This is a genomic window from Sphingomonas sp. CCH21-G11, assembly GCF_001555965.1.
GTDB lineage: Bacteria > Pseudomonadota > Alphaproteobacteria > Sphingomonadales > Sphingomonadaceae > Sphingomonas.
Window position 1 is genome coordinate 1 of the sequence record NZ_LSHX01000050.1, and the last position, 56,174, is coordinate 56,174.

Consider the following 56,174-nt stretch of genomic DNA (forward strand, 5'->3'; position numbering starts at 1 on the left):
CCTTCAGGGGAGGGGTTGGGGTGGGGCCGTGCTTTTGGCGACCCGCCTGCCGAAAGGCTTCGCCCCCGATGCCTTTCCGGAAGGGGTGGGGCTTCAATGAGCCTCCACCTCCGCCCCGCCACCCACGCCGACCTGCCCGCGATCCTCGCCCTGCTGGCAAAGGAAACCGTGCCGGTCGGCCGCGAAACCGATCCCGCCGACCCGTGCTATGCTGCTGCGTTCGACGCGATCGATCGGGATCCGAACCAGATGCTGGTCGCCGCCGAGTTTGACGGTGCGGTCATCGGCACGCTCCAGCTCAGCTTGATCCCTGGCCTGTCGTTCCGGGGGGCTTGGCGCGGCCAGATCGAGGCGGTGCGGATTGCGGAGCCGCTGCGCGGCCAGGGGCTGGGCGCGGCGATGATCGACTGGGCGGTCGATCAATGTCGCGCGCGCGGCTGCTACATGGTGCAATTGACGTCGAACCTCGCCCGGCCCGACGCGCATCGCTTTTATGAACGGCTCGGCTGGGTGAAGAGCCATGCCGGCTTCAAGCTGCGTCTGCCCGGGGATTGACGATCATGCACGTGTTCATCACCGGCGCTTCGGGTTTCGTGGGTGGGGCGGCCGCGCGCCATCTCGCCGCCGCCGGGCACCGGGTATCCGCCATGTCGCGCTCGGCCGCCTCGGATGCGAAGGTCGTGGCAACCGGGGCGACTCCCGTCCGTTGCGACCTCGAGACGATCGCGCCCGCCCATCTCGCCGGGGTCGATGTGGTGGTCCATGCCGCCGCCTTCGTCGAATCCTGGGGGCCGAAGGACGCGTGGTTCAAGGCGAATGTGCTCGGCACCCAGGCGGTGCTCGACGCCGCAAGGGCGGCGAGCGTCGCGCGCTTCGTCCATATCGGCACCGAGGCCGCGATCGTGCGCGGTCAGGACGTGCACGACGCTGACGAGGACGTGCCGCTCGCCCCCGATTCCCCCTATCCCTATTGCGCGACCAAGGCGCAGGCGGAAGCGCGGGTGCGCGCCGCCAACGCGCCGGGCTTCGCGACGATCGTGCTGCGACCGCGCCTCATCTGGGGGCCGGGCGACACGACGCTGCTGCCGACGTTGACCGAAATGGCGCGGGCGGGCAGCTGGGTGTGGGTGAATGGCGGGCGCGCTGTCACCTCGACTACCCACATCGCCAATCTGGCCCATGCGATCGAGCTTGCGCTGACTCGCGGTACGCCGGGCGCGGCCTATTTCGTGCTCGACGACGGTACGGTGACGATGCGCGAGATGTTCGGCGGGCTGGCGGGGTCGGCGGGGCTGACCCTGCCCGACAAGTCGATTCCGCGCTGGCTTGCCGACCTGCTCGGCGGGGCGAGCGAGGGCGTGTGGCGTGCGTTCGGACTGAGGGGCGAACCGCCGCTCACCCGCCACGCCGCCATGGTGATGTCGCGCGACTGCACGCTCGACGATACGCGTGCGCGGCGCGAGCTCGGCTATATGCCGGTGGTCGACCGCGCCGCCGGCATGGCGGCGTTGCGCGCGGGCTGAACGGGAAAGGAAGAGCGTCTTGGCGGGCAGATATTTCGACGAATGGCGGGTCGGCGACCGGATCGTCCACGACATCCGCCGCACCGTGACGGAGACCGACAACCTCCTGTTCTCGACCATGACGCACAATCCCCAGCCGCTCCACCTGGATGTCGAGGCGGCAAAGGCGAGCGAGTTCGGCCGGATCCTCGTCAACGGCACCTTTACCTTCGCGCTGATGGTCGGGCTGTCGGTCGGCGACACGACGCTCGGCACGCTCGTCGCCAATCTGGGCTATGACAAGCTGGTCATGCCGCACCCGGTGTTCATCGGCGACACGATGCGCGCCGAGACCGAAGTGACCGAGCTGCGCGACAGCCGCTCGCGTCCCGACGCGGGCATCGTCACCTTTACCCATGTCCTGGTGAACCAGCGTGACCAGATCGTCTGCCAATGCCTGCGCACCGCGCTGCTCAAACGCAAGCCGGGCTGAGCGTCATCAACTGCAATCGATTGTTGTCGTCGGCGAGCGAGCAGGATAGGGTAGACGATACGGCGCACGAGCGTGCGGGGCCTTGAGCGGGGCAGGAGCCAGTGTCGATGAACCAAGCCATTGCCAAACCGCGACTTTCGGTGCCCCGGGTGCTCGAGATGAATCTCGGTTTTCTGGGGCTCCAGTTCAGCTTCGGGCTCCAGCAGGGCAATATGGCGCCGATCTACAGCTATCTCGGCGCGGAGGAGGCGTCGCTGCCGCTCCTGCTGCTCGCCGGGCCGGTCACGGGGTTGCTGGTCCAGCCGGTCATCGGCGCGATGAGCGATCGCACCGCATCGAAATGGGGCCGACGCACCCCCTATTTTCTGATCGGCGCGGTGATCTGCTCGCTCGGGCTGTTCTTCATGCCGTTGAGCGCATCCCTGCTGATGGCGGTGTCGCTGCTGTGGATCCTCGATGCCGGCAACAATATCACCATGGAGCCCTATCGCGCCTATGTCTCTGATCGTCTCGATCAGAGTCAACACCAGATCGGTTTCCTGACTCAGGCAGCCTTTACCGGTCTGGCACAAATGCTGGCGTATCTGACGCCGTCGTTGCTGGTATGGGCGGGGATGGATCAGAACTGGGTCGACAGCCACAACATCCCGTACACCGCGCGTGCCGCGTTCATGATCGGATCGGTGCTGGCGCTCGTGACCATCCTGTGGTCGGTTTGGCGCGTCCCCGAACTGCCGCTGACCGAAGCCGAGCGCGCGCGGATCCAGGCGCAGCCGGGCGGAATCGCGGCAACGCTTGCCGAAATCGTCGCCGCGATCCGCGACATGCCGGTCGCGATGCGCAAGCTCGCGATCATGAGCCTGTGCCAATGGTATGCGATGGCGGCCTATTGGTACTATGTCATCTACGCAATCGCGCGGTCGGTCTATGGCACCGCCGACGCGACGTCCGACGGCTTCCGCAGCGCGGTCCTGACCAACGGCGAAGTGGCGGCGTTCTACAATTTCGTCGCCTTCGTCGCCGCCTTTGCGATGGTGCCGCTGTCGCGGCGCTTCGGGGCGGGGGTCATGCACGCGCTTTGCCTGACCGCGGCGGGGGCGGCGATGCTCACCCTGCCGCACATCACGCAGAAGGCGATGCTGTTCCTGCCCGCGATCGGCATCGGGCTCGGCTGGGGCAGCATCATGGGCAACCCCTACATCATCCTGGCGGGATCGATCCCGCCGGAGCGTACCGGCGTTTATATGGGTATCTTCAACATGATGATCGTCATCCCGATGATGCTGTTCTCGCTCACCGTGCCGTTCCTCTACGGTCCGGTGCTGGGCGGCGATCCGCGCAACGTCCTCATGCTCGGCGGGGTGCTGATGCTGGGCGGCGCGTTCGCGGTGCTGTGGGTGCGTGAAGGGCGCGCGGGCTATGTCGCGCCCCTGATGCAGACGGCCTGAGCCGCGCGTCCGTGCCGTCGCCGCTGGAACGCACCATGCCGCCTGTCATCCCGACCACGCCCTGGACCGTCGATCATGTCCGTCGGATCGCGACGCAATCGGGCGCCGACCTGCCCCTGATCGGCGCGGACGATGTGCAGCCGATGATCCCCGGCATGGACCTGTGGGACATGTGGCAGCTCCAGCATAGCGACGGGCGGCTGGTGGTCCGCGACGGACGCAGCCTGTGGTTTTTCCTGGCCGCGCCGCGCATGGCCGATCCGGGGGCGCGCCACGATCATGCCCGCATTCGCGCGCTCAGCCACGGACCCGATGGCTGGCGCGACCTGGGCAACGCGTTGCCCGACGGCTTCTCCCCGGGCAGCCGCGAATGGTCGGGCTTCGCCGTGCTCGACGACGCGGGCGGCATGATCACGCTCTATTTCACCGCCGCCGGTCATCGCGCCGGGGGCCCGCGCTTCGCACAGCGGCTGTTCGAGACGCGTCGCCGGCTCCACGACGATACCGGTGAGGCGATGATCGACAACTGGACCCCGCCGGTGGAAAGCATCCGTCCTGACGGCGTGCATTATGTCGCGGCGGTTCAGGACGAGGCGGAGGCGGGCGGCATCAAGGGCTTTCGCGACCCCGCATGGTTCCGCGATCCCGCTGACAGCCGGGAATATCTGTTGTTCACGGGTTCCGCGTCACCCGACCCGGCGGCGTTCGATGGCGTGATCGGCATTGCGGCGCGCGATGCGGGTGCCTGGCGGCTGCTTCCCCCGATCGTCGATGCCACCGGCGTCAACCGCGAGCTCGAACGTCCGCACATCGTGATGGCGGGGGGGCGCTATTATCTGTTCTGGTCGACCTGGGCGCATCGTTTCGCGCCGGGCGTGCCGGGGCGGACGGGCCTGTATGCAATGGTCGCCGACCGCATGGCCGGACCGTGGCGGCCGGTCAATGGCAGCGGGCTGGTCGCCGCCAACCCGGTGGCCGAGCCCTTTCAGACCTATTGCTGGTGGGTGACCGCCGAACATCGCGTGATCAGCTTCATCGACCTGTGGGGCCTGGCGGGGCGCGATCCCGACGCGCCAGGCGTGGCGCGCGCGCAGTTCGGCGGCACCGCCGCGCCCTGGTTCGCGCTGGCGTTCGACGGCGACCGTGTGACGATCGCCTGAATGCGATCAGGTCGAATCGCGCGGGATCAGCAGCGGCTGCATCTGGACGGCGGCGGTTTCCTGCCCCCCCATCCGCGCGAACAGCGCGCGCACCATCAACTGGGCACCTTCGCGGATATCCTGGCGGATCGTCGACAGCCGCGGCACCGTCTGGCCGGTGATGGGCAGGTCGTCATAGCCGATCAGGCGGACATCGTCGGGCACGCGCACACCATGGTCGGCGAGCACGCGCAACGTCGCCATCGCGATCATGTCGGTCGCGGCGAACAGGCCGTCATAGCCGCCCGTGATGTCGCCCAGGTGCGTCTGAAGGTCGCGTTCCTGGAACTCGACCGCCAGATGGGTGGCGAACAGCGTCGGTTCGGCCAGTCCGGCGGCGGCGGCTGCGTCGCACAATCCCTCGAAGCGCAACCGGAACTCGGGGGCCTCGACGTCGCCCAGAAAGGCCAGCCGCCGCGCCCCGCGGGCGATCAGATGCTGACCCGCGATCCAGCCGCCGTGACGATTGTCGGTGCCGATCGAACAATGCACCTGGCCATCGAGATGCGAGCCCCATGCGACGAGCGGGCGATAGCGTCCGGCGACGCGTTCGATCACGGCAAACTGGTTGGACTGGCCGATCAGGATGACGCCGTCGAGCATCCCCGAATCGACGATGCGGTCGAGCCAGTCGTCGCCGTCCGGGATGACGCGCGAGAGGACCAGGTCATAACCCTTTTCGGTCAGTTCGTCCGCCAGCGCACCGATCATCGTCATGAAGAACGGGTCGGACAGGTGCTGGCGCCGTTCATGGCCAAGCGGGATGACGACGCCGATCATCCGCGTGCTCTGCGTGCGCAGGCGGCGCGCCATCTGGTTGGGACGGAATTCATGCTCGCGTGCCAGTGCCTGGATGCGCTCACGGGTTTCGGGGTTGACCAGCGACTTGTTGGCCAGCGCGCGCGACACGGTTCCGGCGGACACCCCGGCCAGCTTGGCAAGATCGGCGATGTTGCGCACCCGCGTGGTCATGACCCCTTTGACCTGTTTGCGGACGAACGATCAAGGGCCGGTGCGCGATCGTCGCTTGAACGCGTACCGGCGGCGTTGCTAGGCGGACGCGGTGGCCTTTTGGGGCAAGGGGGGATTTGCGCGTGGTGACGACTGCGCCGGTATTGGCCGGCATCGAACTCGGTGGGACCAAGTCGATCGCGCTGATCGGCCAGGGCGACCGGATCATCGACCAAGTGACGGTGCCGACCACGACGCCCGATGCGACGCTGGGTCCGCTCGCCGCCGCGCTCGGCCGCTGGCGCGCGACGCATGCGCCCGCCGCACTGGGCGTGGCGAGCTTCGGGCCGGTGGGCGTGCTGCCGGGTCGTGCGGATTATGGCCGGATGCTGCCCACGCCCAAGCCCGGCTGGGCGGGGGCGGTGATCCTCGACCCGCTGGCGGCGATGGTCGACGGGCCCGCGATGATCCACACCGACGTCACCGGCGCGGCGCTGGCCGAGCAACGCTGGGGCGCGGCGGTCGGGTCGCGCGATGTGGTCTATGTCACGATCGGCACCGGCATCGGAATGGGCATCATTGCCGACGGGCGAGCGGTGACCGGACAAATGCATCCGGAGGCCGGCCATGTCGCCGTCCGTCGCCTGCCGGGCGACGATTTCGCCGGGGTCTGCCCCTTTCACGGCGATTGTCTGGAGGGGCTGGCGAGCGGCCCCGCGATCGTTGCGCGCGCGGGTGGACGGCCGGGCGACGCGATCGCCGACGACGATCCCCTTTGGGTGCCCGTCGCCGACGCGCTGGCGGGCGGTTTCGCGATGCTGATGCAGACTCTGGCACCCGACCGCATCCTGATCGGCGGCGGCGTCGCGGTGAACCGGCCCGCGCTGCTGCCGGCGATCCGCCGGGGCATGCTGGCGAAGCTGGCGGGCTATCTGCCCTTCGTCACGGCGGACACGATCGATGCGCAGGTCCGGCTGGCGGGGCTAGGCGACCGGGCCGGGCCGCTTGGCGCGCTCGCCCTGGCGCAAATCGCGCTGGATGAACGCGCACCTGGTTAGACAGGTCATGCGATTGCGGCTGGCGCGGCGCGGCGTCGCCGTGCCACAATGCGGGAAAATCGCCCGGGGATCGCGCCGGGCCATGAAGCTGGAGCAGATGCCATGGCCGCAGCCTATATCGTCGACGCCGCGCGCACCGCCGGCGGCAAACGCAACGGACGCCTGTCGGGCATCCATGCCAATGACCTGGGCGGGCTGATCCTGACCGCCGTCGCCGAACGCAGCGGGATCGACCCCGCCGCGATCGAGGACGTCATCATGGGCTGTGTCGGCCAGGCGGGCGAGCAGGCGCTGCACATCGGCCGCAATGCGGTGCTGGCATCGTCGCTGCCGCAATCGGTGCCGGCGGTGTCGATCGACCGTCAGTGCGGATCGTCGCAGCAAGCGATCCAGTTCGCGGCGCAGGCGGTGATGTCGGGCACCCAGGACGTGGTGATCGCCGCGGGCGTCGAGAGCATGAGCCGCGTGCCGATGGGCTCGACCGCGCTGCGCGAAACCGGGGCCAAGCCCTTTTCGCAGAAGGTGCTCGATCGTTTCAATGTACGCGGGTTCAGCCAGTTCACCGGCGCGGAGATGATCGCGCGGAAATACGGCTTCGACCGCGAACTGCTCGACGCCTATTCGCTGGAGAGCCATCGCCGCGCCGCCGCAGCCACCGAGTCGGGCGCATTCGCGGGCGAGATCGTCGCGGTGGAGGTGGAGACGCCCGAGGGGCCGGTGATGCACGACCGCGACGAGGGCATCCGTGCGGACGCGAGCCTGGAGGGGCTGGCGAGCCTCAAGACCCTGGCCGAGGGCGGCGTGATTACCGCCGGCAACGCCAGCCAGATCTGCGACGGATCATCGGCGGTGCTGGTCGTGTCCGAACAGGCGCTGAAGGATCATGGCCTGACCCCGCTGGCGCGCATCGTCAACCTGACGGTGACGGCGGGCGACCCGGTGGTGATGCTGGAGGAGCCGCTGTTCGCGACCGACCGGGCGCTGAAGCGCGCGGGCATGACGATCGACGAGATCGACCTGTATGAAGTCAACGAAGCGTTCGCGCCGGTGCCGCTGGCCTGGCTGCGCCATGTCGGCGCGGACCCCGAACGGCTGAACGTCAATGGCGGCGCGATCGCGCTCGGCCACCCGCTGGGCGCAAGCGGGACCAAGCTGATGGCGACGTTGGTCCACGCGCTGCACGCGCGGGGCAAGCGGTACGGGCTGCAGACGATGTGCGAGGGCGGCGGCGTCGCCAATGTGACGATCATCGAGTCGCTGTAGGCCGCGATGCCGGGGGCGCTGGACGGCATCCGCATCATCGAGTTCGCCGGCATCGGGCCGGGCCCGTTCTGCGGCATGATGCTCGCCGATCACGGCGCGGAGGTGATCCGGATCGACCGGCCGGGCGCGCGGCTCGACCCGGTCGATGCGCTGTCGCGCTCGCGCCGCTCGATCTGCCTCGACATCAAGTCGCCGGCGGGGCGCGACATCGCCCGCGCGCTGTGCGGGACCGCCGACGGGCTGATCGAGGGGTTCCGGCCGGGTGTGATGGAGCGGCTGGGGCTGGGACCGGACGCACTGACTGGCGACAATCCTCGGCTGGTCTATGGCCGCATGACCGGATGGGGTCAGGACGGACCGCTGGCGCAGGCCGCCGGGCACGACATCAATTACATCGCGCTGTCGGGCGTGCTGCACACGGTCGGGCCGGCGGGGGGCAAGCCGGTGCCGCCGGTCAATTATGTCGGCGATTTCGGCGGCGGCGCGATGATGCTGGCGTTCGGCATGGTCAGCGCGCTGCTGGCGGTGCGGATGGGCCGGCCGGGGCAGGTGGTCGACGCCGCAATGTCCGACGGGTCGGCGCTGATCGCCGCGATGACCTATGCCTTTCACGCCAGCGGGCGGTGGCGCGACGAACGCGGCGTCAATGTGCTCGACGGCGGTGCGCATTTCTATGACACGTTTGCGTGCGCCGATGGCAGATATGTCGCGATCGGGTCGATCGAAGCGCCTTTTTACCGCCAGCTGCGCGAGGCATTGGGCATCGCCGACGATCCCGCCTTCGACGTCCAGCTCAATCCCGCGACCTGGCCCGAGCTGAAGGCGCGGATCGCCGACATCTTCCGCAGCCGCAGCCGCGACGAATGGTGCGCGGTGATGGAGGGGACCGACATCTGCTTCGCCCCCGTCCTGTCGCTCACCGAGGCGCCGGCGCATCCCCACAATGTCGCGCGCGGCACCTTTGCGACCGTTAACGGCGCGATCCAGCCCGCGCCGCACCCGCGCTTTGCCGTGACCCCCGCCCCGCCCCCGCGCGGGGCCGGCCCGGCAGGCGCGGACAGCGACGCGATCCTGGGCGAGCTGGGCCATGACGCCGCGGCGATCGCGCGGCTGCGCGCGGCGGGCGTGGTGGGTTGAGCGAGCGCGTCCACCTGCCCAAGGCCTCGGAGCTCGTCGCCGAGCGGGTGCGGCGGCGCATCCTGTCGGGCGAGCTGAAGGACGGCGACACGCTGCCGCCCGAGGCGCAGCTGGTTGCGACATTGGGCGTCTCGCGCCCCACATTGCGCGAGGCGCTGCGGGTGCTGGAGGGCGAGGGGTTCCTGCGCATCATGCGGGGGTCGCGCAGCGGCGCGCTGATCCGCCGGCCGGGCAGCGCGGGGGTGGCGCGTCAGGCGGGCTATGCGCTGCAGGCGGCCGGTGCGACGATCGGCGACGCCTATGCCGCGCGGCTGGCGATCGAGCCGTTCCTGGTCCGCGCCATCGCCCAGCAGCGTGCGTCCGCTGCGATCGAGCGGCTGCGCGGCGAATATCGCCGGCTCGTCCGGCTCATTGACGGCGGGCATTATGGCGACTTCATCGCCGGGCTCGACCGGTTCCACCGCGCGATCGCAGAGGTCAGCGGCCAGCGCACATTGTTGCTGATGACCGACATCCTGCAGCGGCAATATCGCGCCTATCAGCGCGAATGGCTGGCCACCCACCGCCTCGGCGACGAGGAGCGCCAGCGTTACGTCCGGTCGGGTCTGAAATCGGTGCTGCGGCTGATCGAGCTGGTCGAGGCGGGCAATGCGGACGGGGCGGAAGCCCATTGGCGGCTGCACCTGACCAATGCCAACCGCGCCTGGCTGGGCCGCGAGGGTGCCGCGCGACCGTTGAGCCCCGACGCGATGGCTTGACGATGTCCGGCCCCGGCCGCATGCTTGTCCTGTCGCGCCCGAACCGGCCGGCGATGGAGATTTGATGACCGCCTGACGTTCGGCTCCCCGTGGCGGGAGCTTTCCGACCCACCGCCCCGGCGTCAGCCGGCTGACGCGGTGCGTCCTGCGGACATGCCCGCCGATGCGCGGGCGATCAGAAGGAAATCCGAGTTGACCGAGAACATCAATGTGCGCGCCATGGCGCGTGCCGACCTGCATGCGATCGCACGCGTGCTGGACGAAACCGGGCTGTTCCCCGCCGAAATGCTGGCGGAGATGGCCGAACCCTGGCTCGCGGGTCGGGCGCCGCATCACTGGCTGGTCGCCGAACGGGAGAGGGAGGTGATCGGCTTCGGCTATTGCGAGCCCGAGCGGATGACCATCGGCACCTTCAACCTGCTGGCGATCGCGGTGCGCCCCGAGCTGCAGGGGCAGGGCGTCGGCACCGCGATCATCGCGGCGCTCGAGTCCCGGCTCGGCCAGTCGGGCGGGCGCGTCCTGATCGTCGAAACCTCGTCGCTGCCCGATTATGCGGCGACGCGTGCCTTCTACGACGGGCTGGGCTTTGCCCGCGAGGCGCGGATCCGCGACTTCTATGACACGGGCGAGGACAAGATCCTGTTCTGGAAGCAGATCGGCTAGCCGCGCGCCGACAGGGGGGTGGTCGCGCCTGACCGGCGCGACCACCCCTTTCCCCGTGGATCGCCGGACATACGTATTCAGCCGCGAATGCTTGCCACGCGGCCGCCCGCCGCCGACGATGCCCCAAAATCAGTGCGCGTCGACGCGCGGGAGGAAGTGATGTCGCGGCGCATGATCCTGGCCTTGATCGCGATACTCCTGCCGTTTGCTTCAGCGGCGACGCCGGTCGCGATCCCGGCGGCGGTCCCCGTCGAGGCACCCGCCCGCCCCGTCGAGGCGCGTGCGCACTGGCTGACCGCGGACCTCATCGCCTGGCGCCCCGTCGCCGGTGCCCGGCCCGTGATCGAGGTCGATGGGGCGGCACCGATCCCGCTGATCGCGGCGGGCACGCTGAGCGGCGACCTGGCGACCGCCTATCCGCATCTGCGCGGCCTGCCGCTCTGGCGGATCGCGGGCGTGGACCCCGCGCGCGTGCGCGGCTGGCTCAAGGGCCCGGTGGCGATGGTGGCGCGCGATGCGGCCGGACGCGTCGTCGATCGAACCGGGGTCCAGACCGGCGGGGTGATCGACGCGCTGTTCGCGACCGACGCGCCGCTCGGCGTCGGGTTCGCCGATGGTCGCCCGACGCTCGCCTTGTGGGCACCGACCGCGCGTGCGGTGCGCCTGCATCTGTTCGACGGGCCGAGCGGTGCCGCGCACAACGTGCTGGCGATGACCGGGGATGCCGCGACGGGTGTCTGGCACATCACCGGCGAACGCGACTGGAACCGCCGCTATTATCTCTACGAGGTCGAGGTGTTCGTGCCGGCGACGGGCAGGGTCGAGACCAATCTGGTCACCGATCCCTATTCGCTGTCGCTCGCCGCCGACAGCGCGCGCAGCCAGATCGTCGATCTGGCCGATGCCGACACCAAGCCCGCCGGCTGGGACCGCATCGCCCGCGTGCTGCCCGAGGCGCCCGAGGACCGCGTCTTCTACGAGCTGCATGTCCGCGATTTCTCGATCGCGGACCGCAGCGTGGCCGCGGCGCACCGCGGGGGCTATCTGGGCTTTGCCGATCCGCGCAGCGCCGGCATGCGACGGCTGCGCGCGCTCGCCCGGTCGGGGTTGAGCGACGTGCACCTGCTGCCGACCTATGACTGCGCCACGATCGCGGAGCGCGCGCGCGACCGGCGCGAGCCCGGCGACCTGAGCGACCTGCCGCCCGACAGCGACCGCCAGCAGGCGGCGGTCGAGGCGGCGCATGCGAAGGACGGGTTTAACTGGTGCTATGACCCGTGGCATTATCTGGTGCCCGAGGGCAGCTATGCGACCGATCCCGACGGCATCGCGCGCATCCGCGAGTTTCGCCGGATGGTCGCCGCGCTTGCCGATGCCGGGCTCGGCACCGTCCTCGACGTCGTGTTCAACCACACCACCGCGTCGGGCCAGCATCCGCGATCGGTGCTCGATCGCATCGTGCCGGGCTATTATCACCGTCTGGATGACAAGGGCGCGGTGACCACCAGCACCTGCTGCGCCAACACCGCCAGCGAACGGCGGATGATGGAGCGGCTGATGATCGATGCGATGGTCGTTTGGGCGCGCGACTACAAGGTCGCGGGTTTCCGCTTCGACCTGATGGGGCATCATGGCCGCGACACGATCCTGCGCGCGCGCGATCGCCTGGCGCGGCTCACGCTGGCGAAGGACGGCGTCGATGGCGCGCGCCTCTATATTTACGGGGAGGGCTGGAATTTCGGCGAGGTCGCCGACGACGCGCGCTTCGTTCAGGCGACCCAGCGGCACATGGGGGCCGGCACCGGCGTCGGCACGTTCAACGACCGGCTGCGCGATGCGCTGCGCGGCGGCGGCCCCGCGGACCACGGCGCGACGCTCGTCCGCACCCAGGGCTTCGCGAGCGGGCTGTTCACCGCCCCCAACGCGGCGCGGCCGGCGGACGATGCCGCGCGCGTCGCCGCACTCGCCGCCGCGGATCAGGTGCGCGCGGGGCTTGCCGCCAGCCTGTCCGACTATCGGCTGGTCCTGGCGGATGGCACGACGCGCGCCGCGCGCGAGCTCGACTATCACGGCGCGCCCTTCGGCTATGTCTCCGACCCTCAGGAAACGATCAACTATGCCGAGGCGCACGACAACCACACGCTGTTCGATTCGAACGCCTATAAATTGCCGCCCGGCATCACCGCCGCGGAACGGGTGCGGTGGCAGAACATTGCGACATCGGTCATCCTGCTCGCGCAGGGGGTGCCGTTCATCCATGCCGGCCAGGAGCGGCTGCGCTCGAAGTCGCTGGATCGCAACTCGTTCGATTCAGGCGACTGGTTCAATCTGCTCGACGCGGATGCGCGCGACAATGGCTGGGCGCGCGGACTTCCCCCGCGGGTCGAAAATGGCGAGGACTGGCCGATCGCCGGCCCGCTGCTCGCCGACCCGCGCCTGCGGGTCGACGCGGGCGACATCGCGCGGGCGCAGGCGCACCTGCACGAGCTGTTGAAAATCCGGCGCGCCTCGCCCTTGTTGCGGCTGCGCACCGGCGCGCAGGTACGCGCGCAGGTCCATTTCGAGGGCGCGGGCGTCGAACGTCAGCCCGGCCTGATCGTCATGGCGCTGGGCGATTCCGCGCGGCCCGACATGGTCGTCACGATCAATGCGAGCCGCGAGGCGCGGTCCGTGCCCGCGCCCGCCGGGGCACGCTACACGCTGCATCGCGTGCAGCGCGCGTCGGACGATGCGGTGCTGCGTTCGGCCACGTGGCGGACCGGCCGCTTCGAGGTGCCCGCGCTGACGACCGCCATATGGGTTGCCCGGCCGGCACGCAGTGGCCGGATCGCCGTCCGCTAATCGTCGCGCGCGGGATAGCGATCGCGATCGAGCCGGTCGCATTCCGCATCATCGGGGTCCTTGCGGCACCGCTTGGCGAGCTTGCGCATCTCGCGGCCGTAATTGCGGTCGGCCTCGTCCTGGCTGGTCGTCGACCAGTCGACGACCTGTGCGCCCGCCTTGACGGGCAGGGTGACGATGTCGACCGCAGTCTTGGCAATGCAGCCAGGGGTTGCCAGGGCGGCAAGCACCGCCAGACCGGTACGCACGCGCATGATCCCTCGCGCTCCTTACTCGGGCGAGCGGCCCCGTGCCGCATCCCGCGCCCGAACGGCAGCATAGGGGAAGTCGGAGAAAACGCCATCCACGCCGAGGTCGAGGAAGCGGGCGATTTCGGCGGAGAGGTCGCCGTGCGCGGCGGGATCGTCGCCGCGCCTCAGGCTGGCGGGCAGAAAGAAGTTTTCGGCGCGAAAGGTCCAGGGATGGACACCAAGCCCGGCGGCATGGGCATCGCGCACCAGCGTCGTCACGGGGCCGTCGCCTGGCTGCACCAGCCCCTTGGCTGGTCCGATACCCCAGGCATAGGCCGCGATCCGTCGCAGCGCGTCCGGCGTCGTCATCGCGGCATAGCTCGGATAGCTGCCGTCGGCGGGCGCTCCCTGGTCGGCGATCAGCTGGATCAGCCGGACCCCGGTCATGCCCTTCAGCCGCTTCAGGTTTTCGACCTCGAACGACTGGATGAACACCGGCGCGTCGGCATCGTCCCAGCCTGCCGCGTTCAGCTGCGCGACCAGCGCCGGTTCGATCGGCAGGCCGATCGACGCGAAGTATCCCGGATGCTTGGTTTCGGGATAGATGCCGATCCGCCGCCCGGTCTTTGCCGTGTGCTGCTGGGCGAGCGCGATCACTTCGGCCAGCGTCGGCACCTCGAACCGGCCGTCATGGCGGACATTGTCGGGACGCAGCCGGGGCAGGCGCTCGCGTGCGCGCAGCGTCTTCAGCTCGGCGAGCGTGAAATCCTCGGTGAACCATCCGGTCATCGTCTCGCCGTCGATCGTCCGGGTCGTCCTGCGATCGGCGAACTCGGGATGCGCGGCGACGTCGGTCGTATCGGTGATGTTGTTCTCATGCCGCGCGACCAGCACGCCGTCCTTGGTCGGCACCAGATCGGGTTCGATGAAATCCGCACCCTGTTCGATCGCGAGCGTATAGGCGGCGATCGTGTGTTCGGGCCGTTCGCCGCTGGCGCCGCGATGGGCGATGACGATCGGGGGGTGGAGCGGGGCGTCGCGCATCGGCACCTCCTGCACCCCCGCCAGCGATAGCGCCACGATGATCTGCAACATTTTGCACTCTCCCTGCCTCGAACTGCGCTAGGCGCCCGATGTTACAGTCTCGTGCCAGGCGCACACTATCGGGGGAATGATGCCGATCATGCCGCGCACCGTGCGAGTGGTTGCCCGACGCGGCCGGTTGCGATGAACGCGACGACACTCGCGATCGCGCTCGGACTGTTTTCGGCGATCACGCTGGCGACGGCCAATCTGGCGGTCAAGCTGGGCAGCGACATCCTGGTCGGGCGCGCGGTGCTGTCGACCAGCTCGGCGTTGATGGTCGCGCCCTTCGCGCTGGTCGTGCCATGGCCCGACGCAGCGACGCTGGCTGCGCTCGGCTGGGCGATACCCGTGCATTTCGCTTATCAGGTCTGCCTGATCCGCGCGCTCGAGCGGGGTGACTTCTCGCTTGTCTTTCCGATCATGCGGGGCACTGCGCCGCTGCTGACCGCGCTCGCCGCCGCGGTGATTCTGGGCGAACGGCTGAGCGCGATCGGCTGGCTGGGGCTCGCGATCGCGACGGTCGCGGTGATCGCCTTCGCCTGGCCGCGACAGGGTGGCGGCTGGCGGTCGCATCCCGACGCCGCGGCGCTCGGCTGGGCTGGCGCGACGGCGATCGGGGTCGCGCTCTACAGCGTGGCGGACGCACGCGGCGTGCGCATCGCGCCGACGCCGGTCACCTATATCGTCTGGCTGTTCATGGTCGACTGGGTGCTGGTGACGATCACCGCGCTGGCGGTGCGGCGCGGACAAGTAATGGCAGTTGTAGCGGCGCGCTGGCGCTATGGCCTCGCGGCAGGCGCACTGTCGGTCCTGTCGTTCGGGTCGGCGCTCTACGCCTTTTCGCTGATCGAAACCGCCAAGGTCGCGGCGCTGCGCGAAACCGCGGTGGTATGGGCGGCCGTGTTCGGCGCGCGCCTGTTGCGCGAGGGTTCGGGCGCACGGCGGATCGCGGCCGCGGTCATGCTGGTGGCCGGCCTGATCCTGCTGCAGTTCGCGGGTTGAGCCGAGCCGGGTCGAGCCCGGTTGCCCCTATTCGTGGCGGAGCGCGTCGATCGGGTTGAGCGCGGCGGCGCGACGGGCGGGAAAGAAGCCGAACACGACCCCGATCAATGCGGAAATGGCAAAGGCGCCGATGTTGATCGCCGGATCGAACAGCCAGGGCAGCTTGGCGAGCGGCGCGATCAGCCCGATGGCGAGTTGGGCGAGCAACAGCCCCATGATGCCGCCCAGCATCGACAGCACGATCGCCTCGACCAGGAACTGGGTCAGCACCTCGCGCCCGACCGCGCCGATCGCCAGCCGGATGCCGATTTCGCGGGTGCGTTCGGTCACGCTGACCAGCATGATGTTCATGATGCCGATGCCGCCGACGATCAGGCTGATCGCGGCCACCGCGGTCACGATCGTGGTCAGCAGCTGGGTCGTCTGGGTAAAGGTGTCGGTGAACTGGCGGCTGTCGAAGATGAAGAAATTGTCGTCCTGGCCGGGCTGGATCCGGCGGCGCTCCTGCAACAGGCTGGTCAGCGACGCCTGCACCGCCGACGTCTGGTAATCGGCGTCGACGCCGACCAGGATGGCGCGAATGTCGCGATTGCCGGTGAAGCGGCGCTGCACCGTCTTGATCGGCATGATGATGACATTGTCCTGATCGCCGCCGAAGCCGGCCTGGCCGCGCGGCTGGAGCGTGGCGACGACGTCGCACGACACGTTGCCGACGCGGATGCGGCTGCCCACCGCGCCGCCGCTGCGGAACAGGTTGGTGACGACGGTATTGCCCAGGATGCACACCGCCTTGCCTGCCTGTTCCTCCGCCGGGCTGAACAGCCGGCCGTCGGACAGCTTCCAGGGCTGGATCTGGAAAAAGGCGTTGGTGGTGCCGTTGATCTGGGTCGACCAGTTGGCGCCGTTGAAGATCGCGGTCGCGCTCGCCTGCGCGGTCGGCGCGACGGCGGCGACGCCGGCGATCTGCTCGCGGATCGCCTCGACGTCGGCCATCTCGAAATCCGGCGGGCGCGGGCCGCCGCCGCCGCGTCCGAAGCCCTGACCGGGCAGCACCTGGAGAATGTTGGTGCCGAGCGCGGCGATCTGCTGCTGCACGGCGACCGTCGTCGCCTTGCCCAGCGTCACCATCGTGACGACCGCGGCGACGCCGATGATGATGCCCAGCGTGGTCAGGAACGAGCGCAGCTTGTGGCGCAGGATCGACCGGACGGCCAGCGTGAAGGTGGTGCCGAGCATGATTACCTTCCTCCTCCTCGACGGGGGAGGATAGCGAAACTTGCCGCGTAAGCGGCTAGTGGAGCTTGGAGAGGGTCGCGGCTCGCGATGATCGGGCGGCGCTCTCCCCTCACCCAGCTCCGACTAGGCAGCAAGCTGCCAAGTCTGCGCATCCCTCTCCCACAAGGGGAGAGGGGTTGGATAAACGGGTTTCTCCCTCCGAACCCCGATCCGTTTGTCCTGAGCTTGTCGAAGAACGGTTCTTCTTTGCAGTGATCAATGAAGAAGAACGGGGCTTCGACACGCTCAGCCCAAACGGCGCGAGGGGCACGCAAAGACCGCATCACCCTCATACCGGCACCCCGGCGCGGTGCCCGGTATCGATCCGTTCGACCAGGCCGTCCTTAAAATGGACGATCGTGCGCGCGAATGCCGCCATGTCGGCTTCGTGCGTGACCATCAGCACGGTGATGCCGCGCTCCTGATTCAGGCGCGTGAGCAGCTCCATGATCTCGATCGAGCGTTCGCTGTCGAGATTGCCGGTCGGTTCGTCGGCGAGCAGGACGTCGGGGTTGGTCACGATGGCGCGTGCGATCGCCACGCGCTGCTGCTGACCGCCCGACAGTTCGGCAGGCGTGTTCTTCCACCATGGCGCAAGCCCGACCTGCTCGAGCGCGGCCATGCCTGCCTGTTGCCGTTCCTTGCGCGGCTCACCGCGATAGAGCAGCGGCAGCTCGACATTCTCAAGCGCGCTGGTGCGGGCCAGGAGGTTGAAGCCCTGAAACACGAAGCCGAGATATTTGCGGCGAAGCAGCGCGCGCTGGTCGCGGTCCAGCCGTTCGACATGGACGCCCTTGAACTCGAAGGTCCCGCTCGACGGCACGTCGAGGCAACCGAGCATGTTCATCGTCGTCGACTTGCCCGACCCGGAGGGCCCCATCACCGCGACGAAATCACCCGCGGAGATGTCGAGGTCGACCCCCTTCAGCGCCTGGAACGCGGTCGGTCCTTCGCCATAGGTCTTGGTGACGCCGCGCAGGCGGATGATGGGGTCGGGCGGGTTACTGGCCACGCCGCCCCCCGCCGCCGGGACCACCACCACCCTGGCGCCGGCCACCACCGCCGCCGGACCGGGCTTCCTCGCCACCCGACAGCTGGCCGACGATCACCTTCATGCCCGGGCGCAGATCGCCGCCGGTCACCTGGGTCATCTGGCCATTGCTGTTGCCGGTCGTGATCTTGACCTGCTGCGGCTTGCCGTCGGCGCCGAGCACATAGACGGTCTGCTGCGAACCGCGGCCGATCTCGGCGGTCTTTTCGGCGCCGCGGCCGAAGCGACGGCCGCGCGGGATCAGCGCCCCGGCAACGCCGCTGCCTGCATCCTGGCCGCCCGCACCCTCGGCCTGCGGGGTGAAGCGCAGCGCCGCGTTGGGCACCAGCAGGACATTGCCCGCCGAACTCGTCACGATCTCCGCCGTCGCGGTCATGCCGGGGCGTAGCCGCTGCCCGGGATTGTCGACGCTGAGCACGGCGGCATAGGACACGACCTGATTGGCGGACGTGGTGGTGCTCGTCGTCGCAGCCGACGCCTCCTGTGCCGACAGGTTGGAGCCGACATCGACGCGGGTGATCTGCGCCGGGAAACGCTCGCCGGGAAAGGCATCGACGGTGAAGGTCGCGCGCTGGCCCTGCTGGACCTGGCCGACATCGGCCTCGTCGATCGCGACCTCCAGCTTCATCGCGCTCAGATCCTCGGCGATGACGAACAGGGTCGGCGTATTGAACGAAGCGGCGACGGTCTGGCCGGCATCGACCTGGCGCGCCAGCACGACGCCGTTCACGGGCGAGCGGATGACGGCGCGCGACCGCTGCGTCTGGTTGGACGAAAGCTGGGCGCTCGTCGCCTGGACATTGGCCTCGGCGGCGCGGACATTGGCGATCGCGCGCCCGACCGCGGCGCGCGCGGTGTCGAGTTCGGTCTTCGCCGGCACCCGCCCGCCCGACAGGCGGCTCACCTCCTCGAACCGGGTCAGCGTCGCCTGCGCCTCGGTCAGCGTCGCGCGCTGCTGGGCCACCGCCGCGCGGTTGGCGGCAAGCTGTGCCTGGGTCTGGCGGATCTGGTCGTCCAGCTGGGCGGGGTCGATCAGCGCCAGCGGCTGGCCCTTGGCGACCCGGTCGTTGACGTCGACCAGCACGCGCGTGACCAGCCCCGACAATTCGGAGCCGACCGTGACCTGATTGGTGGGTGCCAGCTTGCCGGTCGCCGAAACACTGACCTCCAGATTGCCGCGCGTCACCGTCTGCGTCGAATAGCGCGGCGCTTCGGGGCCGCTGAACAAGCGCATCGCTGCCAGGATGAGCAGCAGGACACCGACGGCCGCCAGCGCCCAGTAGAGGCGGGTGCGCCAGCGCGGGCGTTGCTTTGCACCCAGGAACGTGTCGAGATCGGGGCTGGACTGGTCGGCCATCACTTGTTCCGATTGGCTTGAAGGGCGGTGCTTTCCGCCAGTTGATCGACTTGCGGGACCGTCGCGCTGTCCCACCCGCCGCCGAGCGCGCCGTAGAGCTGAACGAGCGCATTGGCCTGATCGGCCTGCGCCTGGGCCAGGCTGTTGGCGGCGGCGAACAGCTGGCTTTCCGACTGGTTGAGCGTGGTGAAATCGGTCAGGCCCGAGCGATATTGCGTGCGCGCCAGCAGCGCCTGGGCGTCGGCGGCGTCATAGGCGATGCGGAATTCCGCCTCGCGTGCCTGCGCGGTGCGCAGCGCGACGATCGCATTCTCGACATCCTCGAGCGCGGTCAGCACCGACGATTTGTAGGCGAGGAACGCGCCGTCCGCCGCCGCACGCGCCGACCGCAGCTGGCCGCGCAGCCGGCCATTGTCGAAGATCGTCTGTGAGAGGCCGAGGAAGATGCGGCCGGTGATGATGTCGAACAGGTCGGAAATGGCGTTGGCGTTGGTGTCGATGCTGCCCCCGATGCTGAGCGCGGGATAAAGCTGGGCCTCCGCCACGCCGATCTGGGCGGTGGCGGCGGCCAGCTGGCGTTCGGCGCTGCGCACGTCGGGGCGCTGGCGCAGCGTGTCGGCGGGGATGCCGACCGCGACGGCGGCGGGGCCGCGCGGAATCGGCCGGGCCTGCTCCAGCTGCGCCTTGAGCGCCCCCGGCGCGCGGCCGGTCAGCACGCCGAGGCGCGAAACCGCCTGATTATAGCTCTGTTCGATCTGGGGCACCGTCGCGGCGGTCTGTGCCCGCTGCGCGCGCGCCTGTTCCTGGTCGAGCGACGAGACGAGCCCCGCCTGCACCCGGAATCCTGCGATCTCCAGATTTTCCGACTGGATGTCCAGCGAACGCCGGGCATTGGCCAGCTGCTGCTGCGCCAGTCGCGCGAGCACGTAATTGCGGGCGATCTCGCCCTGGGTGGCGATCAGCACGCTCGCATAGTCGAAGCCGCTCGCTTCGTAATTGGCGCGTGCGCTCTCGATCGTGCGGGCGTTGCGGCCGAACAGGTCGACCTGATAGCTGACATCGGGGCCGAGCGAGTAGCTGTCGCTCGATCCGCCGCCGCCGGTCGAGATGATCGTGCCGTCGGGCAGGGTGTTGACGCCCGCGCCGCCGCGCAACGTCTGGTTGCGCGTATAGTTGACGCCCCCGGTCAGGCTGGGCAGCAGCGCCGCGCGCGACTGGGCGAGCTGCGCGCGCGCCTGGCGCAGGCGGGTCACGGCCTGGCCGACGTCGAGATTTTCGGTCGCCGCCTGCTGGACCAGTTCGCCGAGCATGGGATCGTCGAAGCTCGCCCACCAGCGCGTCAGGTCGGGCTGGGGCGTCGCCTGGGCAGGGACGGAATAGCCCTCCGGCACGCCGAGGGCCGCCGGCGGGGCAGGGCGATAATCGGGACCGGCCGCACACCCCGCGAGCGGAACGAGGCCGGCCAGCATCATGGATCGGAACCGCAACGTCATGATTGCCCTGATGGCGGGCTTGCCGCGCGGCGTCCACAGCGAAGCTGTCGCACTTTGTAACAGCGCGCCACTGATCGATCCGGTTCGGACGCGTTCAGCCGATCCAGCGCCAGATCCCCGCGGCCCAGCCGGCGAGCGGCAGATGCGCCCATGTCGCGACCAGCCAGACGACCACACCCCCCGCCAGATCATGTCCGCGAAAGCCGCCCAGCCGCGCGCGCCCGGTCGCGATCGCGCCGAACGGCCAATAGGATGTCGCCGATTGCCATTGCGGCCAGAACTCCGGTTGCAGATCGCGCTTCTTGCGGTCCTGCAGCGCCGAACCGAGCAGCGCCAGGACGAGGATGCCCAGGCACAGCGCGATATTGCCGGGCGTCGGATAGATGGCGATATGGACCAAGGCCCAGATCGCGAAGCTCCACATCATCGGATGGCGCGTGATCGCGAACACGCCGTGCGCCGCCGGCACCGGTTTCGCTGTCGCCTTTGGATCGGGCAGCGCCGGATTGCCGATCAGCGACCCGACGAACAGCACCGACGCGAACAGCATCAGCACGGTCGCCGCCGCCCACAAGACGTCGCCGACCGGCCAGAGCAGGGGCTGGGCGGGCATCGCCTGATAGACATGCGCGGTCCAGCCCAGCGTCGCAAAGGCGACGAGCGCATAGACCAGCATGAACCCCTGCTGCCCCAGCGCCCGCACCAGCGGCGCGCGCAACGGGTGCGACAACGCGAAATGCGAGCCGACGAATGCGGTGATCGCGATGATCAGCATGGACATGGCCGTCCCCCCTTTCGTCGCGGCGGCCCCGCGCGGCTTACTGCACCCCGTGCATCCATTTGCGGATCAGCGGCGACAGCGCGAGCAGCAGCAGCCCGATTCCCGCCGAGATCAGCCCGATCGTCCAGAACACGCCGTTATAGGTGTCCAGGCTGACCTTCAGATTGGTCACCTGGCCGCCAACCGTCTCGACCGACGCGACCTGGGCGACGACCCCGGCGACATATTGCGCGACGGAGATCGACAGGAACCACACGCCCATCATCAGGCCGACGACGCGTGCGATCGACAATTTGGTGACCATGCTGAGCCCCACCGGGCTGATGCACAGTTCGGCGAGGCTGTGGATCAGGTACAGGCCGGCGAGCCACCAGATCGCGACCTTGAAATCCGGCCCGGCATATTGCGCGCCAAGGACGAGGAACAGGAAGCCGAGCCCGACGCCGATCAGGGCAATGCCGAACTTGACCGGAATCGACGGTTCGATCCCGCGGGCTGCCAGCCGGGTCCACAGCACCGACAGGATCGGCGCGAACACGACGATGAAGAAGGCGTTGAAGAACTGTGTCTGGCCGGCCGTGATCGAGAACAGCCCGAACACCGACAGGTCGGTGTTGCGGTCGGCGAACAGCGTCAGGCTCGATCCCGCCTGCTCGAACAGGGTCCAGAACACGACGTTGAACACGATCAGCGTCATCGCCGCCAGCATCATCTGAAACTCGCGCCGGTCGCCGACGCTGGCCGACCAGATGAGGATACCGGGCACCGAGACCAGGAAGGTGCCGAACAACAGCTTGCCCATCAGCGGCAACGACAGGATGTAGCCGACAATGCCCGATCCCGGCACCGGCTCGGGCGCGTTCATCAGGTTGACGAATAGCAGGTAGAAGACCGGCACCCCGATCGTCGCCAGCGCAAAGATGCCGATCGCCCGGTTGGCGGGCTGGTCAGCGGGCGGCTCGCCATAGCCGTTGAGCTTGCCGCCGTCGAACTGGATCAGCAGCCATGACAGCATCATGCCGAAGGCAGCGAGACCGAAGCCCGCCCACCAGCCGACCGCCACCGCGAGCCACGGGCACAGGATCTGCGATCCGAGCGAACCCAGATTGATGCCCATGTAGAAGATGGTGAAGCCCGCATCGCGGCGGCGATCGCCCTGTTCATACAGCTCGCCGACCATCGTCGAGATGTTGGGCTTGAAGAACCCGTTGCCGACCGAGACCATGCACAGCGCCACCAGCATCAACGTGACGTGAAACGGGCTGCGTTCGCCGTCGGACGAAAAGCCGCCGGCGGCGACCGTGCGGGTGGCGGTGCCGTCGGCGCCGAGCAGCGCGACGGTACCGTCGTCATTGCCCTTGATCGCCAGCTTGTTCGCGCCGTCGACGACATAGCGCGTTTCAGCACCCGTCGTCGCGTCGCGCTCGATCGTCACCTCGTAGCGCTGGCCGTCGATGGTGGCGAAGGGCTTGGCGGTCTCGCCGCCGAAACAGAGCGTCAGATAGCCCAGCGCCATCAGCACCGCGCCGAACTTCACCGCGCGCTTCGATCCCAGATACTGGTCGGCCAGATAGCCGCCGACCAGCGGCGTCAGATAGACGAGTGCGGTATAGCCACCGTACAGGCCCGTCGCCTGGCGATCGCCGAACAGGAAATGCTGGGTCAGATAGAGGGTGAGCAGCGCCCGCATGCCGTAATAGCCGAAACGTTCCCACATTTCGGTGGTGAACAGCCGGGCCAGCTGCCGCGGATGGCCGAACCAGGTTTCGCCGGTGGCCGGATTGGTATGGGTAATATCCGGCTCGCGCGGGTTATCCGCGGTCGGTGCGTCGACCATCTATCCTGGGCTCCCTGAACTGTCGCGGCGGCGCGTGCCGCCATTTTGGTTGCGGCGGAACCTAGCGGCAAATGCCCGGGTGTAAATATCTGCCTTCGCGCGATAAGGGGGCGGCATGATCCTCAACGACACCTCCTCGCTGCTGACACATCTGCGCACGCGTCGCTCCGGGCGGCCGCGCGACCTGATCGAACCCGGGCCCGATGCGGCGCAACTGCGCGATATCGTGACCATGGCGGCGCGGGTGCCCGATCATGGCAAGCTTGGCCCCTGGCGCTTCGTTGCGGTGCCGACCGGCGCACGCGATGCCTTTGCCGCGCTGCTGCGCGACGCATATCTTGCCCACAAGCCCGACGCCGGGCGCGTCGAGCTGGAGGCGGTCGACGCCTTTGCCCGCCAGGCGCCGGCACTGGTCGTGGTCCTCTCGCGCCCGCGAGCCGAGAGCCATATTCCCGTGTGGGAGCAGGAGCTGTCGGTGGGCGCTGCGGCGATGAACCTGCTCCACGCCGCCCATGCGCTGGGGTTTGCGGGCGGCTGGGTCACCGGCTGGGCGGCCTATTCCGACCGGGTGCGCGATGCGTTCGGCGGGGCGGGCGAACGGATCGCCGGTTTCGTTTTCATCGGCACGCCGCGCGCCGCGCTCGAAGAGCGGCCGCGCCCCGATATCGACCAGCTGCTCAGCGTTTGGACGGGATGACCACTGGACCCGAGAGCCAAATAGTGTATTAAGGCAGCATGACAGCTTATGAGGACGACGAGAGCCCAGTCTATCTGCGGCTGCGCTCGACCATCGTCGCCGCGATCCTGCGCGGCGAGTTCGGGGCCGGCGACCAGCTTCCGTCAGTGCGCGCGCTGGCGGCCGAGCACGGCGCCAACCCGCTGACCGTGGCGAAGGCCTATCAGCGGTTCCAGGACGAAGGCTATGTCGAGGTGCGGCGGGGAGTCGGCATGTTCGTGCTCGACGGCGCGGTGGAACGCCTGCGTGCGGCCGAGCGCAAATATTTCCTCGAATCGCGGTGGCCGCGAATCCGCGACCAGATCCGCCTGCTCGGGCTCGATGCCGGGCAACTGGTCGGCAACGCCACCGTCTGATCCTCGTTTTCGCGCCGGCCTGGCGGGCGGCATGTTCGGCGCGCCGACGGAACCATTCGCTCCGTCGCATCGTTGCCGATTGGTCGGATGGAATCCGATCGTAAGGAGTCGCCGTCATGCACGAATTCACGAAGGTCGTGCCCGGCCGCGCCGGGTATCGCGTGGCCTATCATGCCAACGAGGCCAATCATTGCCCGGGCTGCGGGCGGACGCACTGGCTGGTCGGGCGCGTCACCGCGGAATGCGCCTTCTGCGCCACCGCGATCCCGCTGAACGATGGCGGCATGCGGGGGGCGGGGCTGATCCGGATCAACCTGCCGCAGCCTGCACCGCTCGCCGCCTGAACGACGCGCGCGTCAGGCTGTCAGCTTGAGCGTCGCGATCCCGCCGATGATCAGCGCGATGCCGCCCAGTCGCGGCAGCGATGCGCTTTCCCCCAGCCACACGATCCCCAGGATCGCCGCGCCCACCGCGCCGATCCCGGTCCACACCCCATAGGCCGTGCCGACGGGCAGCGCCCGCATCGCATTGGCAAGCAGGCTGAAACTGGCGATCATCGCCACGATCGTGAACACCGACGGCCACAGCCGGGTGAACCCCGCCGACTGCTTCATCCCGATCGCCCACGCGACTTCCAGCAGCCCCGCGATCACGAGCTGAAACCATGGGTTCGTCATGCGCGCGTCTCCTGTCGGATCCGCCTCAGGCGGCAAACGCCTCCGCCGGCACCGAATAAAGCACCGCCGCGGGCGCCCGCGCGGCGCGGGCGAGGCCAAAGGCTTCGGGCACCACCTGCTCGACATAGAAGCGGCACGCCGCCTGCTTCATCGCCTTGAACTGCGGGTCGCCGCTGAAGCTCTCGACCGCGCGCGCCTGCTTTTCCATCAGCCAGCCGCACACCGCGATCGACGTCATCGTCAGGAACGGATAGCTCGCCGCCAGCCGGTCATCGACGTCGGAGGCGAGCAGCGCGCGGCCGGTTTCGCCCGCCAGCTGGATCACATCACGCAGCGTCGCGTCCTCAGCTTCGTCGAGCATCTGGCGAATGAGGCGCTCGAACACGCCGCCATTGTCCATGCTGAGCTTGCGCCCGACCAGGTCCGCGGCCTGGATGCCGTTGGTGCCTTCATAGATCGGCGTGATGCGCGCGTCGCGAAACGGCTGGGCCGCGCCGGTTTCCTCGACATAGCCCATGCCGCCATGCACCTGAATGCCCAGGCTCGCGACTTCGTTGCCGATGTCGGTGCCGTGCGCCTTGGCGAGCGGGGTCAAGAGGTCGAGCATCGCCTGCGCCTCGCGGTCGCCCAACGTCGCGCGATCGACCTGGCCGGCCGCCAGATAGACGAGCGCGCGGGCGGCCTGGGTCTGCGCCTTCATCCGCATCAGCATCCGGCGGACGTCGGGATGCTCGATGATCGCCACCGGCTCGCGGCTCGATCCGTTGGCGCGCGCCGACTGGATGCGGTCGCGGGCGTAGTGCACCGCTTTCTGCGTCGCGCGCTCGGCGACCTGGACGCCCTGCAAACCCACGTTCAGCCGCGCATTGTTCATCATCGTGAACATCGCGCGCATGCCGCCGCCTTCGGCCCCGATCAGCTCGCCGACGCAATCGCCATTGTCGCCAAACGACAGGACGCAGGTGGGCGAGGCGTGCAGCCCCATCTTGTGCTCGATCGACACGACGCGGACATCGTTGAACGCGCCCGGCGTGCCGTCGGGGTTGAGGCGATATTTGGGCACCAGGAACAGGCTCAGCCCCTTGGTGCCCGGCGGCGCATCCGGGGTGCGCGCGAGCACCAGGTGGACGATGTTGTCGGCAAGGTCATGGTCGCCGAAGCTGATGTAGATCTTCGTGCCCGTGATCCGGAAGGTCCCGTCGTCGCGCGGTTCCGCCTTCGATCGCAGCGCGCCGACGTCGGATCCCGCCTGTGGTTCGGTCAGGTTCATCGTCCCGGTCCATTCGCCGGTCGCGAGCTTGGGCAGATAGAGCGCCTGCTGCTCGGGCGAACCGTGATGCGCCAGCGCCTCGATCGCGCCGACGGTCAGCGTCGGGCACAGCGCGAAGCTCATGTTGGCGGTGCCCAGCGTCTCCAGCACCGCGGTCGACAATGCGAAGGGCAGGCCCTGGCCGCCGAACGCCTCGGGCGAGCCGATCGTGCCCCAGCCGCCCTCGACATAGGCCTGGTACGCGGCACGGAAGCCTGCGGGCATGACCACGCCCTGATCGGTCCATTTTGCCCCCACGGTGTCGCCGACCCGGTCGAGCGGTTCCCATTCCCCGGCCGCGAACTGGCCGACCCCTTCGAGCACGGCGTCAACCAGGTCAGGGCTGGCGGCGCCGAAGCGGTCGCTGGCGGCCAATTCGTCGATGCGGACGACGGTATCCAGGACGAAACGTTGTTCGATGGTGGCGGGGGTGAAAGTCATCGGTCCTCTCTTGTCGCGGCTTCGGCGCAGCTATAGGCCGCTCGGGTGAGCGCGCCAAATCCCAGTTTCGCGACCCGCATCTTACCCTACGGCGCGGCGGCGATCGATACCGCCGCACGGGTGATCGCGGACGGCGGCTGCGTCGCGGTGCCGACCGAGACTGTCTATGGTCTGGCCGCAGACGCGACCGATTCGCACGCGGTGGCGGGCATCTATGCCGCCAAGGGGCGACCCAGTTTCAATCCGTTGATCGTGCATGTTCTCGACCTTGATCAGGCAAAGGGAATTGCGCGTTTCGATCACGAGGCGCTGGCTCTGGTCGAGCGATACTGGCCGGGCCCACTGACCCTGGTGCTGCCGCTGGCGGCCGACGCGCCGGTCGCCGCGCTGGTGACGGCCGGTCTCGGCACGGTCGCGATCCGCAGCCCGGCGCACCGGGCGATGCGCGCGTTGCTAGCCGCCGCCGGACGTCCGCTGGCGGCGCCGTCGGCCAATGCCAGCGGCACGATCAGCCCGACGCGGGCCGAGCATGTCGCCGCCAGCCTGGGCGGACGCATTCCGCTGATTCTGGACGACGGCGCGACGCCGGGCGGACTTGAATCAACCATCGTCGATCCGGCGCGACGACAGGTGCTGCGGCCGGGCCCGATCCCGGGCGAGGTGTTGAACTATGCGCGCGCGGCGGGGGATGTCGCGATCAGTGCGCCGGGGCAGCTGGCCAGCCATTACGCTCCGGCCAAGCCGCTGCGCCTGAACGCGACCGCGCCGCGCGCGGGCGAGTGGCTGATCGGCTTCGGTGAGGTTGCCGGCGACGATAGCCTGTCGGCGTCGGGCGATCTGATCGAGGCGGCGGCGAGGCTGTTCGACGCCCTGCACCGCGCGGATGCGAGCGACGCCTGCGCGATTGCGGTCGCGCCGGTGCCGGCGCACGGGATCGGCGAGGCGATCAACGACCGGCTCGCGCGCGCCGCAGCGCGCTGAGCCGGCCATTTCAGCCTTTACATGGCGTTACCGCTAACCATTGCGTTCTGCTGATCGCTGGTCATCTCGTCGACGTCCGGGTCGGCATCGTCGATCGCGTCGGCGCGTGCTTCGCCTGCGTCCTCGATCCGATCGGTCACCGTTTCGTTGGCACCGGCGGCTTCCATCGCTTCGGCATTGGCCTCCGCCGCTTCCTCGGCGCGCTCGGCCAGCGCATCGTCGCCATCGCCGCCACAGGCAGCCAGCGGCAGGATCAGGGTCGCGGCGATGACGGCCGCCAGTTGCTTGCGCATCTTGTTTCTCCATCGGCCGCCCACGCGAGGATGCGTGGCGGACGACGGTGAACCCTTTACCCGGCCGCGCGGTTCCGCTCAGATGGTCGCGGAAGCCTTCACCCGGTCGGCGAAGCTCTTGCGCAACTTCTTGAGCTTGGGGGGAATTACCGCCAGGCAGTAGGGATTCCGCTGGCCTTCGCCCTGCCAATATTCCTGGTGATAATCCTCCGCCGGATACCATTCGCCCAGCGGTTCGATCGTGGTGACGATCGGCGCCGGCCATTCGGACGCGTTGCGCACGATCGCTTCGCGCGCCGCATCGGCCTGCTCGGTCGAATGCGGAAAGATCGCCGAACGATATTGCGTGCCGACGTCGTTGCCCTGACGGTTCAGCTGGGTCGGGTCGTGCGTGGCGAAGAACATGTCGAGCAGGTCGGCGTAGCTGACCTGTTCCGGATCGAAGCCGACGCGGATCGCTTCGGCATGGCCGGTATCGCCGCCGCACACCTGGCGATAGGTCGGGTTGGCGACGTGGCCGCCGATATAGCCGCTTTCCACCGACGTTACGCCGATCACGTCCTTGAACACCGCCTCGGTGCACCAGAAACAGCCGCCGGCCAAAGTGGCATATTCAGTCGCCATGTCGAAATCTCCTTCGCTTCGGCCTTTCAGATAGGAACGGGCGGGGGCACCGAAAAGCGGGATCGTCCGGGCATCGAATCCATACGCGGGGCGCGCGGGCAGGAAACTGGTTCATGCGGGGGCCGGAAAATGCTCCCGCAAAACCCCAAAGTCCCCGCGATCCGCTTCAATCCGGCGGCGTTCCGCTCTAGGGCCGGATCATCGGACTGGGCTGGATTCGGAAATGAAGGAGCGATGATGCGCGACGGGGCGGTGCTGGTGACGGGCGGCGCGGGCTATATCGGCAGCCACGCGGTGCTGGCGCTTTGCGATGCGGGCTGGCGGGTGGTGGTGATCGACAATCTCGTCACGGGCTTTGCCTGGGCGGTCGATCCACGCGCGACGCTGGTGCAGGGCGCGATCGAGGACGAGGCGCTGGTGCGCGTGACGCTTCGGGAACATGCGATCACCGCGATCATGCACTTCGCCGGATCGGTCGTCGTGCCCGAATCGGTCAGCGATCCGCTCAAATACTACCGCAACAACACCGCCGCGAGCCGTTCGCTGATCGAAAGTGCGGTCGCGTGCGGGGTGCGCCACTTCATCTTCTCGTCGACCGCGGCGACCTATGGCATTCCAGAGGTCGTGCCGGTGCGCGAGGAAGCGCCCAAGGCGCCGATCAATCCCTATGGCATGTCGAAGCTGATGACGGAAATCATGCTGAACGACGTCGCGGCGGCGCATCCGATCAACTATTGCGCGCTGCGCTATTTCAACGTGGCGGGTGCCGACCCCCAAGGGCGATCGGGCCAGTCGACCGCGGGGGCCACCCACCTCATCAAGGTCGCGGTCGAGGCCGCGACGGGCAAGCGCGCGCATGTCGGGGTGTTCGGGACCGACTTCGCAACGCCCGACGGCACCGGGGTGCGCGACTATATCCATGTCAGCGACCTGGCGGCGGCGCATGTCGATGCGCTCGACCTGCTGATCGGCGATCCTGCGGTCAGCCACACGCTCAATTGCGGCTATGGGCGCGGCTATTCGGTGCTCGAGGTGCTGGACGCGGTCGACCGCGTCACCAATGTGAAGATCGAGCGGCGGCTGGAGGGGCGGCGTGCGGGCGACCCGCCGGCGCTGGTCGCCGACAACCGGGCGATCCTGGCGGCGTTGCCGTGGCGGCCGCGCCATGACGATCTCGACCGGATCGTGCGCGATGCGCTGGCATGGGAGCGCGCGCTGGCCGAGCGCGCGACGGCATGACGTCGGGCGGATCGATCCCCCCTGTTCAGCCGCCCGCGCTTCTGGCTATGACCGGTGCCATGATGATTTCGATCCCCGCCCGTGCCGCGTTGCTCCTGCTCGCCATCGGCGTCGCCCCGCCGGCGGCTGCCCAGTCCGGTCTCGAACCCCGGGTCGACCGGCTGGAGCGCGAGATGCGCGCAGTCCAGCGCAAGGTATTCCCCAATGGTGCCGCGCCGACCGTCGAGCCGCAGATCACCGCGCCACAGACCACGACCGCACCGCCGGGCGCGCCGATCGCCAGCCCGATCGCCAATCTCGAGGCGCGTGTCGATGCGCTGGAGGGTCAGTTCACCACGCTGACCGGCCAGATCGAACAAACCCAGTTCCGGCTGCGCCAGATCGAGGAGCAGTTCAACGCCTATAAGAAGGCGACGGACGCGCGCCTGACCGCGCTCGAACGCGCCGCCGTCCCGGTGGACGCGCCCGCGATCGTGCCGACGGTGGGCGCGGCCGCACCCGCCACCGCAACCGGCACGGCGGCGGCCTCCGCAGTCGAGAAGCCCGACACCGGCGACGCGGGCGAGGACGACTATATCTACGGCTATCGCCTGTGGGCGGCGAAACAGTATCCGGCCGCCCAGACGCAGCTGAAAAAGGCCGTCGCGGCCCATCCCGACCATCGCCGCGCCAGCTATGCCCGCAACCTGCTCGGCCGCGCCTATCTCGACGGCGGCAAGCCGCAGGATGCCGCCAAGGCGTTCTACGACAATTACGTCAAGCTGCCGACCGGCGACCGCGCCGCCGACAGCCTGTTCTACCTCAGCAAGGCGCTGCAATCTCTGAAGGCTGCACCCGCGGAGATCTGCAAGGTCTATACCGCACTCGAAAGCGAATATCCGGGCAAGATCAGCCTGGAGCAGCAGGCCGAGGTCGATCGCGGCAAGGCGGCCGCCAAGTGCAAGTGAGCGCGTGACCGCGGCGCTCGATCCGCAGGCGGTCGAGCGGTTCCGGGGCGACGTGACCGCGCTGTTTGGCCGCGACTTCATGGCCGGCGACCGGATCGGGCTGGCGGTGTCGGGCGGCGCGGACAGCATGGCGATGCTGGCGCTGGCAGTCGCGGCGTGGCCGGGGCAGGTCCGTGCCGCCACCGTCGACCACCGGCTGCGCGCCGCCGCCGCAGACGAAGCGCGGATGGTCGCCGACTGGTGCACCGCGCATGACGTGCCCCACGCGATTCTCACGCCGCGGGACGCGCCCGACGCCGGCAGCGCGCAGGCGGCGGCGCGCGCGCTGCGCTATCGACTGCTGGGCGATTGGGCGCACGCGGAGAGTGTTATTGTCTTGCTGACCGCGCATCACGCCGACGACCAGGCCGAAACGCTGCTGATGCGACTGGCGCGCGGTACCGGCCTGCCGGGGCTGCGCGGCATTCCGGCGGCACGCCATGTGCCGGGCGAGGTCGCGGTCCTCCGTCCGCTGCTGGGCTGGCGGCGACAGGCGCTGCGCGCGCTGGTCGAGGCCGCCGCCATTCCCTTTGTCGACGACCCCAGCAACGCCGATCAGCGGTTCGAGCGGGCGCGGGTGCGCGCGCTGCTGGTCCGCGAGGCGTGGCTCGACCCCGACCGCCTGGCGCGCAGCGCGCGGGCACTGGCCGAGGTCGATGACGAACTGGCCGCGATCACCGACTGGCTGTGGGCCGACCGGCAGCGTGCGGGGGGCGACGCGGCCGACTGTGCGCTCGACCTGACGGGCCTGCCGCGCGAACTGCGCCGCCGCCTCGTCCGGCGTGCGATTTTGGCGGTGCGCGAACGTGCGGGCGTGGAAAGCCCGGAATTCGACACCGCGACTCGCATCGAATCGTTGCTCGACATGGTCGAGTCGGGCGCGCCGGCCAATCAGGGCGGGGTTCTGGTGACGCCGCGCGGCGCGATCTGGCAATTTCGGACAGAACCGTCGCGTCGATCAGGCTGATCGGCTTTGTTCCATTGCCATTAACCCGCGCGCGCTTATCTTGGGAGGCTGAAAGGTATCGCGCCCCATGAATGACAACGACAAGCAGCCCGACAACGGCACCAATCCCTGGATGAAGAGCCTGCTGATCTGGGTCGGCGTTCTGCTCGCGCTCGCGCTGTTCGTGTCGCTGCTCGACACGCGCAGCTCGCAGGGTTCGGGCGAATCGATCCCCTATTCGACCTTCCTCGACCGGATCGAGGAAGGACAGGTCAAGTCGGTCAACGTGTCGCCTGACGTGATCACCGGCAGCTTCTCGAACGACCAGCGGTTCCGCACCGTCGCAATCCAGGACCCGCAGCTGACAAACCGGCTGCGCGAGGCCGGGGTCGTGATCAACGGTCAGCCCCGGGAGAGCACGTCGATCTGGATGGTGCTGCTGTATAACTCGCTGCCGTTTCTGCTGCTGCTCGGCATCGCCTTCTTTGTGATCCGCCAGATGCAGAAGAATTCGGGCTCGGGTGCGATGGGCTTCGGCAAGTCGCGCGCGCGGCTGCTGACGCAAAAGGAAGGCAAGGTCACCTTTGACGATGTGGCCGGCATCGACGAAGCGCGCGAGGAGCTGCAGGAAATCGTCGAGTTTCTGAAGGATCCGACCAAGTTTGCGCGGCTGGGCGGCAAGATCCCCAAGGGTGCGCTGCTGGTCGGTTCGCCCGGCACCGGCAAGACGCTGCTCGCCCGCGCGATCGCGGGCGAGGCGGGCGTGCCGTTCTTCACGATCTCGGGCTCGGACTTTGTCGAGATGTTCGTCGGCGTCGGTGCAAGCCGTGTTCGCGACATGTTCGAACAGGCCAAGAAGTCCGCGCCGTGCATCGTCTTCATCGACGAGATCGACGCGGTCGGCCGCCATCGCGGCGCGGGCCTGGGCAACGGCAATGACGAGCGCGAGCAGACGCTCAACCAGCTGCTCGTCGAGATGGACGGGTTCGAGGCGAACGAAGGCATCATCATCATCGCCGCGACCAATCGCCCGGACGTGCTCGACCCTGCGCTGCTGCGTCCGGGCCGTTTCGATCGGCAGGTCGTCGTGCCGCGTCCCGACATCGACGGACGCGTGAAGATCCTGCAGGTTCACATGAAGAAGGTGCCGCTGGCGCCCGATGTCGAGGCGCGCACCATCGCGCGCGGCACGCCGGGCTTTTCGGGTGCCGACCTTGCGAACCTCGTCAACGAGGCCGCGCTGATGGCCGCCCGCAAGGGCAAGCGCCTGGTCGCGATGCAGGAATTCGAGGAAGCCAAGGACAAGGTCATGATGGGCGCGGAACGCCGTTCCATGGTAATGACCGAGGACGAGAAGCGCATGACCGCCTATCACGAGGCGGGTCACGCCATCGTCGCGCTGCACGAGCCGGCTTCCGACCCGATCCACAAGGCGACGATCATCCCGCGCGGCCGCGCGCTGGGCATGGTGATGCGCCTGCCCGAGCGGGACAGCTACAGCTATCATCGCGACAAGATGTACGCGAACCTGGCGGTGTCGATGGGCGGCCGCGTCGCCGAGGAGATCATCTTCGGTTATGACAAGGTGTCGTCGGGCGCGAGCGGAGATATCCAGTATGCGACCAAGCTGGCGCGCGACATGGTGACGCGCTGGGGGATGTCCGACAAGCTCGGCCCGCTGATGTATTCGGAGGGCGAGGAGGAAGTGTTCCTCGGCTATTCGCGCAACCAGAATTCGTCGATGTCGAACGAAACCGCACTCGCCATCGATGCAGAGATCAAGCGTATCGTCGAGCAGGGCTATGACAAGGCCAAGCAGCTGTTGACCGATCATGTCGATCAGCTCCACACGCTGGCCGGCGCGCTGCTCGAATATGAAACGCTGTCGGGCGACGAGATCAAGCGGCTGGTCGCCGGTGACGATATCGGTCGTCCGGATACCGGCGCGGTGGCGACGCCGACGGGCGTAGCCGGCACGTCGATCCCCAAGACGCGGCGTCCCAAGGGGCCGTTCGGCAATCCGGCCCCGCAGGGCGCGTGACCCCACCGGTGGCGGCCGTGACCGACAATCGCCCTCCCGCGGCACTCGCCGTGGGAGGGCTTTTTCTTGCCCTGCTGGCATCGCCGGTGCCCGTCCTGGCCCAGTCGTTGACGCTCGACGGCCTGCTGCCGGTGCTCAAACGCGTTGAAGCGCCGGGTACGCCCGACCCAGCCGATGTCGACCTGCTCAACCGCGAGCTGGGGGCGGCGGGTGCGGCCTATCGCGCGATGATCGACGCCGGGCCGGCCCCGGGCCAGCCGCGCCACAGCTGCCCGCCGCCCAAGGGCCAGGTGACGCTGACGTCGCGCGAGCTGATCCCGCTGATCGAGACGCTGCCCGAGGAGGCGCGGCGGATTCCGGTCCAGGACGGCCTCTTCCGCCTGATGGCGATCCGCTACCCCTGCTGATCTCGCAACCACCTCCGCGATCCCGGCTTGCGCCGGGCTTTGCGAAACGGAGCTTCATCATGGGCAAATTGCGTTTGCGCCGGTCCCTCGCGGTCCTGATCTGCGGATCGTTGTCGATGCCGGTTGCGGCCCAGGCGATGACGGTCGAGCAGTTTCTGACAAAGTCGCGGGCGTTGCGCGCCAAGGGCCTGCTGGCGATGGGGTCGCCCGACATCAAGCTGCTGAGGGACGAGGTTGTGGCAGCGGGTGCCGACTATCGTGCCGACCTGGCGCGCGACAAGGCGGCGGGCCGTCAGGCGCATAGTTGTCCGCCCCCGGCGGGCAAGGCCAATGTCAACGCGCGTGACCTGATCGCCGAGTTCGAGGCGATCCCGGCCGCGACCGCACGCACCACCAGCGTCAAGGCCGCGTTCTATGCGATGATGAAAAAGCGCTTCCCCTGCCCGGCCAAGTAGCTTCGGCCAAGTGACGCGCCGGACCCGTCGCGCTCAGCCGAGCAACCCCAGCCCCAGGAGCGCCACGAGGAATAGCGGGAAGATGAAGGAAACGATCATCAGGCTGAGGAACAGGGTGCGCACGATCGTCCGGAACCGCGTCGAGGGATAGGCGCCGCGAAGCTGGCGGTACATGTGGAGGATCGGGACGAAGGTCGCGATCGCGAAGATCCACCCATCGCCGAGCCCGATCGTCGCGGCGACCGACAGGATCGTGAACAGGATCGACATCGCCGCGATCGAATAAGTGACGAACACGGCATGGTCATAGCCATGATATTGCCGCCGCCATGCAAACATGATCCAGACGAACGGCAGCGACAGCGGGATCAGCAACCAGGAAAACTTGTAGCCGTTCGACTGCAGCTTGTAGAGCGCGAGGCCCGGGTTCTTGTTCGCTTTTTCGATCCCCTTGTCGAGCCGCTTCCACCCGGTCTCGATCCCGCCGATGATCCGGTTGCCGCTGCCGCGTGCGTCGATGACCGGCAGCATCCGGCCAAGCTCGCGATAGTCGCGCTCATAGTCCGCGATCTGTTTGGTGAGTTCGGCGCGCTTCGGGTCGGCCGCGCCCAGCTTGTCGCGATCCTCGATCGCCTCGCGGCGATTGTCAGCGATCCGCTTGTGCGTTTCCTCGATACCCGCGCGGATGGCGGTGTCGGACGAAATGTCGGTCGGCGGCGACAGGCCGACGATCGAGAACACCGCGAACATCGTGAATACCGAGAACAGGAAGAGCGCCATCGGCGACACGAAGCGCGCGCGCTCGCCGGCGATGTAACGCCGGGTCAGCTCGCCCGGTCGCCAGGCCAGCATCGGCAGCGTGCGCCATAATTTGCCGTCGAAATGCAGTACGCCGTGCAGGATGTCATGCCAGATCGCGCCCAGCGTGCGGTGGACGTGCGCCTGCTGTCCACAGGCGTGACAGAAGGCGCCGGTCAGCGCGGTGCCGCAATTGAGGCAGGCCCCGTGCGCGCCCGCATGCACACTTGTGGCGTCGCCCGCGCGCGGCTCGATCGTATGGCCGATCAGGCCGCCGGTGGCGATGTCGGCCGCTGCTTCCAAATCCCCCATGACGCTGGACTATCATCGCCATCCGCGCGATGCGAGTGTCGAGTGGAACGGGATTGCGCCCAATGGATGTGGATGCACTGATCGACGACATGGCGGCACGGGCACGCGCCGCGTCGCTCGCGCTTGCGGGCATGGCGACCGACGCCAAGGCCGCCGGGCTGCGCGCGGGCGCTGACGCGATCCGCGCGGCGTCGGATGCGATCGTCGCCGCGAACAGCGAGGACATGGCGCGGGTTGCCGCGGCGGGATTGTCGGGTGCGATGCTCGACCGGTTGCGGCTCGATTCCGCGCGGGTCGCCGCGATGGCGGATGCGGTCGCAGCGGTCGCCGGCCTCGCCGATCCCGTGGGCGAGACGATCGATTCGCGCACCGCGCCCACCGGCCTGCAGCTTCGGCGCGTGCGCGTGCCGATCGGCGTCATCGGCATCGTCTTCGAAAGCCGGCCCAACGTGACCGCGGATGCGGGTGCGCTGTGCGTCATGTCGGGCAACGCCGCGATCCTGCGCGGCGGATCGGAGGCGCGCGACAGCAACCGTGCCATCCACGCCGCGCTGGTTGAGGGACTGGCCAGCGCGGGGCTGCCCGTCGACGCGGTCCAGCTCGTGCCGACCACCGATCGCGCCGCGGTGGGCGCGATGCTGCGCGCGGCCGGGCGGATCGACATGATCGTCCCGCGCGGCGGCAAGTCGCTGGTCGCGCGCGTCCAGGCGGAGGCGCGCGTGCCGGTGCTCGCGCACCTGGACGGCATCAACCACAGCTATGTCGACGCCGCCGCCGACCCTGCGATGGCCGAGCGGATCGTCGTCAACGCCAAGATGCGCCGCACCGGCATTTGCGGCGCGACCGAGACGCTGCTGATCGACCGCGCCTATCCGGCACCTGCGCCGCTGCTTGCCGCCATCGTCGCCAGCGGCTGCGAGCTGCGCGGCGACAGTGCGGTCTGCGCGCTCGAGCCGCGTGCGCGGCCTGCCGGGGATGCGGACTGGGACACCGAATATCTCGACGCGATCCTGTCGGCACGCTTCGTCGATGGCGTCGACGGCGCGATGGCGCATATCGCCCGGCACGGGTCGCATCACACCGACGCGATCATCACCGCCGATGAAGCCACCGCCCGCCGCTTCCTGGCCGGGGTCGATTCGGCGATCGTGATGTGGAACGCCTCCACCCAGTTTGCCGATGGCGGCGAGTTCGGGCTCGGCGCGGAAATCGGCATTTCAACCGGGCGGTTGCACGCACGCGGACCTGTCGCGCTCGAGGGGCTGACGACTTACAAGTGGCTGGTGATCGGCAGCGGCCAAGCGCGCGCCTGATCAGGTACGCCGCCTTGCCAGCGGCCGCCGCGATCCCCATCTTTTGGTCGGGCCGCCCGGCCCGTTCCTCCAGCTCGAATCTTGATTCCTGGACCTCTTTTCGCGGGAGCATCACCCATGCGCTACAATCGTCTCGGCAATACCGGCCTGTTCGTTTCCGAACTCTGCCTTGGCACCATGACCTTTGGCGGGGGCGGTTTCTGGGAGCCGATCGGCAATCTCCAGCAGGATGACGCCGACGCGCTGGTGCGACGGGCGGTCGATGCCGGGGTGAATTTCATCGACACCGCCAATGTCTATTCGGCGGGTGTGTCGGAAGAGATCACCGGCCGCGCAATCCGCAACCTTGGCCTGAAGCGCGACGAGGTCGTCCTGGCGACCAAGGTGTTCGGCCAGATGGGCGATGGCCCCAACGGCCGCGGCGCGTCGCGCGCGCACATCATGGAACAGGTCAAGCAAAGCCTGAAGCGGCTCGATACCGACTATATAGACCTGTACCAGATCCACGGCTGGGATCCGGTGACGCCGATCGAAGAGCAGCTGCGCGCGCTCGATACGCTCGTCCAGCACGGGCATGTCCGCTATATCGGCGTCTCCAACTGGGCGGCGTGGCAGGTGATGAAGGCGCTCGGCATTTCCGAGCGGCAGGGCCTTGCCCGCTTCGAGACGCTCCAGGCCTATTACACCATCGGCGGCCGCGACCTGGAGCGCGAGATCGTGCCGATGCTGCGTTCGGAACAAGTCGGGCTGATGGTGTGGAGCCCGTTGTCGGGCGGCTATCTGTCCGGCAAATATCGCGGGGCCGAAGCCGAGGGCCGGCGGGTCAATTTCGATTTTCCTCCGCTCGACAAGACCCGTGCCGACCGTGTCGTCGAGGCGATGGCGCCGATTGCCGACGCGCATGGCCGCTCGATCGCGCAGGTCGCGCTCGCCTGGCTGCTCCATCAGCCGGTCGTGACCAGCGTCATCATGGGGGCGAAGCGCGTCGACCAGCTTGACGATAATCTAGCCGCCGCGACGCTGGAGCTGACGCGCGACGAACTGGCGGCGCTTGACGCGGTCAGCGCGCTGCCGCCCGAATATCCCGGCTGGATGTTCACCATGCAGGGCCGCTACCGCGCCGAAATGCTCGCCCAGACCCCGCATGGGGCGTGAGGCGGGCGTCGTCGACAATTCGGTCGTCACCCCGGGCTTGACCCGGGGTCCCGCTTTTCCGTGCTTGCAGAAGAGGAGCGGGACCCCGGCGCAAGGCCGGGGTGACGGTTCACCTTTCCTTGGTAATGCACCTCTTCTTGCGCGCGCGCACGCGCACTGGCATCCCGGCGGGCGATGAAGCGCATCGGATTGCTGGGCGGGTCGTTCAATCCCGCGCATCGCGGCCACCGCAACCTGTCGCTCCACGCGCTGCGGGCGCTGGGTCTGGACGAGGTGTGGTGGCTCGTTTCGCCCGGCAATCCGTTGAAATCGGGGGTCAGCGACATGGCGCCGTTCGAGGCGCGGCTGGCGTCGGCGCGGCGGATGGCGCGCCACGCGCCGATCCGGGTCAGTGCGATCGAGCGGCGGCTGAAGACCCGCTATACCGTCGACACGCTCGACAAGCTGCCGGGACTTTACCCGCGCCATCGCTTCATCTGGCTGATGGGCGCGGACAATCTGGTCCATTTCCACGAATGGCGGGGCTGGCGCGATATCGCGCGACAGGTTCCGATTGCGGTAATCGCGCGGCCAGGCTATGATGGGGATGCCCATGCAGGTGTTGCGATGGGTTGGCTGCGGCGCTCCGTGCGGCCCGCAGGCCAGGCAAAGCATTGGACGCGTTGGAGATTGCCGGCACTCGTGCTGTTGCGCTTCCGCCCTGATCCGACTTCCGCGACCCGGCTTCGTGCCGCGGATCCCGCCTGGCACCGGCAATTTTTGCCGTCCCCAACATCCGGCACGCGATCATCCCAACCCTAGGAGCTCCCTTGGCTATACCCGTTCAGGCGTCCCCCTCGTCCGACCCCGACCCGGTCGCGGCGCTGCATCAACTCGTGATGTCGTCGCTCGACGATGACCAGGCGGTCGAAACCGTGTCGATCCCGCTCGCGGGCAAATCGAGCATCGCCGATTACATGGTGATCGCGTCGGGCAAGTCGACGCGCCAGGTCGCGTCGATGGCGACCAAGCTCGCCGAGAAGATCAAGGCGCAGTTCGGCCGGTCGGCCCGCGTCGAAGGGCTGCCGACCGCCGATTGGGTGCTGATCGATGCGGGCGACGTCATCGTCCATCTGTTCCGCCCGGAAGTGCGCAGCTTCTATAATCTCGAGCGGATGTGGGCGTTCGGGGACACGACGCCGGTCGCCGGCACCGCCTGACCCGCGCCCGGCACCGCCCGCCGTGCTGCTGCACATCGTCGCGCGCGGGCGCATCGGGCGCGGGCCGGAGGCCGAGCTGGTCGACCGCTATCTGAAGCGCGTCACCTGGCCCGTGCGGGTCACCGAATTGCCCGACACCGGGGGGCGACCGCCGCCGCGCGAGGCGAACAGCCGCCTCGTCCTGCTCGATGAAAAGGGCGTGAACCTGCCCTCGCGCGACCTGGCGCAGCGATTGGGCGACTGGCGCGACGCGGGTGTGCGCGAAACGCGGTTCATGCTCGGCGCGGCCGACGGTTTCGACGATGCCGCGCGGGCCGAGGCAGATCTGCTCCTCTCCTTCGGCCGCCTGACCTGGCCGCATTTGATGGCGCGCGCGATGCTGGCCGAACAACTGTGGCGCGCGGCCAGCATCCTTGCCAACCACCCTTATCATCGCGAAGGCTGACGCGTGATGCGCCGCCTCGTCGCCCTGTCCTGCCTTGCCATCGCCGCCACCGCGACCGGCGCGGCGGGTCTCGCGCTCGCGACCCAGCCGCCGGTGGCGGGGCCGTCGCTCGATGCCCAGCGCGACCGGCTGCGCACCGCCAAGGCGCAGGCCGCCGCCGCCGATGCACGCGCACGCGAGCTCGACCGGCTGGCCGCCGCAGCCCGCGACGGGGCCCGCGCGGCCGCCGCGCGCCAGGCCGCGACCGAGGCGCGGATCCGCGCCGCACAGGCCGACATCGCCGCCGGTCGCGCGCGGATCGTGCTGGTCGAACGCGCTTTGGCGGATGCGCGCGACCGGCTGGCGGATCGGCAGGGCGTGATCGTGCGGCTGGTCGCCGCGCTGCAATCGCTCGCCAGCCGCCCCAGCGTGCTCAGCATTGCGCAGCCGGGGTCGACGAGCGACATCGTCCATGTCCGCGCGGTGCTGGGCACGGTGACCCCGGTCATCGCCGCGCGCAGCGCCGATGTCCGTCGCGAGGTCGAACAGGTGCGCCGGCTGCGCGGCGATGCCGGGCGCGCCGTCGCGGCGCTGACCGCGAGCCGCGACCGGCTCGACGCGCGGCGGCTGGAACTGGTCGCGCTGGAGGCCGAGCAGCGGCTGCGATCGCGCCGCCTGGCGCAAAGCGCGCTGCGCGAATCGGATCGCGCGCTTGCGCTGGCCGAGGAAGCACGCGAGCTGGTCGAAACGATCGACGAAACCCGGTCCGCGGGCGAGATCGCGGCCGACCTGAGCGCGCTCGCGGGCCCGCTGCCCCGGCCGCGGCAGGCAGGGGAGGGCGATCCGGGCGTCGTCGAACGCGGCGTCTATCGCCTGCCCGTTGTCGGCCGCGTCGTCGGCGGGCTGGGTGCGGCTTCCGATGCCGGGGTGCGCGCGCGCGGTTTGACGCTGGCGGTTGCGCCGGGCGCGGGCGTCGTCGCGCCCGCCGCCGGCCAGGTGATCTTCGCAGGCCCGTTCCGGAGCTATGGCCGCATCGTCATCCTCGATCACGGATCGGGCTGGACGACGCTGATCGCTGGAATGGACGCGATCGACGTCGCGCGCGGCGATCATGTCGGGGCGGGGGCGGCGGTCGGCCGGGCGGGCGCGCGCGACGACGGCCGGATCATGCTGGAACTGCGCCGCAACGGCGTGCCGGTCGATGTCGCGGCACTGGTCGGTTGAGGCGCGGTTTTCAGCCTGTGTTCAGCATGACGCGCCTTTGCTAGGCGGGATGAATGGCGCTATCGTGCGCCGTCACGCCAACAGGTTGAAAGTCATCGCCATGTTCCGCCCGCTTCTTCAGGCAACCGCGATCGTCGGCGCGCTCGCGCTGGTTCCGGTGGCGACCAGCGCGATGGCGCAGGTCGATACCGACAGTTTCCGCGAGCTCGACGCGTTCATGGACGTCTATAGCCGCGTCAAGTCGAGCTATGTCGACAAGGTCGACGACAAGACGCTGATGAAGGGCGCGATCCAGGGGATGCTGGCTGCGCTGGATCCGCACAGCTCCTATGTCGATGCGCTCGATTTCGAGAATCTCCGCATCCAGACCGAGGGCAATTATGGCGGGCTGGGGCTGACGGTCACGCAGGAGGACGGCGCGGTAAAGGTCATCTCGCCGACCGAGGACACGCCGGCGTTCCGCGCGGGCGTGAAGGCGGGCGATTACATCACCCACATCAACGGCAAGCTGATCTTCGGCGAAACGCTGGACGCGGCGATCGGCGAGATGCGCGGCCCGCCCGGGACGAAGGTGTCGCTGACGCTGGTCCGCGCCGGACAGGACAAGCCGATCGAAGTCTCGATGGTGCGCGAGATCATCGTCCAGAAGCCCGTGAAGTGGGAAGTGAAGGACAATGTCGGCGTCATCAATATCAACACTTTCTCCGCGTCCACGGGCGCCGATACGCGCGCCGCGATCCTGGCGATCGAGAAGTCGCTGGGCCGGAAGCCGCTCGGCTATGTCATCGACCTGCGCGACAATGGCGGCGGGCTGCTGAGCCAGGCGATCGAGGTTTCCGACGCGTTCCTGGATCATGGCGAGATCGTGTCGCAGCGCGGGCGCGAGAAGAACGACATCGAACGTTTCTATGCCGAGCCCGGCGACCTGACCGGCGGGTTGCCGGTGGTCGTGCTGGTCGATGCGGGCACCGCTTCGGCGTCCGAGATCGTCGCGGGTGCGATCCAGGATCATCACCGCGGCGTCGTGATGGGCGAGCGCACCTTCGGCAAGGGGTCGGTCCAGACGCTGCAGCAGCTGGGCCCGCAAACCGCGCTGCGGCTCACCACTGCGCGCTACTACACCCCGTCGGGGCGGTCGGTTCAGGAAGGCGGGATCGAGCCCGATCTGGTCGTGCCGCAGCTGTCCGATCCGGATTATAAGTCGCGCCCGGTGTTCCGCGAGGCGGACCTGCGCCGTCACCTGATCAACGAGGCCAAGGTCGACAACAAGGTGCTGGAGGAAGACGCCAAGGACGATCCGCGGTTCAGCGCGACGCCCGATCAACTCGAAAAGCAGGGCATCAAGGATTTCCAGCTGCACTATGCGCTTCAGTCGGTGAGCCGGCTCGGCCCGAAGACCGCGCTTGCCGCGGCGCCGGCCAAGGCCCCGGTCAAGCCGGCGGCCAAGCCCGCGGCCAAGGCAAAGGCGGGGACGCGCTGATCCCCGCGCGATCAACGCAATGACGGACGGTCTGGCCCCCGCGCGCACGCTCGCGCTCCTATTGCCGCTTGCCCTGATGGCGGGCGCGCTCGGCTCGCAATATCTGGGTGGCCTGTATCCGTGCGAGATGTGCCATTGGCAACGCTGGCCGCATTATGCCGCCATCGTCCTCGCCGCGATGGCATATGCCGTTCCCGGCCGGGTCAACAGGCGGGCGTTGGTCGCGCTGGCGGCGGTCGCGATCGCGATCAGCGGTGCGATCGGCATTTTCCACGCGGGGGTCGAATATCACTGGTGGGAAGGGATCACCGCCTGCACGGCCAGCTTCACGCCGGGTCAGGACACGCTGACCGCGATCCTCAACGCGCCGCTGGTGCGTTGCGACGCGCCGCAATGGACGCTTTTCGGAATCTCGCTGGCGGGATTCAACGCCCTCTTTTCGCTGGGCGGCGCGATCGCCATATGGATGTTGTTGCGACAAAGGAGACGGGGATGAACGCCGCAAAGCCGGGCGACCGCGATATCGATGTCGCCGCGATGATCCGCGTCAACCAGGCGGGGGAATATGGCGCGACCCGCATCTATGCCGGGCAGCTGGCGGTGATGGGCGAACGCCACCCCGCCGCGCGCGAGATCGCCGGCATGGCAAGCCAGGAAGAGCGTCACCGCGCCTTTTTCGACCGGCTGATCGCCGAGCGCGGCGTGCGGCCGACGCTGTTGCAGCCGGTGTGGGACGTGGCGGGATATGCGCTGGGCGTGGTGACCGCCGCGATCGGGCCGGAGGCCGCGATGGCCTGCACGGTCGCGGTCGAGACCGAGATCGACGCGCATTACCGCGAACAGCTCGACCAGATCGGCGATACCGATCCCGAGCTCGCCGCCGCAGTTGCGGCGTTCCGCGACGAGGAGCTGGAGCACAAGGAGGCCGCGCTTCAGGCGGGCGCCGAACGCACCCCCGGTTATCCGGTGCTGTCCGCCGTAATCCGGGCGGGATGTCGTGCCGCGATTGCGGTATCCAAACGTATCTGACATCGTCGGACACTGGCCGGCGCGTTCGAGGAGTAGACCATGAAGCTGATCGTCAATTCGCTGCTCCTCGCCGGCATGATGGCGGTGCCACCGCTGGCCGCGCCGGCTCATGCGCAGGTGCGCGGCGGTACGCTGGTGATCTATGGCGATGACAAGTGCCCGACGAACGATGCGGGCCAGGAAATCTATGTCTGCGTCCGCCGCGACGAGGCCGAGCGTTTCCGCATCCCCAAGGAGTTGCGCGAGTTCGAGGTGACGCCGGAGAACGAAAGCTGGGCGCAGCAGCAGGAAACTGGCGTCGAGGCGACCGAGGCCGGCATCGGCAGCTGCTCGGCGGTCGGGCTGGGCGGGGCGACGGGATGCTATGGCGAGCGCGCCGATGCCTATCGCGCCGAGCGCCGCGCGCGCAAGAAGGCGGAATCGAACATCCCGCTGCCGTGATTGCGCGTCGCCTGCACCCGGCATAGGCTTCGCCACGGGGCAACATCGTCGGGGGACGATCATGGCGACACAGGCGAATGCACAGCCGTTCGGGGCGAACCGCGCCCGGCCGCTGGCGGCAGACGGTTACGAAAAATTTCTGGCGATCGCGGCGCTGGTGCTGCTGGCGGCGGTGCTGGTCGCGCTTGCTCGCGGTGCCACCCAGTGGGGCCGCGTGCCGCCGTTCGTGTGGCTGCATCTCGGGACGATCCTGGTCGCCCTGGGGCTGACCCCGCTGATGCTGCTCGGCCGGCGCGGGGACCACCGGCATCGCTGGCTCGGGCGGATATGGGTCGTCGCGCTGACCGCGACGGCGCTGATCAGCTTCGGGATTCGCGACGCTAATGACGGGCGGTTCAGCTTCATCCACGCGCTGTCGGCCTGGACGTTGATCCAGGCACCGCTGATCTGGTGGACGGCGCGTACCCACCGCGTCGCGCGCCACCGCCGCGCGGTCCGTTCGATGGTAACCGGCGCGCTCTTGATCGCCGGTTTTTTCACCTTTCCGTTCAACCGTTTGCTCGGTCAGTGGTTGTTCGGTTGATCGCTTCGTGCTCGACAGGCGCGCGATGCGAACATAAAAGGAACGCATGGCGCAGCTCGACATCCGGCAGAAGCTCGAAATCCTGGCCGACGCGGCCAAATATGATGCGTCCTGCGCATCCTCCGGCACGGCCAAGCGCAATTCGCGCGGGGGCAGGGGGCTGGGCTCGACCGAAGGCATGGGCATCTGCCACGCTTATGCGCCGGACGGCCGCTGCATCAGCTTGCTCAAGATCCTGCTGACCAACAGCTGCATCTTCGACTGTCATTATTGCATCAATCGCAAAAGCTCGAACGTGCGGCGCGCCCGCTTCACCGCGCGCGAGGTCGTCGACCTGACCCTCGATTTCTACAAGCGCAATTATATCGAGGGGCTGTTCCTGTCCTCGGGCATCATCCGCACCTCCGATTACACGATGGAGCAGCTGGTAGAGGTCGCGCGGTCGCTGCGCGAGGACCATGATTTCCGCGGCTATATCCACTTGAAAACGATCCCGGACGCCGATCCCGAATTGGTCGCGGCGGCGGGGCGGCATGCCGACCGGGTGTCGATCAACGTCGAGCTGCCGACGGCAGGCGGGCTCGCCCGGCTGGCGCCCGAAAAATCGGTCGCGCGGATCGAGGGCGCGATGCACGACATGCGCGACGCGATCGTCGACCATCGCGACGCGCGCAAGCGCTACCGGCATGCGCCCCGCTTCGCGCCGGGTGGCCAGTCGACCCAGATGATCGTCGGGGCGGATGCGGCGACCGATCGCGACATCGTCGGCAAGGCCGCATCGCTGTACGACCGCTTTGCGTTGCGTCGCGTCTATTATTCGGCATTCAGCCCGATCCCGGATGCAAGCGCCGTGCTGCCGCTCCAGCGTCCGCCGCTGATGCGCGAGCACCGGCTGTATCAGTCCGACTGGCTGATACGCTTCTATGGATTTCAGCCGCGCGAAGTGGCCGATGCGGCGGACGGGGCGACCGGAATGCTGCCGCTCGATATCGATCCCAAGCTCGCCTGGGCGCTCAAGTTTCGCGACTGGTTTCCGGTCGATGTCAACCGCGCCCCGCGCGAGGCTCTGCTGCGCGTGCCGGGGCTGGGGGTGAAGGCGGTGAACGCGATCGTGACCGCGCGGCGCTGGCGGCGGCTGCGGCTGGACGATGTCGCGCGCCTGACCGTGTCGGTCGCACGCGTCCGCCCGTTTCTGATCGCGGAGGATTGGCGGCCGGTCGCGCTGGCCGACTGCGCGTTGCAGCCGCGAACGCCGCCTGCGGCGACGCGTCAGCTCGAGCTGTTCGCCGCCTGAAGACGCGCGCCGTGCATCAAATCACCCTTGATGCACCCGATGATTTTGACGGCTGGCGCGATGCCGCGCGCACGCTCGCCCTGGCCGGCGTTGCGCCGGGCGAGGTGGCATGGCGCGTGGGTGACGCGGCAGGCGACCTGTTTGCCGCCGATGCCGCGCTGCCCGCGGCGCGCATCGCGCCGGATGCGTTGCGCGTGTCGCGCCGCTTCCTTGATCTCGCGCGCTCGGTCGTCATGCACGCCGCGCCGGAACGCTTCGCCCTGCTCTATGCAATGCTGGTGCGGCTGTCGGATCAGCCGGGCCTGATCGAGGATCGCGCCGACCCGGCGCTGCGCACGCTGGAACGCATGGCGCAGGGCGTGCGCCGCGACATTCACAAGATGCGCGCCTTTGTCCGCTTCCGCCAGCTCGTCGACGATCAGGGTGAACGCTACGTCGCTTGGTTCGAGCCCGAACATCACATCGTCCGTCACAATGCGCGCTTCTTCGTCGATCGGTTCAACACGATGCGATGGACGATCCTGACGCCGGAAATCACGATCGACTGGGACACGCGCGCGCTGCGCGAGGGGCCGGGCGCGACGCGCGGCGATGCACCCGACGACGATCCGGTCGAGGCGGCGTGGAAGACTTATTATGCCGCGACCTTCAACCCCGCGCGCGTCAAGATCGGCGCGATGATGAAGGAGATGCCGCGCAAATACTGGCACAATATGCCGGAAACCGCGTTGGTGAAGGGGCTGATCGCCGAGGCCCGCCAGCGTGAGCATGCCATGATCGAGGCTTCCCCAGACGCGACGACCGCCCGCCCCCCCGACGTGCCCGGCAATGGCGATCCGTGGTCGCTGCTGCGTGCCGAGGCCGCCACGTGCCGCCGCTGTCCGCTGTGGCAGCCGGCGACCCAGACGGTGTTCGGCGAAGGGCCGCGCGATGCCCGCCTGATGCTGGTCGGTGAACAGCCCGGCGATCAGGAGGACCTGGCCGGTCGGCCGTTCGTGGGTCCGGCGGGCCAGATGCTCGACCGCGCGCTGGCAGAGGCCGGGATCGAGCGGGCGGAGACCTATGTCACCAACGCCGTCAAGCACTTCAAGTTCGAGCCGCGCGGCAAGCGGCGCATCCATGCCAAGCCCGATGCGGGCGAGATCGAGGCGTGCCGCTGGTGGATCGACCAGGAAATCGCGCTGGTCCAGCCCCGCCTGATCGTTGCACTGGGCGCGAGCGCCGCGCGATCGCTGACCGGCAGGGCGGTGACGATCGGACGTGAGCGCGGACGCGAGATTGCGCTGGCGAGCGGCATGGCGGGCTTCATCACGATCCACCCGAGCTTCCTGCTGCGCATCGACGATCGCGCGCGTGCGGACGCGGAATATGCCGCGTTCGTGCGCGATCTGGCCGCGGCACGGGCAATTGCGGCGGGGTAAGGGGGGACGATCGAGATTCACCGACGCCGCCGTCGAAATCATTGTCACCCCGGCCTTGTGCCGGGGTCCAACGGGACGCTCAGTCCCGACGGTTGTGACATTTGGCCACGTGGACCCCGGCACAAGGCCGGGGTGACGGCGGAGCCAGGGCATGAACCTTCGTATGTGGCCCCGGTATATGGCCCCGGCGGCTAGCCCACCGCCTCCACGCGCAGCATCAGGCCATTGGCGGGGCGTAGCGTCACCGTGCCGACCGGTTCGACCGGATGGGCGGGATCGAGCGCGAAGCGATAGGCGGCGAGCCAGTGCGCCAGGATCACCAGCGCCTCGACGATGGCGAAGCGCATCCCCACACAGGTGCGCGGACCCGCACCGAAGGGCAGATACTGGAAACGGTGCCGGCCCTCCGCGCGCTCGGGGGCGAAGCGATCCGGATCGAAATGGTCGGGCGCCTCCCACAGCCGGCGGTGACGGTGGATCAGCCACGGCCAGACCGACACGATGTCGCCCGGCGCGACCGCATGGTCGCCCAGCCGGTCGGCCGCCACCGCCTCGCGGTCGAAGCGCGGCGCGGGGGGATAGAGCCGTAGCGCCTCGTCCAGCACGCGGCGCAGATAGGGCAGCCGGTCGGGCAAGGTCGCGGGATCGCCGGCCAGCGCATCGAAGGCCTCCGCCCGCGCGCGCGCCTGCGCCACCGGGTCGCCCGCGAGCAGATAGACGCTCCAGGTCAGCGCATTGGCCGTCGTCTCATGCCCGGCGACATAGAAGGTCGCGGCATTGTCGATCGCCAGCATCGTCGCGCGCGTCGCCGGAAAGCGGGCATGGAGATCACGGATCATCTGACCCAGAAAATCGTCACCGCCGGTGGGGCCGCGTTCGCGCACGATGCGGGTCAGCGTGTCGCGCAGAAAGACGCGTCCCTGCTGGCCGAGCCGCACCGTGCGGCGGATGCCGATCTGCGGCAGCCCCAGGATCGCCGACAGGCGCACCGACCCGGCGGCTTCGAGCGCGTTCGAGATGTGGCGGCTGGCGGTCGCGGTCTTGAGGCGCGGATCGCCCGAGAACAGCGCATCGGCGATGATCGCCATCGTCGTGTCGGTCGCGGCGCGGGCGATGTCGATCGTGCCCGCGTCCGGCCAGCCGCCGGACGCGGCGCGCGCCGCCGCAACGATCAGCGGGGTCAGTGCGGCGACCGCACCGGGAGCAAAGGTGGGCGCGACGATGCGACGCTGGGTCCGCCACAGCTCGCCGTCGGCGCTCAGCAGCCCCTCGCCGACCAGCGGCGCGATCAGCCGCTTGACCACGCGCGGCTTGGTATAGTTGGCGGCATTGCCGAGCAGCACATGTTCGACCATGTCGGGGTGGCGGGGGATGTGGACGGTCATCCCCAGCACCTGGCGGCGGACATACCAGCCGTCGAAGGCGGCATGGCTCCACCCCATGATCGAATTGCGCGACCGTTCGCCGAAGAACGCCGCCCAGACGGGCGCGAGCCGGTCGGTTCGCGGCGGGTGGACGGGCACGAACGCGGGCGACTCCATGGCTTTGACCCTACCGCGTCGCCCCGGCTTCAGGCGAGCGGTTTCGCGAGCACGACAAAGACGAGGTCGCGGGTGCGCGGAATGCCGAAGCTCGGGTCGTCGAGCGGAAACGCGCGCATCTCGCCGGTCAGGCGATAACCGCGCCGCTCGTAATAGGCGATCAGGTCGCCGCGCTGGCGGATCACCGTCATCTCCATCACCGTCGCGCCGAACGTGTCGCGCGCCAGTGCCTCCGCCGTGGCGATCAGTTGCCGCCCGGTCCCAGCCGCCTGGTGCGCGGGATCGACGCTCAGCATCCCGAGATAGCCGATCGCGGGCGGCTCGAAGCGCACGCCGACACAGCCGATCAGCGTGCCGTTGTTCTCGGCGAGCAGCACGCGCTGGTGCGGGTCGGCGATCATGTCGGCCAGCACCTGCGGATCGGTGCGCTGGCCGTCGAGCAGGTCGGCTTCGTGCGTCCAGCCGCGCCGCGCGCTGTCGCCGCGATAGGCGCCCTCGACCAGCCGATGCAGTGCGGCGACGTCGGCGGCGGTGGCGATGCGCAGGCTGGGCGTGTCGATGGGCATGGCGCACGCTATGCCCGTATCTGGTGCCGCAGCTCAAGGACCCCGCCGCGACCCTTGTCCGCAACCGGCGGCGCGGATAGGCGGGGGCGATCATGGCCCCGCCGCCGCCCTCCGCCCCCGATGCGCCGCTGGCATCCGCCGCGCGCGCGGTCGCGCGCAATCTCGGCTGGCTGCTCGCCAGCCGCGGCGTGCTGGCGGTGCTGTCGCTCGTCTATCTGGCGGTGGCGGCACGCACGCTGGGCATCGCGGACTTCGGGCGTTTTGCGCTGATCGTCGGGGCGGGCCAGACGATCGCGGTGCTGGTCGGCTTCCAGACATGGCAGGTGATCGTGCGCTATGGCGTCGACCATCTCGCCCGCGAAGACCGGCCCGCGCTCGCTCGGCTGATGCGCGCCTGTCTGGGGCTCGACATCCTGAGCGCGGGAGTGGGCGCGGCGGTGGCGATCGGGATCGTCGCGGCGTTTGGCCCGCGCATGGGCATCACGCCCGAGTTGGCCGGGGCGACGATCGCCTTCACATTGGTGCAGCTGGTGACGATCCGTGCCACCCCGCTCGGCCTGCTGCGGCTGAAGGACCGCTTTGCACTGTCGGCGCTGGCGGACAGCGTGACGCCGGCGGTGCGCTTTGCGGGTGCGCTGGCGGCGGCAATCGCGATGCCGACGGTGACCGGCTTCCTGATCGCCTGGGCACTCGCCGAGCTGGCGACGGCCGCGGCCTATTGGCGGATCCTGGCGCGTACCGGCGACCTTGCGCTGTTCCGCCGCCCGCCGCCGACCGGACGGCTGGCGGCTGAAAATCCGGGGCTGCTGCGCTTCGTTGCCAGCACCAACCTCAACGCGACGCTGGGCCTGTCAGCCAAGCAGCTGCCGCTGCTGCTGGTCGGCGGCTATGTCGGCCCGGCCGCGGCAGGCGCGTTTCGGCTGGCGGTACAGCTGGCCAACGCGCTCGCCAAATTGTCCCAGCTGATCGCGCGCGCCGCTTTTCCCGAAGTCGTGCGGATTGCACGTGCCGCCGATCCCGCTCGGCTGTCGGCGATGCTCGGCCGCGTGTTCGCGGCATCGTCGATCGCAGCGGTCGCGATCCTCGCGCTCGTCGCGCTGGCGGGGCGGCCGGTGCTCGTCCTGGTCGGCGGGCCGGAATATGCCGGCGCCTATGTGTTGCTGCTCTGGTTGGCGGCAGCGGGGTGCGTCGACCTCGCGGTCGTGGGGTTCGAGCCAGTGCTGATGGCGGTGCATCGCGCGGGACTGGCGCTGGTGGCCCGCATGGTCGCGGTGATCGTTCAGCTTGGCCTGACCTTCGCCCTGCTGCCGCGCGCGGGGGCGTTGGGGGCGAGTATCGGTGTGTTGGCCGGATCGGTGGTCGCCGCGCTGCTGCTCGGCCTGGCGCTGCGCGGCTATGCGACGGGCGCGCGGTCGGACTGATCCGCGATCAGCCGGCGGACCAGCGCCAGGTCGGCGGGCTTGTCGACATCCACCGCCGCCGCGCCCGCGCGCGCCGCGACGATCGCCGCCTCGATGCCTGCCACCCGGCCGAGATGCGCGACCGCCTCGCCAAGCGTCAGCCGCCGGATCAGGTAGCGGAGCAGCAATCCGGGCCCGAGCCGGCGGACGATGCGCCACGGGCGCTTGCGATCGGCCTCGACCTGCTGCCACAGGCGGGTCGCCGCGACCGCGCGGGGGCTGGCGAAGTGGAACAGGTTGCATCCCGACCAGTCGCCATCGGCAAAGCGCAAATAGGTGCGCGTCGTGCCGGGCACATCGGCATCGATCGTCTCCCGTCGCGCCAGCAGGACCGCGACATCGGCGTCGGCGGGCGCGTCGGCCAGGAAATCGGTGACCCATTCGGGACGGAGCAGGGCGTGGTCGGCGGTCGTGACCAGCAGCGGCGTGCCGATCGCATCCAATGCCTCGGCGACGCTGCGGCTCGGCCCCGGTGCCGCGCGCCGCACTTCGATGCCGATCGACCGGGCGTGATCGGCAACCGCATCGCTCGACACCGACGCGATGATGCGCGCCGCGCCCGCCGCCCCGAGCGCATCGGCGACGCGCGCCAGCATCGTGCGGCCGTCGATTTCGATCATCGCCTTGTCGGAAACACCGGCATGGACCGCCAGCGGATCGGCGGTCCCGCGCGATCCGGCCAGCACCAATGCGTTGAAGCTCATCGGAACGCGGTGGTCAGCCAGACCCGCCACAGGATCCCCGGCGCGGCCAGGATCGGATGACGTTCACGAAACGGCGTGACCGGCATGAAAATGCCGGTGTGCCGCTGGATTTTCCACAGCGCATAGCGCGCGGCACCCTCAAAGGTGAAGGCGGCCTTGATCAGCCGCGCGGCGTTGAGCGGCTTGCCGGCGCGACGGCGGTCATACCATTGCTCGACCAGGGCGCGCGCTTCGGCCTCGGGCACGCGCGGAACCAGCCGCGCGCCGTCGCGGTGATAGGGGAGGCCATCCGCTTCCCACGCAAGCGTCAGCAGCCGGTCGAAATGATCGGGGGCAAAGCCGAGGATCTGGTCCTCGCGCCCCGGCTTTTCGACGCGCAGCTCGGTCTGATAGGTCTCGCGGAACAGCGCCTGCCAATAATCGCGGGTCGTGCCGTGGATCGGGCCGAGCACCGCGGCATAGCGCGCGGCGGTACGCGCCGCCGCCGCGACGGCTGCGGCGACCCGGTCGGCGACGCCAGTGTCAACCGACCAGATCAATGCCGACGGCTGGACGAAGCGCGCCCAGATCGTCGTGTCGAGCATCCGCCCGTCCGCCGCCTGGGCGAAAATGGCGAGCGGCATCGTCGCCACCTTGGCGCGGATCACGCGGTCGCCCAGCGTCACCTCATGGTAGCTGACATCGGGCCACAGCAGCCGCGAGCCGAGGCGCTGGAGGCCCGGCGATGCCGCCGATTCGCCGGTCAGGACATAGAAGTCGAGCACGCCGTCGATGTCGCCGGTACGCAGGACCGACCCATAGAACAGGACCGCCACGCCGTTCATGCGCCGCGCGATGACGCGCGCCGCCGCGCCGATCAGCGGATCGACCGGCGCATGCAGTCGGTCGCGCACGAAATCGGACAGGCCGGTCACGGCACCACGAACCAGATCGGCGCGCCCCGCCCGATCACGACATCGCCACCGGCATATTTCTCGCCGTCGAGGATGAAGCCGTCCTCGGTCGTCAATTCGATCCGGTCCGCATCGACGCGACGATAGCCGGCATCGTCCAGCCATTGCGCTTCCGATCCCGTCAGCAGCGCCGGAACGCCGGCAAGCAACCAGCGCGGCGGCGCGGCGACGGTCAGCAGCTTCAACCCCGGGCGAACGCGCCCGAACGGCTTGAGGCCGAGCGGCAGCGCCTGAAGCGTCGAGGCGAAGACCAGATAGAAGGGCATCCTGAGCGCGCCGCGATTGCCGGCGCGCACGCGCATCATTTCGCCCCGCCGCCAGGGGTTGCGGGCGGATCCGAGCAGTGTCTGGCCGATCGCCAGGATGAGCGACAGCCCCACCGCAAGTCCATTGAAAGCCCCCAGCCGATGGGTGTGCTGGGCAAGCGACGTCGCGCGGACGAACGCGCCCGCACCCAGCAGGAAACCGCGCAGCACCGGCGCATCCCGATCCGCGCGACGAACCTCCACCGGGGTGCGCGCGACGAACTGGCTGCGTTGTGCCGCAGTGATGATCGCATCGATGCCCCAGTCGAGCGGCACGCCGAGATCGAGGGCGAGCGCGTTTGTCTTGCCCGACGGCAGCAGCGCGATGCGCGGCATCCGTTCGCCGAAAATGTCGACGGCGGCGCTCATCACGTCGCGGATCGTGCCATCGCCGCCATCGACGATCAGCAGATCGACCGACTGCGCCGCGAGTTCGGCCAGCGTGTCGGCCAGCTCGGTGCGGCTCTGCGGCGCCCGGAACAACAGGTCCGGGCGGTTGGCGAGCTCGTCGCGGATACGGTTGCGGTTACGATGGCTCTTGGGATTGCTGATCAACGCGACGCGCGGCGCGGCACCTGCTGCAGGCGACCGCGGCGCGATATCGCCGGGGCGGGGCGTCGCCCGTTCATCGACCGACCGGCGCGCGAGCGGCCCGTATCCGGCAAGCGCATCGGTGGGATGGAAACTGAACACCTCGCCCAAAAACTCTATCCTTGCAGCATCGCTGTAACATCGCGGCATTACAGCGTCACAGGTCGGAATACGCCTTCGGCCGAAGCTGGCGTCCCCCGGACTGGCTAATTTAGATTGTGACGCAAAGATTACTAGTCCCTGCGCTTTTTATGACGATCGAAGGACAATTTCCTGGGATGCAGGGCTGGATATGCGCCTTTAGAATGGCGACGCCGGATCGCCCGGCCGTCGAATCGGGCGCGTCAGATCAGCCGGGGTAACGCGTGCTGATCTGTACCGTCGTGCCATTGCCCGGGACGACGAAGCGGGCCGACTTGAACGCCGGCACGCCCATGGTCGTCGGCGGGTTGTTCGAAAAGCCGAAGCCCTCCTTGACCGAAAACAGGGTGCGGTTGAACTTACGGTCGCCATTTTCATCGTGGTAGATGGCGACGGCATAGCCCGCCGGCTTGAGCCAGAAACAGGCCTCGGTCGTGCCGGCGCGCGCGGGCACACGGGCGCGGGCGAGCTTGGCGCCCTTTGCCAGGAACCTCGATCGATCGTCGGGATAGAGCGTGAAGGCGACTTCTCCCTTCGAGCTGCGGATGTTGCGCGCCGAAAGCGTCAGCTTGGCCAGCCCGGGGCCGGGATCGCCGATGCAGCCCTGCGGTTGCGCCGCGGCCGGCGGGGTCCCCGTCGCCGCCGTTGCAATCGCGATCCCGGCCAGCGCCGCCGCCAGCCCCGCCTGTGATCCGTTCATGCCCATCCGTCGTGTTCCCTCACGCATTCTTTCGTGTGCGCGTCATGCCAGCCAGCTTGTCACCGGCTCGCCGCGCGCGCGCCGCGCCATCGCCTGCCCCAGCCGGACCAGGTGGACGATCAGCGACAACAGCGTCCACGCGGCCACCGCGATGATCCCCCAGTCGGGACGACCGATCGCCAGTCCGGCCAGCAGCAACACCATATTGGGATTGCGCCGCGCGGTGACCAGCCGGAACTGGCTGTCGAATCGTTGCCATACATGGATGTGCATGCCGAAACGCACGATGAACGCGCCCTCGATCAGCCGCTGGGCGACATATCCGACCAGCATCGCCGCCATCACCGCCCAGAAGGTTGCACCGTCGAGCGGCCGGCCATAGGCCGCGCATCCCGTGGCCCAGGCCCACCACCAGAAGGGCGGGTGGACCAGGTCTACCCCATGGTCCCACGCGTTGCCGAGCGCCGATGACGTGATCGTGCAGCGCGCGAGTTTGCCGTCGACGGTGTCGAGCACCATGAAGACGAGGCCGGTGGCCAGCCCCGTCCAGAACCAGCCGTACCAGAAGGCGATGGTGGCGACGATGCACAGCACGCTGCCGATCGCGGTCACCTGATTGGGGGTCATGCCGATCCGCGCGGCGATGCGGGTGAGCACGAACGCCCATTCGGGCCACAGATATTTGGTCAGCAGGTCGGTCACGCCCTTGTACGCCCCGACATAGCTGGCACGCTCGATCATCGGGACATTGGCCGGGGTCAGCCGCTCGGCGAAAGGGCGCTCGCGCTTGCGCAGTGCCTCGTTGAGGATGCCCTGCTCGGCCTCCGCCTCGATCCGGTGCAACCCGTCGGGCAGCGCTGCGCCGGTGCGCATCGCCTGCTCCACCGACTGCGCCATTGCGCCGGCGTCGACATGCGCGAGGACCGGCACGCCGTCGCGGGTCAGCACCGTGTCAGGGCGGGCGGCGAGGTGCGCCGACCATGCCGGGTCGAAGGCAAAGTCGAGATTGGCGAGCATCACCCGGCCGGCCGTCGCGGGATCGCCCGCCAGGCCCTGTGCCACGGCGATCCGTCGCCAGCGTTCCTGGGCGGTCATGCCCCAGATCAGGGTCGGATTGGCGCCGACCGGCACGGCGACGGGCTTCGCTGCCACGGATTGCGCTGTCGTCATCTGCGTGCCGATAGCCAAATATCTGCAAAAAGCGAGGGGGCGGGCGGTCAGCCCGCGTGCAACGCCGCCATCACCGCCTGTGCCGCGCGTCGGGGGGCCTGTCCGTCGAGCGTGCCGAGCGATTCGGCGGCGAAGCGGCGTTGCGCGTCAACATATTCCCCATGGCGCGCGCCGGCGCGGTCGATCGCGGCGATCAGGTCGGCGGGATGGTCGACCACCTCGCCCGCTGTCCACATCGCATAGCTCGCGTCGCCCCGCCATTCGGCGGCCAGCGCGTTCAGGAAGACGCAGGGGCGTGGCTGCATCAGAAACTCGACGACCTGGCTCGACGTGTCGCCGAGGTAGATGTCGGCGGCGGCGGTATAGCTGCCGTCGACCGTCGCGAAGCTGCCGAGATCGACGTGGACGTCGTCGCGCCCGCGCAGCCGGTCGGCCAGCGCGTGCAGCTCGGGCA

General features: G+C 68.8%; 58 protein-coding genes (1 of these 58 running past the window's edge). 36 read left to right on the forward strand and 22 right to left on the reverse strand.

The features are described 5' to 3' along the window. The first annotated feature begins 96 nt into the window (after positions 1-96). The 5 genes from AX676_RS13025 to AX676_RS13045 all read left to right on the forward strand — a co-directional run bounded on the left by AX676_RS13025 (position 97) and on the right by AX676_RS13045 (position 4,603). Positions 97-555 carry a GNAT family N-acetyltransferase gene (locus tag AX676_RS13025; protein ID WP_066481384.1) on the forward strand — a complete coding sequence of 153 codons (459 nt, stop codon included), beginning with the start codon at positions 97-99 and terminating at the stop codon, positions 553-555. Between the two features lie 5 nt (positions 556-560). Beyond that, positions 561-1,523 (forward strand): NAD-dependent epimerase/dehydratase family protein, encoded by a 963-nt coding sequence (locus tag AX676_RS13030; RefSeq protein WP_066481386.1) that lies wholly within the window; start codon positions 561-563, stop codon positions 1,521-1,523. A 19-nt stretch (positions 1,524-1,542) separates the two neighbouring features. Continuing rightward, positions 1,543-1,995 (forward strand): MaoC family dehydratase, encoded by a 453-nt coding sequence (locus AX676_RS13035; RefSeq protein WP_066481388.1) that lies wholly within the window; start codon positions 1,543-1,545, stop codon positions 1,993-1,995. A gap of 107 nt (positions 1,996-2,102) precedes the next feature. Beyond that, on the forward strand, positions 2,103-3,443 hold the full coding sequence (locus AX676_RS13040) for an MFS transporter (protein WP_066481393.1): 1,341 nt from the start codon (positions 2,103-2,105) through the stop codon (positions 3,441-3,443). Between the two features lie 35 nt (positions 3,444-3,478). Continuing rightward, positions 3,479-4,603: a glycoside hydrolase family 68 protein gene (locus AX676_RS13045; protein ID WP_066481669.1), complete on the forward strand. Its 1,125-nt coding sequence runs from the start codon at positions 3,479-3,481 to the stop codon at positions 4,601-4,603. A gap of 6 nt (positions 4,604-4,609) precedes the next feature. On the opposite strand, the gene AX676_RS13050 is transcribed toward AX676_RS13045, so the two are convergent. Then, entirely contained in the window at positions 4,610-5,614 is a 1,005-nt protein-coding gene (locus AX676_RS13050; protein WP_066481395.1) for a LacI family DNA-binding transcriptional regulator, read from the reverse strand. 122 nt (positions 5,615-5,736) lie between these two features. Between AX676_RS13050 and AX676_RS13055 the strand changes: the two genes are divergently transcribed. The 6 genes from AX676_RS13055 (at position 5,737) to pulA (ending at position 13,313) form a co-directional block, all read left to right on the forward strand. After that, positions 5,737-6,651, forward strand: coding sequence for an ROK family protein (locus AX676_RS13055; RefSeq protein WP_331709247.1), 915 nt, complete (start codon positions 5,737-5,739; stop codon positions 6,649-6,651). Positions 6,652-6,753: 102 nt separating this feature from the next. Continuing rightward, positions 6,754-7,914, forward strand: a complete 1,161-nt coding sequence (locus AX676_RS13060; protein WP_066481396.1) for an acetyl-CoA C-acetyltransferase — start codon at positions 6,754-6,756, stop codon at positions 7,912-7,914. Between the two features lie 6 nt (positions 7,915-7,920). Further along, the gene (locus AX676_RS13065) at positions 7,921-9,051 is read left to right on the forward strand and encodes a CaiB/BaiF CoA transferase family protein (RefSeq protein ID WP_066481397.1); all 1,131 of its coding nucleotides are present in this window, start codon (positions 7,921-7,923) and stop codon (positions 9,049-9,051) included. Further along, positions 9,048-9,809 (forward strand): FadR/GntR family transcriptional regulator, encoded by a 762-nt coding sequence (locus AX676_RS13070; RefSeq protein ID WP_066481398.1) that lies wholly within the window; start codon positions 9,048-9,050, stop codon positions 9,807-9,809. The genes AX676_RS13065 and AX676_RS13070 overlap by 4 nt, the downstream gene beginning before the upstream one ends. Positions 9,810-10,001: 192 nt before the next feature. Beyond that, the gene (locus AX676_RS13075; protein ID WP_066481405.1) at positions 10,002-10,472 is read left to right on the forward strand and encodes a GNAT family N-acetyltransferase; all 471 of its coding nucleotides are present in this window, start codon (positions 10,002-10,004) and stop codon (positions 10,470-10,472) included. A gap of 159 nt (positions 10,473-10,631) precedes the next feature. Then, positions 10,632-13,313 carry a pullulanase-type alpha-1,6-glucosidase gene (pulA, locus tag AX676_RS13080; RefSeq protein ID WP_082731408.1) on the forward strand — a complete coding sequence of 894 codons (2,682 nt, stop codon included), beginning with the start codon at positions 10,632-10,634 and terminating at the stop codon, positions 13,311-13,313. Here pulA and AX676_RS13085 read toward each other — a convergent pair. Both AX676_RS13085 and AX676_RS13090 read right to left on the reverse strand, forming a co-directional pair. Beyond that, a complete protein-coding gene (locus AX676_RS13085) occupies positions 13,310-13,567 on the reverse strand; it encodes a hypothetical protein (protein ID WP_066481411.1) in 258 nt (85 codons plus the stop codon). The genes pulA and AX676_RS13085 overlap by 4 nt on opposite strands. A gap of 15 nt (positions 13,568-13,582) precedes the next feature. After that, positions 13,583-14,638, reverse strand: coding sequence for a glycerophosphodiester phosphodiesterase (locus tag AX676_RS13090; protein WP_082730915.1), 1,056 nt, complete (start codon positions 14,636-14,638; stop codon positions 13,583-13,585). A gap of 132 nt (positions 14,639-14,770) precedes the next feature. Here AX676_RS13090 and AX676_RS13095 point away from each other — a divergent pair, with 132 nt between their 5' ends. Then, on the forward strand, positions 14,771-15,631 hold the full coding sequence (locus tag AX676_RS13095; RefSeq protein ID WP_066481414.1) for a DMT family transporter: 861 nt from the start codon (positions 14,771-14,773) through the stop codon (positions 15,629-15,631). A 27-nt stretch (positions 15,632-15,658) separates the two neighbouring features. Here AX676_RS13095 and AX676_RS13100 read toward each other — a convergent pair whose 3' ends face one another. The 6 genes from AX676_RS13100 to AX676_RS13125 all read right to left on the reverse strand — a co-directional run bounded on the left by AX676_RS13100 (position 15,659) and on the right by AX676_RS13125 (position 23,425). Continuing rightward, complete coding sequence (locus tag AX676_RS13100; protein WP_066481415.1) at positions 15,659-16,867, reverse strand: ABC transporter permease; 1,209 nt, start codon at positions 16,865-16,867, stop codon at positions 15,659-15,661. Positions 16,868-17,195: 328 nt separating this feature from the next. Further along, on the reverse strand, positions 17,196-17,918 hold the full coding sequence (locus AX676_RS13105) for an ABC transporter ATP-binding protein (protein WP_082730919.1): 723 nt from the start codon (positions 17,916-17,918) through the stop codon (positions 17,196-17,198). After that, positions 17,908-19,314, reverse strand: a complete 1,407-nt coding sequence (locus AX676_RS13110) for an efflux RND transporter periplasmic adaptor subunit (RefSeq protein WP_066481418.1) — start codon at positions 19,312-19,314, stop codon at positions 17,908-17,910. Before AX676_RS13110 ends, AX676_RS13105 begins: the two co-directional genes overlap by 11 nt. Further along, positions 19,314-20,807, reverse strand: a complete 1,494-nt coding sequence (locus tag AX676_RS13115; RefSeq protein ID WP_066481425.1) for an efflux transporter outer membrane subunit — start codon at positions 20,805-20,807, stop codon at positions 19,314-19,316. The genes AX676_RS13110 and AX676_RS13115 overlap by 1 nt, the downstream gene beginning before the upstream one ends. A gap of 94 nt (positions 20,808-20,901) precedes the next feature. Further along, positions 20,902-21,588, reverse strand: coding sequence for an NnrU family protein (locus tag AX676_RS13120; RefSeq protein WP_066481427.1), 687 nt, complete (start codon positions 21,586-21,588; stop codon positions 20,902-20,904). A gap of 37 nt (positions 21,589-21,625) precedes the next feature. Then, positions 21,626-23,425, reverse strand: a complete 1,800-nt coding sequence (locus AX676_RS13125) for a peptide MFS transporter (protein WP_066481429.1) — start codon at positions 23,423-23,425, stop codon at positions 21,626-21,628. Positions 23,426-23,540: 115 nt separating this feature from the next. Here AX676_RS13125 and AX676_RS13130 point away from each other — a divergent pair, with 115 nt between their 5' ends. From AX676_RS13130 to AX676_RS13140, 3 genes are all read left to right on the forward strand, one after another. Further along, the gene (locus tag AX676_RS13130) at positions 23,541-24,122 is read left to right on the forward strand and encodes a nitroreductase family protein (protein ID WP_197417216.1); all 582 of its coding nucleotides are present in this window, start codon (positions 23,541-23,543) and stop codon (positions 24,120-24,122) included. Between the two features lie 38 nt (positions 24,123-24,160). Further along, on the forward strand, positions 24,161-24,517 hold the full coding sequence (locus tag AX676_RS13135) for a GntR family transcriptional regulator (RefSeq protein ID WP_066481431.1): 357 nt from the start codon (positions 24,161-24,163) through the stop codon (positions 24,515-24,517). A 116-nt stretch (positions 24,518-24,633) separates the two neighbouring features. Continuing rightward, positions 24,634-24,861: a hypothetical protein gene (locus tag AX676_RS13140; RefSeq protein WP_066481434.1), complete on the forward strand. Its 228-nt coding sequence runs from the start codon at positions 24,634-24,636 to the stop codon at positions 24,859-24,861. A gap of 12 nt (positions 24,862-24,873) precedes the next feature. Here the strand turns inward: AX676_RS13140 and sugE are convergent, their stop codons facing one another. Together sugE and AX676_RS13150 are read right to left on the reverse strand one after the other, a co-directional pair. Continuing rightward, positions 24,874-25,194 carry a quaternary ammonium compound efflux SMR transporter SugE gene (gene sugE, locus AX676_RS13145; RefSeq protein ID WP_066481437.1) on the reverse strand — a complete coding sequence of 107 codons (321 nt, stop codon included), beginning with the start codon at positions 25,192-25,194 and terminating at the stop codon, positions 24,874-24,876. Positions 25,195-25,219: 25 nt separating this feature from the next. Continuing rightward, positions 25,220-26,944 carry an acyl-CoA dehydrogenase gene (locus AX676_RS13150; protein ID WP_066481440.1) on the reverse strand — a complete coding sequence of 575 codons (1,725 nt, stop codon included), beginning with the start codon at positions 26,942-26,944 and terminating at the stop codon, positions 25,220-25,222. 45 nt (positions 26,945-26,989) lie between these two features. Between AX676_RS13150 and AX676_RS13155 the strand changes: the two genes are divergently transcribed. Then, entirely contained in the window at positions 26,990-27,925 is a 936-nt protein-coding gene (locus AX676_RS13155) for an L-threonylcarbamoyladenylate synthase (protein ID WP_066481449.1), read from the forward strand. Between the two features lie 17 nt (positions 27,926-27,942). Here the strand turns inward: AX676_RS13155 and AX676_RS13160 are convergent, their stop codons facing one another. Continuing rightward, positions 27,943-28,218 (reverse strand): hypothetical protein, encoded by a 276-nt coding sequence (locus tag AX676_RS13160; protein ID WP_066481452.1) that lies wholly within the window; start codon positions 28,216-28,218, stop codon positions 27,943-27,945. A 78-nt stretch (positions 28,219-28,296) separates the two neighbouring features. Further along, entirely contained in the window at positions 28,297-28,842 is a 546-nt protein-coding gene (gene msrA, locus AX676_RS13165) for a peptide-methionine (S)-S-oxide reductase MsrA (RefSeq protein WP_066481463.1), read from the reverse strand. 237 nt (positions 28,843-29,079) lie between these two features. Between msrA and galE the strand changes: the two genes are divergently transcribed. From galE to AX676_RS13195, 6 genes are all read left to right on the forward strand, one after another. Next, complete coding sequence (gene galE, locus AX676_RS13170; protein WP_066481676.1) at positions 29,080-30,081, forward strand: UDP-glucose 4-epimerase GalE; 1,002 nt, start codon at positions 29,080-29,082, stop codon at positions 30,079-30,081. A gap of 59 nt (positions 30,082-30,140) precedes the next feature. Further along, positions 30,141-31,028, forward strand: a complete 888-nt coding sequence (locus tag AX676_RS13175) for a tetratricopeptide repeat protein (RefSeq protein WP_082730917.1) — start codon at positions 30,141-30,143, stop codon at positions 31,026-31,028. Between the two features lie 4 nt (positions 31,029-31,032). After that, positions 31,033-32,034, forward strand: a complete 1,002-nt coding sequence (gene tilS / locus AX676_RS13180; protein WP_066481469.1) for a tRNA lysidine(34) synthetase TilS — start codon at positions 31,033-31,035, stop codon at positions 32,032-32,034. 67 nt (positions 32,035-32,101) lie between these two features. Then, positions 32,102-34,054 (forward strand): ATP-dependent zinc metalloprotease FtsH, encoded by a 1,953-nt coding sequence (ftsH, locus tag AX676_RS13185; protein ID WP_066481472.1) that lies wholly within the window; start codon positions 32,102-32,104, stop codon positions 34,052-34,054. Between the two features lie 50 nt (positions 34,055-34,104). Then, a complete protein-coding gene (locus AX676_RS13190; protein WP_156437794.1) occupies positions 34,105-34,461 on the forward strand; it encodes a hypothetical protein in 357 nt (118 codons plus the stop codon). A 59-nt stretch (positions 34,462-34,520) separates the two neighbouring features. Continuing rightward, positions 34,521-34,916 (forward strand): hypothetical protein, encoded by a 396-nt coding sequence (locus AX676_RS13195; RefSeq protein WP_231726680.1) that lies wholly within the window; start codon positions 34,521-34,523, stop codon positions 34,914-34,916. Positions 34,917-34,949: 33 nt separating this feature from the next. Here the strand turns inward: AX676_RS13195 and AX676_RS13200 are convergent, their stop codons facing one another. Beyond that, positions 34,950-36,026: a DUF3667 domain-containing protein gene (locus tag AX676_RS13200; protein ID WP_066481475.1), complete on the reverse strand. Its 1,077-nt coding sequence runs from the start codon at positions 36,024-36,026 to the stop codon at positions 34,950-34,952. Positions 36,027-36,061: 35 nt separating this feature from the next. On the opposite strand from AX676_RS13200, the gene AX676_RS13205 reads away from it, so the two are divergent. From AX676_RS13205 to AX676_RS13265, 13 genes are all read left to right on the forward strand, one after another. Continuing rightward, positions 36,062-37,339: a glutamate-5-semialdehyde dehydrogenase gene (locus AX676_RS13205; RefSeq protein ID WP_443026095.1), complete on the forward strand. Its 1,278-nt coding sequence runs from the start codon at positions 36,062-36,064 to the stop codon at positions 37,337-37,339. 117 nt (positions 37,340-37,456) lie between these two features. Further along, positions 37,457-38,494: an aldo/keto reductase gene (locus AX676_RS13210; RefSeq protein ID WP_066481481.1), complete on the forward strand. Its 1,038-nt coding sequence runs from the start codon at positions 37,457-37,459 to the stop codon at positions 38,492-38,494. Between the two features lie 156 nt (positions 38,495-38,650). Then, positions 38,651-39,295: a nicotinate-nucleotide adenylyltransferase gene (locus AX676_RS13215; RefSeq protein WP_269450172.1), complete on the forward strand. Its 645-nt coding sequence runs from the start codon at positions 38,651-38,653 to the stop codon at positions 39,293-39,295. A gap of 77 nt (positions 39,296-39,372) precedes the next feature. Continuing rightward, positions 39,373-39,693, forward strand: a complete 321-nt coding sequence (gene rsfS / locus AX676_RS13220; protein ID WP_066481486.1) for a ribosome silencing factor — start codon at positions 39,373-39,375, stop codon at positions 39,691-39,693. A 22-nt stretch (positions 39,694-39,715) separates the two neighbouring features. Next, positions 39,716-40,138 (forward strand): 23S rRNA (pseudouridine(1915)-N(3))-methyltransferase RlmH, encoded by a 423-nt coding sequence (locus AX676_RS13225; RefSeq protein ID WP_066481491.1) that lies wholly within the window; start codon positions 39,716-39,718, stop codon positions 40,136-40,138. Between the two features lie 6 nt (positions 40,139-40,144). Then, positions 40,145-41,341: a murein hydrolase activator EnvC family protein gene (locus AX676_RS13230; RefSeq protein WP_082730914.1), complete on the forward strand. Its 1,197-nt coding sequence runs from the start codon at positions 40,145-40,147 to the stop codon at positions 41,339-41,341. A gap of 100 nt (positions 41,342-41,441) precedes the next feature. After that, positions 41,442-42,821, forward strand: coding sequence for a S41 family peptidase (locus tag AX676_RS13235; RefSeq protein WP_066481492.1), 1,380 nt, complete (start codon positions 41,442-41,444; stop codon positions 42,819-42,821). Between the two features lie 19 nt (positions 42,822-42,840). Continuing rightward, positions 42,841-43,317, forward strand: a complete 477-nt coding sequence (locus AX676_RS13240) for a disulfide bond formation protein B (protein ID WP_066481494.1) — start codon at positions 42,841-42,843, stop codon at positions 43,315-43,317. Further along, entirely contained in the window at positions 43,314-43,850 is a 537-nt protein-coding gene (locus AX676_RS13245; protein ID WP_066481496.1) for a demethoxyubiquinone hydroxylase family protein, read from the forward strand. Before AX676_RS13240 ends, AX676_RS13245 begins: the two co-directional genes overlap by 4 nt. A 39-nt stretch (positions 43,851-43,889) precedes the next feature. Beyond that, positions 43,890-44,291: a hypothetical protein gene (locus AX676_RS13250; RefSeq protein ID WP_066481498.1), complete on the forward strand. Its 402-nt coding sequence runs from the start codon at positions 43,890-43,892 to the stop codon at positions 44,289-44,291. 61 nt (positions 44,292-44,352) lie between these two features. Next, on the forward strand, positions 44,353-44,874 hold the full coding sequence (locus tag AX676_RS13255; RefSeq protein ID WP_066481503.1) for a DUF2306 domain-containing protein: 522 nt from the start codon (positions 44,353-44,355) through the stop codon (positions 44,872-44,874). 46 nt (positions 44,875-44,920) lie between these two features. Further along, positions 44,921-46,168, forward strand: coding sequence for a putative DNA modification/repair radical SAM protein (locus tag AX676_RS13260; protein ID WP_066481505.1), 1,248 nt, complete (start codon positions 44,921-44,923; stop codon positions 46,166-46,168). An 11-nt stretch (positions 46,169-46,179) separates the two neighbouring features. Next, entirely contained in the window at positions 46,180-47,589 is a 1,410-nt protein-coding gene (locus AX676_RS13265) for a UdgX family uracil-DNA binding protein (RefSeq protein ID WP_066481507.1), read from the forward strand. A 191-nt stretch (positions 47,590-47,780) separates the two neighbouring features. Here AX676_RS13265 and AX676_RS13270 read toward each other — a convergent pair whose 3' ends face one another. Beyond that, positions 47,781-49,130 carry a cytochrome P450 gene (locus AX676_RS13270; RefSeq protein WP_066481509.1) on the reverse strand — a complete coding sequence of 450 codons (1,350 nt, stop codon included), beginning with the start codon at positions 49,128-49,130 and terminating at the stop codon, positions 47,781-47,783. Between the two features lie 29 nt (positions 49,131-49,159). Then, a complete protein-coding gene (locus tag AX676_RS13275) occupies positions 49,160-49,696 on the reverse strand; it encodes a GNAT family N-acetyltransferase (RefSeq protein ID WP_066481512.1) in 537 nt (178 codons plus the stop codon). A gap of 92 nt (positions 49,697-49,788) precedes the next feature. Here AX676_RS13275 and AX676_RS13280 point away from each other — a divergent pair, with 92 nt between their 5' ends. Beyond that, positions 49,789-51,117 carry a lipopolysaccharide biosynthesis protein gene (locus tag AX676_RS13280; protein WP_066481513.1) on the forward strand — a complete coding sequence of 443 codons (1,329 nt, stop codon included), beginning with the start codon at positions 49,789-49,791 and terminating at the stop codon, positions 51,115-51,117. Here AX676_RS13280 and AX676_RS13285 read toward each other — a convergent pair. The 6 genes from AX676_RS13285 to AX676_RS13310 all read right to left on the reverse strand — a co-directional run. Continuing rightward, a complete protein-coding gene (locus AX676_RS13285; RefSeq protein WP_066481520.1) occupies positions 51,090-51,860 on the reverse strand; it encodes an NTP transferase domain-containing protein in 771 nt (256 codons plus the stop codon). The two genes, AX676_RS13280 and AX676_RS13285, sit on opposite strands and share 28 nt — an antisense overlap. Continuing rightward, on the reverse strand, positions 51,857-52,774 hold the full coding sequence (locus tag AX676_RS13290; protein WP_066481523.1) for a hypothetical protein: 918 nt from the start codon (positions 52,772-52,774) through the stop codon (positions 51,857-51,859). The genes AX676_RS13285 and AX676_RS13290 overlap by 4 nt, the downstream gene beginning before the upstream one ends. Then, the gene (locus AX676_RS13295) at positions 52,771-53,811 is read right to left on the reverse strand and encodes a diacylglycerol/lipid kinase family protein (RefSeq protein ID WP_231726243.1); all 1,041 of its coding nucleotides are present in this window, start codon (positions 53,809-53,811) and stop codon (positions 52,771-52,773) included. Before AX676_RS13295 ends, AX676_RS13290 begins: the two co-directional genes overlap by 4 nt. A gap of 247 nt (positions 53,812-54,058) precedes the next feature. Beyond that, positions 54,059-54,550, reverse strand: coding sequence for a DUF2141 domain-containing protein (locus AX676_RS13300; protein ID WP_066773227.1), 492 nt, complete (start codon positions 54,548-54,550; stop codon positions 54,059-54,061). 42 nt (positions 54,551-54,592) lie between these two features. Beyond that, on the reverse strand, positions 54,593-55,720 hold the full coding sequence (locus AX676_RS13305; RefSeq protein ID WP_066481529.1) for a CDP-alcohol phosphatidyltransferase family protein: 1,128 nt from the start codon (positions 55,718-55,720) through the stop codon (positions 54,593-54,595). A 47-nt stretch (positions 55,721-55,767) separates the two neighbouring features. Next, positions 55,768-56,174, reverse strand: the end of a protein-coding gene (locus AX676_RS13310) for a hypothetical protein (RefSeq protein WP_066481537.1). 736 nt of this gene lie beyond the right edge of the window; the window shows 407 of its 1,143 coding nt (coding positions 737-1,143); the start codon falls outside the window, past its right edge — the gene reads right to left on this strand; it ends in the stop codon at positions 55,768-55,770.

Coding starts and splice junctions, on each gene's coding strand:
- AX676_RS13090 (WP_082730915.1), bottom strand. CDS start 14,638: ATGTTGCAGATCATCGTGGCGCTATCGCTGGCGGGGGTGCAGGAGGTG.
- AX676_RS13085 (WP_066481411.1), bottom strand. CDS start 13,567: ATGCGCGTGCGTACCGGTCTGGCGGTGCTTGCCGCCCTGGCAACCCCT.
- rsfS (WP_066481486.1), top strand. CDS start 39,373: ATGTCGTCGCTCGACGATGACCAGGCGGTCGAAACCGTGTCGATCCCG.
- AX676_RS13065 (WP_066481397.1), top strand. CDS start 7,921: ATGCCGGGGGCGCTGGACGGCATCCGCATCATCGAGTTCGCCGGCATC.
- AX676_RS13280 (WP_066481513.1), top strand. CDS start 49,789: ATGGCCCCGCCGCCGCCCTCCGCCCCCGATGCGCCGCTGGCATCCGCC.
- msrA (WP_066481463.1), bottom strand. CDS start 28,842: ATGGCGACTGAATATGCCACTTTGGCCGGCGGCTGTTTCTGGTGCACC.
- AX676_RS13275 (WP_066481512.1), bottom strand. CDS start 49,696: ATGCCCATCGACACGCCCAGCCTGCGCATCGCCACCGCCGCCGACGTC.
- AX676_RS13095 (WP_066481414.1), top strand. CDS start 14,771: ATGAACGCGACGACACTCGCGATCGCGCTCGGACTGTTTTCGGCGATC.
- AX676_RS13030 (WP_066481386.1), top strand. CDS start 561: ATGCACGTGTTCATCACCGGCGCTTCGGGTTTCGTGGGTGGGGCGGCC.
- AX676_RS13235 (WP_066481492.1), top strand. CDS start 41,442: ATGTTCCGCCCGCTTCTTCAGGCAACCGCGATCGTCGGCGCGCTCGCG.
- AX676_RS13120 (WP_066481427.1), bottom strand. CDS start 21,588: ATGTCCATGCTGATCATCGCGATCACCGCATTCGTCGGCTCGCATTTC.
- AX676_RS13210 (WP_066481481.1), top strand. CDS start 37,457: ATGCGCTACAATCGTCTCGGCAATACCGGCCTGTTCGTTTCCGAACTC.
- AX676_RS13200 (WP_066481475.1), bottom strand. CDS start 36,026: ATGGGGGATTTGGAAGCAGCGGCCGACATCGCCACCGGCGGCCTGATC.
- AX676_RS13025 (WP_066481384.1), top strand. CDS start 97: ATGAGCCTCCACCTCCGCCCCGCCACCCACGCCGACCTGCCCGCGATC.
- AX676_RS13100 (WP_066481415.1), bottom strand. CDS start 16,867: ATGCTCGGCACCACCTTCACGCTGGCCGTCCGGTCGATCCTGCGCCAC.
- AX676_RS13060 (WP_066481396.1), top strand. CDS start 6,754: ATGGCCGCAGCCTATATCGTCGACGCCGCGCGCACCGCCGGCGGCAAA.
- AX676_RS13050 (WP_066481395.1), bottom strand. CDS start 5,614: ATGACCACGCGGGTGCGCAACATCGCCGATCTTGCCAAGCTGGCCGGG.
- galE (WP_066481676.1), top strand. CDS start 29,080: ATGCGCGACGGGGCGGTGCTGGTGACGGGCGGCGCGGGCTATATCGGC.
- AX676_RS13150 (WP_066481440.1), bottom strand. CDS start 26,944: ATGACTTTCACCCCCGCCACCATCGAACAACGTTTCGTCCTGGATACC.
- AX676_RS13115 (WP_066481425.1), bottom strand. CDS start 20,807: ATGACGTTGCGGTTCCGATCCATGATGCTGGCCGGCCTCGTTCCGCTC.
- AX676_RS13285 (WP_066481520.1), bottom strand. CDS start 51,860: ATGAGCTTCAACGCATTGGTGCTGGCCGGATCGCGCGGGACCGCCGAT.
- AX676_RS13140 (WP_066481434.1), top strand. CDS start 24,634: ATGCACGAATTCACGAAGGTCGTGCCCGGCCGCGCCGGGTATCGCGTG.
- AX676_RS13125 (WP_066481429.1), bottom strand. CDS start 23,425: ATGGTCGACGCACCGACCGCGGATAACCCGCGCGAGCCGGATATTACC.
- AX676_RS13245 (WP_066481496.1), top strand. CDS start 43,314: ATGAACGCCGCAAAGCCGGGCGACCGCGATATCGATGTCGCCGCGATG.
- AX676_RS13300 (WP_066773227.1), bottom strand. CDS start 54,550: ATGAACGGATCACAGGCGGGGCTGGCGGCGGCGCTGGCCGGGATCGCG.
- AX676_RS13175 (WP_082730917.1), top strand. CDS start 30,141: ATGATGATTTCGATCCCCGCCCGTGCCGCGTTGCTCCTGCTCGCCATC.
- AX676_RS13160 (WP_066481452.1), bottom strand. CDS start 28,218: ATGCGCAAGCAACTGGCGGCCGTCATCGCCGCGACCCTGATCCTGCCG.
- AX676_RS13305 (WP_066481529.1), bottom strand. CDS start 55,720: ATGACGACAGCGCAATCCGTGGCAGCGAAGCCCGTCGCCGTGCCGGTC.
- AX676_RS13240 (WP_066481494.1), top strand. CDS start 42,841: ATGACGGACGGTCTGGCCCCCGCGCGCACGCTCGCGCTCCTATTGCCG.
- AX676_RS13230 (WP_082730914.1), top strand. CDS start 40,145: ATGCGCCGCCTCGTCGCCCTGTCCTGCCTTGCCATCGCCGCCACCGCG.
- AX676_RS13195 (WP_231726680.1), top strand. CDS start 34,521: ATGGGCAAATTGCGTTTGCGCCGGTCCCTCGCGGTCCTGATCTGCGGA.
- AX676_RS13130 (WP_197417216.1), top strand. CDS start 23,541: ATGATCCTCAACGACACCTCCTCGCTGCTGACACATCTGCGCACGCGT.
- ftsH (WP_066481472.1), top strand. CDS start 32,102: ATGAATGACAACGACAAGCAGCCCGACAACGGCACCAATCCCTGGATG.
- AX676_RS13270 (WP_066481509.1), bottom strand. CDS start 49,130: ATGGAGTCGCCCGCGTTCGTGCCCGTCCACCCGCCGCGAACCGACCGG.
- AX676_RS13110 (WP_066481418.1), bottom strand. CDS start 19,314: ATGGCCGACCAGTCCAGCCCCGATCTCGACACGTTCCTGGGTGCAAAG.
- AX676_RS13260 (WP_066481505.1), top strand. CDS start 44,921: ATGGCGCAGCTCGACATCCGGCAGAAGCTCGAAATCCTGGCCGACGCG.
- AX676_RS13255 (WP_066481503.1), top strand. CDS start 44,353: ATGGCGACACAGGCGAATGCACAGCCGTTCGGGGCGAACCGCGCCCGG.
- pulA (WP_082731408.1), top strand. CDS start 10,632: ATGTCGCGGCGCATGATCCTGGCCTTGATCGCGATACTCCTGCCGTTT.
- AX676_RS13250 (WP_066481498.1), top strand. CDS start 43,890: ATGAAGCTGATCGTCAATTCGCTGCTCCTCGCCGGCATGATGGCGGTG.
- sugE (WP_066481437.1), bottom strand. CDS start 25,194: ATGACGAACCCATGGTTTCAGCTCGTGATCGCGGGGCTGCTGGAAGTC.
- AX676_RS13045 (WP_066481669.1), top strand. CDS start 3,479: ATGCCGCCTGTCATCCCGACCACGCCCTGGACCGTCGATCATGTCCGT.
- AX676_RS13135 (WP_066481431.1), top strand. CDS start 24,161: ATGACAGCTTATGAGGACGACGAGAGCCCAGTCTATCTGCGGCTGCGC.
- AX676_RS13040 (WP_066481393.1), top strand. CDS start 2,103: ATGAACCAAGCCATTGCCAAACCGCGACTTTCGGTGCCCCGGGTGCTC.